The organism is Psychrobacter sp. APC 3281, assembly GCF_030407815.1.
GTDB lineage: Bacteria > Pseudomonadota > Gammaproteobacteria > Pseudomonadales > Moraxellaceae > Psychrobacter.
Genome location: NZ_JASDCS010000008.1, coordinates 173,014 through 229,418 on the forward strand (window position 1 = coordinate 173,014; position 56,405 = coordinate 229,418).

Annotated in this window: 43 protein-coding genes and 2 tRNA genes (1 of these 45 running past the window's edge); 18 read left to right on the forward strand and 27 right to left on the reverse strand. The window is 43.9% G+C overall.

The window, feature by feature from the left end:
• A protein-coding gene (locus QL886_RS08850) for an alpha/beta fold hydrolase (protein ID WP_290178418.1) crosses the window boundary here: on the reverse strand, window positions 1-1,268 show its 5' end (the start). The gene continues 1,426 nt to the left of window position 1, outside the view; the window shows 1,268 of its 2,694 coding nt (coding positions 1-1,268); it begins with the start codon at window positions 1,266-1,268; its stop codon lies off the left edge, out of view.
• 265 nt (window positions 1,269-1,533) lie between these two features.
• Here QL886_RS08850 and QL886_RS08855 point away from each other — a divergent pair, with 265 nt between their 5' ends.
• Entirely contained in the window at window positions 1,534-2,445 is a 912-nt protein-coding gene (locus QL886_RS08855) for a lysine exporter LysO family protein (RefSeq protein WP_290178420.1), read from the forward strand.
• A gap of 4 nt (window positions 2,446-2,449) precedes the next feature.
• Here QL886_RS08855 and QL886_RS08860 read toward each other — a convergent pair whose 3' ends face one another.
• Window positions 2,450-3,733, reverse strand: a complete 1,284-nt coding sequence (locus QL886_RS08860; RefSeq protein WP_290178421.1) for an FAD-dependent monooxygenase — start codon at window positions 3,731-3,733, stop codon at window positions 2,450-2,452.
• 167 nt (window positions 3,734-3,900) lie between these two features.
• On the reverse strand, window positions 3,901-5,229 hold the full coding sequence (locus tag QL886_RS08865) for a UbiH/UbiF/VisC/COQ6 family ubiquinone biosynthesis hydroxylase (protein WP_290178422.1): 1,329 nt from the start codon (window positions 5,227-5,229) through the stop codon (window positions 3,901-3,903).
• A gap of 610 nt (window positions 5,230-5,839) precedes the next feature.
• On the opposite strand from QL886_RS08865, the gene QL886_RS08870 reads away from it, so the two are divergent.
• Entirely contained in the window at window positions 5,840-6,931 is a 1,092-nt protein-coding gene (locus QL886_RS08870) for a PhoH family protein (protein WP_290178457.1), read from the forward strand.
• A gap of 319 nt (window positions 6,932-7,250) precedes the next feature.
• Window positions 7,251-7,850 (forward strand): rRNA maturation RNase YbeY, encoded by a 600-nt coding sequence (gene ybeY, locus QL886_RS08875; RefSeq protein WP_290178423.1) that lies wholly within the window; start codon window positions 7,251-7,253, stop codon window positions 7,848-7,850.
• A gap of 49 nt (window positions 7,851-7,899) precedes the next feature.
• On the opposite strand, the gene QL886_RS08880 is transcribed toward ybeY, so the two are convergent.
• Both QL886_RS08880 and QL886_RS08885 read right to left on the reverse strand, forming a co-directional pair.
• A complete protein-coding gene (locus tag QL886_RS08880) occupies window positions 7,900-8,775 on the reverse strand; it encodes a mechanosensitive ion channel domain-containing protein (RefSeq protein WP_102092965.1) in 876 nt (291 codons plus the stop codon).
• A gap of 153 nt (window positions 8,776-8,928) precedes the next feature.
• Window positions 8,929-9,816, reverse strand: a complete 888-nt coding sequence (locus QL886_RS08885) for a TonB family protein (RefSeq protein ID WP_201567158.1) — start codon at window positions 9,814-9,816, stop codon at window positions 8,929-8,931.
• Window positions 9,817-10,397: 581 nt separating this feature from the next.
• On the opposite strand from QL886_RS08885, the gene QL886_RS08890 reads away from it, so the two are divergent.
• Window positions 10,398-11,177, forward strand: a complete 780-nt coding sequence (locus tag QL886_RS08890) for a hypothetical protein (protein WP_290178425.1) — start codon at window positions 10,398-10,400, stop codon at window positions 11,175-11,177.
• A gap of 86 nt (window positions 11,178-11,263) precedes the next feature.
• Here QL886_RS08890 and QL886_RS08895 read toward each other — a convergent pair whose 3' ends face one another.
• From QL886_RS08895 to ndhC, 14 genes are all read right to left on the reverse strand, one after another.
• On the reverse strand, window positions 11,264-12,091 hold the full coding sequence (locus QL886_RS08895; protein ID WP_290178426.1) for a ferredoxin--NADP reductase: 828 nt from the start codon (window positions 12,089-12,091) through the stop codon (window positions 11,264-11,266).
• A 194-nt stretch (window positions 12,092-12,285) separates the two neighbouring features.
• Window positions 12,286-13,764: an NADH-quinone oxidoreductase subunit N gene (locus QL886_RS08900; protein WP_160021573.1), complete on the reverse strand. Its 1,479-nt coding sequence runs from the start codon at window positions 13,762-13,764 to the stop codon at window positions 12,286-12,288.
• A 3-nt stretch (window positions 13,765-13,767) separates the two neighbouring features.
• Window positions 13,768-15,393 (reverse strand): NADH-quinone oxidoreductase subunit M, encoded by a 1,626-nt coding sequence (gene nuoM / locus QL886_RS08905; RefSeq protein ID WP_290178427.1) that lies wholly within the window; start codon window positions 15,391-15,393, stop codon window positions 13,768-13,770.
• Window positions 15,394-15,396: 3 nt separating this feature from the next.
• Window positions 15,397-17,271, reverse strand: a complete 1,875-nt coding sequence (gene nuoL / locus QL886_RS08910) for an NADH-quinone oxidoreductase subunit L (protein WP_290178428.1) — start codon at window positions 17,269-17,271, stop codon at window positions 15,397-15,399.
• 4 nt (window positions 17,272-17,275) lie between these two features.
• Window positions 17,276-17,584: an NADH-quinone oxidoreductase subunit NuoK gene (nuoK, locus tag QL886_RS08915; RefSeq protein WP_025653102.1), complete on the reverse strand. Its 309-nt coding sequence runs from the start codon at window positions 17,582-17,584 to the stop codon at window positions 17,276-17,278.
• A gap of 98 nt (window positions 17,585-17,682) precedes the next feature.
• Complete coding sequence (gene nuoJ, locus QL886_RS08920) at window positions 17,683-18,426, reverse strand: NADH-quinone oxidoreductase subunit J (RefSeq protein WP_290178429.1); 744 nt, start codon at window positions 18,424-18,426, stop codon at window positions 17,683-17,685.
• Window positions 18,423-18,971: an NADH-quinone oxidoreductase subunit NuoI gene (gene nuoI / locus QL886_RS08925; RefSeq protein ID WP_010198902.1), complete on the reverse strand. Its 549-nt coding sequence runs from the start codon at window positions 18,969-18,971 to the stop codon at window positions 18,423-18,425. Before nuoI ends, nuoJ begins: the two co-directional genes overlap by 4 nt.
• Before the next feature lie 55 nt (window positions 18,972-19,026).
• Entirely contained in the window at window positions 19,027-20,019 is a 993-nt protein-coding gene (gene nuoH, locus QL886_RS08930; RefSeq protein ID WP_179798733.1) for an NADH-quinone oxidoreductase subunit NuoH, read from the reverse strand.
• Window positions 20,020-20,071: 52 nt separating this feature from the next.
• Window positions 20,072-23,140, reverse strand: a complete 3,069-nt coding sequence (gene nuoG / locus QL886_RS08935) for an NADH-quinone oxidoreductase subunit NuoG (protein WP_290178430.1) — start codon at window positions 23,138-23,140, stop codon at window positions 20,072-20,074.
• Between the two features lie 10 nt (window positions 23,141-23,150).
• The gene (gene nuoF / locus QL886_RS08940) at window positions 23,151-24,575 is read right to left on the reverse strand and encodes an NADH-quinone oxidoreductase subunit NuoF (protein WP_238053285.1); all 1,425 of its coding nucleotides are present in this window, start codon (window positions 24,573-24,575) and stop codon (window positions 23,151-23,153) included.
• Entirely contained in the window at window positions 24,572-25,081 is a 510-nt protein-coding gene (gene nuoE / locus QL886_RS08945; protein ID WP_057758927.1) for an NADH-quinone oxidoreductase subunit NuoE, read from the reverse strand. The genes nuoF and nuoE overlap by 4 nt, the downstream gene beginning before the upstream one ends.
• A gap of 168 nt (window positions 25,082-25,249) precedes the next feature.
• Complete coding sequence (nuoC, locus tag QL886_RS08950; RefSeq protein WP_194196868.1) at window positions 25,250-27,025, reverse strand: NADH-quinone oxidoreductase subunit C/D; 1,776 nt, start codon at window positions 27,023-27,025, stop codon at window positions 25,250-25,252.
• A 92-nt stretch (window positions 27,026-27,117) separates the two neighbouring features.
• Window positions 27,118-27,786 carry an NADH-quinone oxidoreductase subunit B gene (locus QL886_RS08955; protein ID WP_101206265.1) on the reverse strand — a complete coding sequence of 223 codons (669 nt, stop codon included), beginning with the start codon at window positions 27,784-27,786 and terminating at the stop codon, window positions 27,118-27,120.
• 174 nt (window positions 27,787-27,960) lie between these two features.
• Entirely contained in the window at window positions 27,961-28,584 is a 624-nt protein-coding gene (gene ndhC / locus QL886_RS08960) for an NADH-quinone oxidoreductase subunit A (RefSeq protein WP_102091044.1), read from the reverse strand.
• An 845-nt stretch (window positions 28,585-29,429) separates the two neighbouring features.
• On the opposite strand from ndhC, the gene QL886_RS08965 reads away from it, so the two are divergent.
• The 5 genes from QL886_RS08965 (at window position 29,430) to argB (ending at window position 36,583) form a co-directional block, all read left to right on the forward strand.
• Window positions 29,430-31,463 (forward strand): UvrD-helicase domain-containing protein, encoded by a 2,034-nt coding sequence (locus tag QL886_RS08965; RefSeq protein ID WP_290178436.1) that lies wholly within the window; start codon window positions 29,430-29,432, stop codon window positions 31,461-31,463.
• 156 nt (window positions 31,464-31,619) lie between these two features.
• Entirely contained in the window at window positions 31,620-33,023 is a 1,404-nt protein-coding gene (gene mgtE, locus QL886_RS08970) for a magnesium transporter (protein ID WP_290178437.1), read from the forward strand.
• 166 nt (window positions 33,024-33,189) lie between these two features.
• Window positions 33,190-33,654, forward strand: coding sequence for a dUTP diphosphatase (gene dut, locus QL886_RS08975; RefSeq protein WP_290178438.1), 465 nt, complete (start codon window positions 33,190-33,192; stop codon window positions 33,652-33,654).
• A 137-nt stretch (window positions 33,655-33,791) separates the two neighbouring features.
• A complete protein-coding gene (locus tag QL886_RS08980; protein ID WP_290178439.1) occupies window positions 33,792-35,594 on the forward strand; it encodes a phosphomannomutase in 1,803 nt (600 codons plus the stop codon).
• A gap of 77 nt (window positions 35,595-35,671) precedes the next feature.
• Window positions 35,672-36,583: an acetylglutamate kinase gene (argB, locus tag QL886_RS08985; protein ID WP_057758912.1), complete on the forward strand. Its 912-nt coding sequence runs from the start codon at window positions 35,672-35,674 to the stop codon at window positions 36,581-36,583.
• Window positions 36,584-36,696: 113 nt separating this feature from the next.
• On the opposite strand, the gene QL886_RS08990 is transcribed toward argB, so the two are convergent.
• Window positions 36,697-37,068 carry an arsenate reductase gene (locus QL886_RS08990; protein ID WP_290178440.1) on the reverse strand — a complete coding sequence of 124 codons (372 nt, stop codon included), beginning with the start codon at window positions 37,066-37,068 and terminating at the stop codon, window positions 36,697-36,699.
• A gap of 226 nt (window positions 37,069-37,294) precedes the next feature.
• Here QL886_RS08990 and leuS point away from each other — a divergent pair, with 226 nt between their 5' ends.
• The 7 genes from leuS to QL886_RS09025 all read left to right on the forward strand — a co-directional run bounded on the left by leuS (window position 37,295) and on the right by QL886_RS09025 (window position 46,441).
• Complete coding sequence (gene leuS, locus QL886_RS08995) at window positions 37,295-39,982, forward strand: leucine--tRNA ligase (RefSeq protein ID WP_290178441.1); 2,688 nt, start codon at window positions 37,295-37,297, stop codon at window positions 39,980-39,982.
• Window positions 39,983-40,048: 66 nt separating this feature from the next.
• Window positions 40,049-40,765 carry a hypothetical protein gene (locus tag QL886_RS09000; protein WP_290178442.1) on the forward strand — a complete coding sequence of 239 codons (717 nt, stop codon included), beginning with the start codon at window positions 40,049-40,051 and terminating at the stop codon, window positions 40,763-40,765.
• A gap of 159 nt (window positions 40,766-40,924) precedes the next feature.
• Complete coding sequence (locus tag QL886_RS09005) at window positions 40,925-42,043, forward strand: DNA polymerase III subunit delta (RefSeq protein WP_290178443.1); 1,119 nt, start codon at window positions 40,925-40,927, stop codon at window positions 42,041-42,043.
• Window positions 42,044-42,345: 302 nt separating this feature from the next.
• Window positions 42,346-43,671, forward strand: a complete 1,326-nt coding sequence (locus QL886_RS09010) for an efflux RND transporter periplasmic adaptor subunit (protein WP_057758904.1) — start codon at window positions 42,346-42,348, stop codon at window positions 43,669-43,671.
• 314 nt (window positions 43,672-43,985) lie between these two features.
• The gene (locus QL886_RS09015; RefSeq protein WP_290178458.1) at window positions 43,986-45,935 is read left to right on the forward strand and encodes a MacB family efflux pump subunit; all 1,950 of its coding nucleotides are present in this window, start codon (window positions 43,986-43,988) and stop codon (window positions 45,933-45,935) included.
• A gap of 194 nt (window positions 45,936-46,129) precedes the next feature.
• A tRNA-Lys gene (locus tag QL886_RS09020) sits at window positions 46,130-46,205 on the forward strand.
• 160 nt (window positions 46,206-46,365) lie between these two features.
• Window positions 46,366-46,441, forward strand: a tRNA-Lys gene (locus tag QL886_RS09025).
• Window positions 46,442-46,543: 102 nt separating this feature from the next.
• Here the strand turns inward: QL886_RS09025 and QL886_RS09030 are convergent.
• Window positions 46,544-47,332 carry an MBL fold metallo-hydrolase gene (locus QL886_RS09030; RefSeq protein WP_290178444.1) on the reverse strand — a complete coding sequence of 263 codons (789 nt, stop codon included), beginning with the start codon at window positions 47,330-47,332 and terminating at the stop codon, window positions 46,544-46,546.
• Window positions 47,333-47,656: 324 nt separating this feature from the next.
• Window positions 47,657-49,744 carry a catalase gene (locus QL886_RS09035; RefSeq protein WP_290178446.1) on the reverse strand — a complete coding sequence of 696 codons (2,088 nt, stop codon included), beginning with the start codon at window positions 49,742-49,744 and terminating at the stop codon, window positions 47,657-47,659.
• A 560-nt stretch (window positions 49,745-50,304) separates the two neighbouring features.
• On the opposite strand from QL886_RS09035, the gene QL886_RS09040 reads away from it, so the two are divergent.
• Entirely contained in the window at window positions 50,305-51,096 is a 792-nt protein-coding gene (locus QL886_RS09040) for a dienelactone hydrolase family protein (protein WP_290178447.1), read from the forward strand.
• Between the two features lie 117 nt (window positions 51,097-51,213).
• On the opposite strand, the gene QL886_RS09045 is transcribed toward QL886_RS09040, so the two are convergent.
• The 5 genes from QL886_RS09045 to QL886_RS09065 form a co-directional block, all read right to left on the reverse strand.
• Entirely contained in the window at window positions 51,214-51,903 is a 690-nt protein-coding gene (locus QL886_RS09045) for a DUF938 domain-containing protein (RefSeq protein WP_290178449.1), read from the reverse strand.
• Between the two features lie 98 nt (window positions 51,904-52,001).
• Window positions 52,002-52,466 carry a flavodoxin family protein gene (locus tag QL886_RS09050; RefSeq protein WP_290178450.1) on the reverse strand — a complete coding sequence of 155 codons (465 nt, stop codon included), beginning with the start codon at window positions 52,464-52,466 and terminating at the stop codon, window positions 52,002-52,004.
• A 1-nt stretch (window position 52,467) separates the two neighbouring features.
• Complete coding sequence (locus tag QL886_RS09055) at window positions 52,468-52,881, reverse strand: OsmC family protein (RefSeq protein ID WP_057758892.1); 414 nt, start codon at window positions 52,879-52,881, stop codon at window positions 52,468-52,470.
• Between the two features lie 112 nt (window positions 52,882-52,993).
• The gene (locus QL886_RS09060; protein ID WP_290178451.1) at window positions 52,994-53,686 is read right to left on the reverse strand and encodes a transglycosylase domain-containing protein; all 693 of its coding nucleotides are present in this window, start codon (window positions 53,684-53,686) and stop codon (window positions 52,994-52,996) included.
• On the reverse strand, window positions 53,665-54,159 hold the full coding sequence (locus tag QL886_RS09065) for a hypothetical protein (RefSeq protein WP_290178452.1): 495 nt from the start codon (window positions 54,157-54,159) through the stop codon (window positions 53,665-53,667). The genes QL886_RS09060 and QL886_RS09065 overlap by 22 nt, the downstream gene beginning before the upstream one ends.
• Window positions 54,160-54,694: 535 nt before the next feature.
• Here QL886_RS09065 and QL886_RS09070 point away from each other — a divergent pair.
• Entirely contained in the window at window positions 54,695-55,669 is a 975-nt protein-coding gene (locus QL886_RS09070) for a purine nucleoside permease (protein WP_290178453.1), read from the forward strand.
• Window positions 55,670-56,405 lie beyond the last annotated feature (736 nt).

The window sequence follows — 56,405 nt, forward strand, 5'->3', positions numbered from 1 at the left end:
GCTGCCAATACCGCGCCGATACTACTAGCGACAATCAATGTATCCTCGATAGCAATGCCTGTTTGCCCAATCACCAGTTGTACAAAACCTTCTAAATCTCGCTCAAGCTCGGTAACGCTCTCAGCATGATCTTTGATACCCCCTGAGCGACCATTGCCGCGCGCATCCCAAGCAAACACTTGATAGCCAGCTGTTGCAAACTGCTCTCCTAACTCTGCCAATCGTCCCGAATGCTCATGCCCTCGGTGCAATAAGATAACTTGGCGCAACGGTTGGTTGGCTTGCTTAATATCTTCTAAAGGCGTCGTTAGCCAATAGCGATAATAAATAGCCGTGCCATCATCAGCGTTATAACAGCTTTCACCATTGATGATTTTAGATGCAGGCAAGTCAAAACCAACACTGGCCTGTTCTTCGAATTTTTGACTATCAACGGTTGTGGTTGGCATTTCTTTGAACTCCAATGGGCGAGCGTTATCAGTAGAAGTATTTGGCAAAACAACAGTAAGAGATAGTGAGTTGTTTGTTGACTCACCCAGTACGGATCGCAGCTCAGGTGGGTTACGCATTAAGTATAACTCTGTCATATAACGTAGTCGATTGAGACAGGTCTTTAGTAGCATTATCTCTGTTAGTATAAATAATTGACCCATTCTGATAGCAGGTAAAGCCACCTGCCCTTTAATACTTACTGGCGCTTTGGCTCTAATGCCTATAAACGCACCAAGCATACCTAATAAGAAGGCGCGATCGCTTTTGCCCAAAGGCCCTTGGTTAGCACGAACACCTAACATGGTATTACTAGTAACGCCCAACAGCTCGGTGCCAATACTAAGGGCAATCAGAGCAGTGATATGATGCTGAGAAGTTGATAGATTCGTTGGCAAATTAGCTATTAACGTTTGCTGTTCTTTATCATTGATATGATGGGTCAGAATATGAGGGGCTAGGCTCGCTAATAGCGCCGTATCGGCAACCATATCACCTACCTCGTTTAATACGGCTCCTAGCCTTGAGGCCTGTCCATGCTCACGCGCCATCATGCCATCGATGGCATTGAGTGCCATACGTACAAACAATGATGAAGGCAGTAAAAGCCACAGCCGCTGCTGTTCAGCCGCTGGTTTGGCAATGATATAGGCAGTACCGATACTTAATAAAACAGCGGATACTGTCACTTGATTAGCGGTAACATTTTGCTCAACCAGCGCATTACTCATCGGGCGTAGTTGATTTTGAAACTGAGTTTTGAGCTGATATAGCGACATGAGTCTAGCCAAATATTTTCAGTACTTTAATGTAGCAACAAAAGTTTGTAAGGTAAAGAATTACAAAGCGCTCAAAAACGTTCAAACATTTTGAAAAAGATATTTATTATCATCATTATAAGCGTCCAGTTTTTTCTATTTTAATTAACAACGATCAATGATTTGCAATGAATCTCAATGGCTCATATCAGTATTGCTAACCTTATATGGTACAATCTTCAGCTTCTTAAAAACGCCTTATTAAAAATGCTGCGAGCCCGTCATCATGGAAAGCCTAGTCACCCTTGTTCTGGTATTAATGCCAATGTTTATTGGCTTTGCCATTCCTTCTAACCCTACTATGACAAAAGTGGCCGACAAAGGTCTATCATACTTGGTATTTATCATCCTAGCGTTGATTGGTATTGAGCTGTCGCAGGTAGAAGGTCTAGGCAATCAGCTGGGTGAAATTGCGCTGTATGTCACTGTATTATCAATACTGACAATTGGCACGGGATTGTTTGCGCTTATGGTGTTTGACCATCTGCGTCCGTGGCATGCCAAGAAACCAAGTGCAAAATCTAAAGAGCATCGGGTGAGCATTCGAGGTAGCTTGGCGCAAGTGGTTTGTGTGGTGATTGGAATGGTGATTGGCTATTTCTTGCCTGCTGATTATATGCCGCCTGAAAACTCTATGACCGTCATGCTGATGATTTTGATATTACTGGTCGGTATAGGTTTGAAAGGCTCGGGCATCACCTTAAAAGAAGTATTACTGAATAAACGCGGCGTAGAAATGAGTATCATCTTTACGCTAGCGGTATTGGCGGGTGGCCTTATTTTCGCGCTACTATTTACTGATGTGTCGTGGACGAAAGGCTTAGCACTATCGTCAGGGTTTGGTTGGTACTCGCTGTCAGCAATTGTAATGACCGATGCTTATGGCGCGGTTTGGGGCAGTGTCGCGTTGTTTAATGACTTGGTACGTGAGTTCTTTGCATTAATCTTTATTCCGGTATTTATGCGCAAATACCCTTCTGCTGCGGTTGGGCTTGGCGGCGCGACCAGCTTAGACTTTACCTTGCCTATCATTCAGCATTCAGGTGGTCTAAAAGTCGTGCCACTAGCGATTAGTTTTGGCTTCCTAATTAACATTGTCTCGCCAGTGCTGATGGTGTTCTTTTCGGCGCTTGGGTAGTCGTCTAAACCCCACTCGCCTGCTTAGCAAATAAGCGCATCAATGGCTTGATTTTGCTGACTCGGTACATACCCTCATTGCGTATCTGCTGCACGGGACGTACTTGGGCAAGCGACCCTGCAAATAGCCAATTAAGGGCAGAAAAGCTGTGCATCATCAGGCTATTATGCGGACGGCGCGAACGCTCATAATGACGTAGCGTTTGATTGCTGCCCCAAAGCGTACCGCCACTACGGGTAAAGTCATGCGTTAACTGCTCACATAATACTTGCACATCCAGCATACCGAGGTTCAATCCTTGACCCGCCAGTGGATGTACACCATGAGCTGCATCACCAATGAGTACCAAGTTATCAGCCACGTAGCTTTTCGCTTGCTGTGCCGCTAATGGAAAACTAGCGATAGACTCAATTTGATTAATCGCTCCCAGCTCGTAATTGCTGGCAGCTGCTAACTTATCAGCGACAAATCGATCTTCTTCCTCTATCAATGCCAATGCTTGATTGCGCGGCAATGTCCATACTATCGACTGCCAATGCTGCGGGCTTGCCTTATCAACATCGGTTATATCTGCTAATGGCAATAGTGCCAATGTGCCCGTCGGTAGCATAGTTTGGCGTGCAGTTGCCTGATGCGGTTTCTCAGTCTGAATCGCACAGCAGATGGCGGTTTGATTATAATCTAACGTATCTACGCCGATACCTGCTTGCTGACGTACAAATGAACCGCGACCATCAGCACCAACTAATAGACACGCATCAATCGCTTCGCCATTGTCTAGAGTTACACGGTAGCCTTGCTGCGCCCCTAGCCAATCCATATTGACAACTTTATGACCAGCGATAAGGGTCAGATAGTCACTGACATCATCTTCATTCAAGCGTTGCCATAGTGCGTGCTCGATAACAGCAGGCTCGACCATACTACCTAATAATGTAGGCTCATGATTTTTATTACTATTATCCTCGGCGCTGCTATCTTCACTTTCGCCAAATAACAACTCACCCATACCATTTAGCTGCCATACCTGCATTTGCGAGTAGTCTGCTTTGCGTTTAGAGGCGGCAATATGTTGCCAAGCGCCAATGTCTTCAAGTAAATTAATACTAGCCATACTGAGTGCATAGACACGTGCATCACGTTTGCTAAGTACATGTTGCCAAGCTGATTCATCACGCTCAGGACGGGCATCAATCAACGTCACTGGCATTTTGTCTTGTGCCAACTTTAGAGCAAGCGTTGCCCCAACGATACCGCTACCGATAATCAGCGTATGGTTGTTTTTCATAAGGTGTCTCTCAATATTGCTCAATATTAGAATGCTTATTATCAATCTTAATTACAGTTAGTTGATTCAGTTTAAAAGAGAGATAAGGCAACCGAGTGCAGATGTATAGGCAATACTTCAAGCAAGGTTAACGCTGTCACTCTTTTAAAGAGGATTTAACTATAGCGCTATGATTTTAGACCCATCGCATAAGTGGCGACTAATGGCTTGATATTTGGCAATTTATCAAAGGCCAACAACGCCATATTTCTTGCCAGTTTAATCGCTGGGTTAGGATGCGTGAAGCCATGTACTACCGCATCACAAAAACGAATCACTCGCTTCTGGTCGGTTTGACGTGCTTTTTCATAACGCTTTAATAACTGTGCATCACCGATATCTGCGCCTTTGAGTATTTGTGCACTTAGCATTTGCGCCAATACATGCGCATCTCGCATACAGAGATTAAAGCCTTGACCAGCGACAGGATGTAAAGTGTGAGCTGCATTGCCCATAATGACGCAGCGCCCTTCTACCTGCTTATCTGCCAATACACGTGACAACGGATAAGCGCCGCGGCGACCAGCAGCGGTGAACTTGCCAGCGCGTTGACCGAAGGCTTGCTGTAACGTCTGCAAGAAATGGGCGTCGTCTTCTAAGTATCTGGTTTCTTCACCTATTGGGCATACCCACACCACAGAGCGTCTGTAGCCTTGTTGATACTCATCATTACCATCGCCCTCTGGATCAGTCAGTGGGAGCACGGCAAGCGGGCCAGCTGGACTAAAACGCTCAATCGCTGCATGCTCGTGTGGCGTATCTGTCTCTACTACGCCGACGATGGCCGTTTGCTGATAGTCATACGTAGTTGTACCGATATCTAGCAGTTGGCGTACTGTAGAGTCGCGTCCATCGCAAGCGACTAATACGCTAGCTTGCAGCTGCTGCTCGTTTTCGGCTTCATCGTTGTAATTAAAGCTAAGCGTCACACTATCGGCCTGCTGTTGGACAGTCGTCACATTGGCATTATCTATCAAGGTAATCAATGGCTCTTGCTGTGCGGCTAATAAAAGCTTACGACCCAGCCAAGCGTTTTCGATGACTTGTCCAAATGACTCGACCTTTTCCTCTGCTTTATTCAGCTGCGCACGCCCAAAGCTGCCTTGCTCACTAATCTGTACGGTATCGATACGGCAGGCATGGCTTTGCAATTCATCCCACAGGCCAATCTCTTGATATATCTGTACCGTGCGCCGTGATAATGCTGTATTGCGACTGTCTAAATAATGGCTGCGAGTTCTATCATCCGTTGGACTGATGGTTGGATAGCTGTTTTTTTCTAATAAGGTGCTCGCAATACCGTGATGGGCCAATAGCAATGCAAAGGACAAACCGACATGACCACCACCTGCGATAAGCACTTGCTGGTCAGTTATCGCTTCTTTGTTTTTAGAGATGCTGTCGAAACTTTTAGGTATGCTGTCAGTATTGGATAAATGTGAATCAGTATCTTGCATCGTTATTTTCCTATTATAATTTTTGGACAAGCAATTTATTAATGATAGATAGCCGCTCGTCACTGATTTTATTTTATAATTTTTATCATGTCGCTGCTGTTATTAGATGGGTTGCAGTAACCTATGGTATCGCCCATAGATTACCACAAATTGTCCATTATGCCGTGGTCTTAACCGTAGACAAATCGTTTCTTTACTCTCATCATAAACGAGGTTTATATTTATAAAACTCAAAAACCTTAATCTAATTAAAGCGCTATCATACGATGGGTAGCGACGAATTATATAGAACTGATAGCAAAATCGAATCAATCTATAGAAAATCGCTGTAGAGTTGCAATCCGCATACAAAAACAGCGTTATCTATCTGATGTATGGCTTGAAATTTAAAAATTCTCTACCATAATGAAGGCAAGACTTTTCATTATTTTCATTTATTACCTTCCACAAAAAAAACAATAATATCGCCGTCATTTTTATCATCTACAATCTTTGTATCACTTAAACACTGTAACGCCACTAACTATTTTATCTCTGCAACCCGCCACGCAATTAAAACCAAATCATAGCGTCGGGTACACAATAAAAGGATAATCGCTTGACTGATTCCATGAGCCGCCGTATAAAGTTTGAATCATTGACCCCAGCACAGCTAAAAACCGTGCTTGGTGAATACAACAATCACATGAAATATATCCAAGAACGCCTCGATATTAAAATCATGCAACGCCAAGGCGATTTTTGCCTGAGTGGCGATGTGACCAATGTCGAACGCGGTGAACGTATTATCTACAAAATGGTAGATGAAGCACAGAACACCAAAGACATCAGTGCTGAAGAGCTGCATCTCATCATCCAATCTAGCCTCTCTCGTGATGAAGACATCGAAGAATACGAGCAAGACCACGATGACATGGAATATGATGAAGATTTGGATGAGGCTAGCGAGTTTACGCCCATCAGTTTACGTACACGTAAAGGCCGCATCGTTCCGCGTGGCGGCAACCAACAACGCTATGTAAAAAACGTCCTGAGCTCTGATGTGTCATTTGGTATTGGGCCAGCTGGTACGGGTAAAACGTATCTAGCAGTGGCTTGTGCCGTCGATATGCTTGAGCGTAATGAGATTGAGCGTATTTTGCTAGTGCGTCCAGCGGTAGAAGCTGGCGAAAAGTTGGGCTTCTTGCCAGGTGATTTGACCCAAAAAATCGACCCATACTTACGCCCATTATATGATGCGCTCTATGAGATGATAGGCTTTGAGAAAGTCGGTAAAATGATTGAGCGTCAGATTATCGAAGTGGCTCCGCTTGCCTATATGCGTGGTCGTACTCTGAATAACTCGTTTGTCATTCTGGATGAAGCGCAGAACACCACGCCTGAACAGATGAAAATGTTTTTGACCCGCTTGGGCTTTGGCTCACGTGCTGTCATCACTGGGGATATTACTCAGGTCGATTTGCCACGGGGTCACAAATCAGGCTTGGCACAAGCGATGGATATTCTAAAGGATATCGAAGAAATTCATATTACAAAGTTTGATTCAAAAGACGTGGTACGCCATCAATTGGTACAGCAAATTGTTGAAGCCTATGACGTATTTGATGAAGAGCAAATGGCTTTAGAAGAAAAACGTAAGTTTGAACGTATTAAAGAACAAGAGCGTAGACAAGCCGTCGCTAATGCAGCAGCCAATCTGTAATAATCAAGCTAATCACTGAACTGCAATCATTTGCTATAAGCATTTATCTTGTATAAGAAAACCGGATTACTCAAAGTAGTCCGGTTTTTTCTTACCGACAGTTTATTGAATTTAGCATATTCACTACTAGTCGCCTACCAGCAACTTAGCTATAGTAGCCTCTATACATTTTATATATAGGCCTCTATTTATTAGCCAAAAATTTAGCGATAAGATAAACAGTGATTGAACTACTTTTATGGTAAAAAAACTGGCAAATAAACAACGTAGACGATGCAGCATTAGAAACATATTTATTTATAATAAAAGGGACAGCAACATGAGCCAACCTGACAATACTAATTTCGATGACAAGATTGCTAGCAACCATGCCAGCTTAGCAGCACTTGATATCAGTGCGACCGACAGTATTGATGATGAAGTATTAGATACTTTTTATAATCGCGAGCATTTACTATCAGTCATGATGGCGACTTTGGATTATATAGACGGTCGTATTAACAATAGTCTGACCCTACCCTATTTCGCAGATATCAATCCTGAGCTGTGGCAAGAAAAATCTAAAACACTAGATATATATATCACTGATGACGTCGAAGGCCGTGCTCTAAATCTAGAAGCACGCGGCAAGGACTATGCGACCAATATTTTGTCTTATCCAAGCGAATTACCTGCAGCCGTCATTGAGCTGATGCCAACATTGCCTCTTGGAGAGCTAATTATCTGTCATGAAGTGATGGTACGCGAAGCGGCTGAACAGGACAAAACCGTGGCGCAGCACATCAGCCATTTGTTAGTGCATGGCGTGCTACACCTACTAGGTTTTGATCATGAGCTCGGACAAGCTGAACAAGATGAGATGGAGTACTTTGAAATTGAGATTTTGGCAGGCCTAAACCTACCAAATCCTTATATCTAAACTAGCACTGCTTTAATAAACAGTCTTCTAACTATTAAGCAGCTATCAATCAATCTTTAGATAGTGGCAACTTTTGCGCTTGACCCATTTGGTTGATCATATGATCCAAGCCTTTAACATGGACACTGCGCTGCGGGAATGGAATCTCGATTTTCTCATCATCTAAAGCTTGCTTGAACTGCTCTAGTAGCTCGCATTGCATCGACCACCAGTCGGCATTGGTTGTCCAAACGTTTAGGGTAAGATCTACTGAGTTGTCGCCTAGATTGGTCACTCGTACGATAGGCTCAGGATCAGTAAAAGCCAATGGGTTGTTTCTTGCCAGACTTAACATCACGTCTTTAGCCGTTTTGATATCAGCATCATAGCCAATACCGACGGTGATATCGACGCGGCGATTGGGTAGCGCTGTATAATTAACCACAGGTGAAGTCGTGATATCGCTATTAGGAATGATGATATCGTGATTGTTAATAGTCGTCAGATGCGTATTAACCAAGGTAATCTCAGTCACCGTACCTGTGTAACTACTAATCTGTACATAATCACCGCGCACAAACGGGCGAAATGTCACAATCATAATACCAGCGGCAAAATTCGATAGCTGGTCTTTTAGCGATAAACCAACGGCAACAGCGGCACCACCTAAGATTGCGACGACCGACGTAGTCTGTACACCGACTTTGCTAAGTGCAGCTAAAATCACTACGACCAGTAGCACGCCATACAATAGACGACTTAGAAAGCTAGCAACTGTCTCGTCCAGATGGCTACGCGTCATCAGGCGATCGGAAAAAGCGACTGCCTTTTTGGCAAGCCAACGTCCAACGATAAATATAAGTATTGCTAAAGCGACTTTAATGACCAGCTCTAGGGCATTGCTCGTTAAGGTAGCAACATCGACGGTAAAACCTAAAAATTCCATACTGACTCTTTATTTTATAGCTGTGTGTTATGAACTTGGGTATCTATAATGATAAAAAATGGTGCGTTGAGCGTTATTCTTAGCAGTCGTGTTTTCAGTGATATTTTTTCCAGCAACTTTAATTTCAGTAGCTTTCTTCTTAGTGCACTAACCTTAGTACGTTACTTCGACGGTATCACTATAGCGGTAAGTACGTATCAAGCGCAGCTCGACGATATCGCTCATGTCTTCGGTGAATTTACCAAAGGGTGCTGCTTGTCGTACCGACTGCTTGGCCGCTTCATCCAATATCGTAGAGTTCGAGCTTTCAAGCAAACGAATGGCTTTGATATTGCCGTCGTTACTGATAATAACCATTAGCCGTACCTCGCCTGTAATGCCTTGGGCACGCGCTTGCACGGGATAATGCAGGTTGCCCACTCGCTCGACATGCTCGCGGAATGTATTGATATAATCTGCTGCCGCACCCCGTGTGGTCGAATTACTATCCATCGTCACGACTTTGGATTTAGTCGCGTAGACCTGCTGACGCTGAGATAGCTGAGCTTCTAAGGTTGCAATCTGCTTACGTAGCCGCTCTTCTTGTGCCATCGCATCATCTTGTGCTTGCTCGCTGTCATTATCCGACTCTACAGTGGCCTGACGCCAACTTAACGTCGTGCGTAGGTAGCTTTCTTGATAGCGCTGCTGACGCACTTTACGTTGTAAGTTAACGATGTCTTGAGTCTCACTCATTTGCTCAGCAGACATTGCACTTAACTGATTGTTCTCTTGTCTTAGCTGCTCTTCTATTGTACCGCCGCCCTCTTGTGAGGCGTTGGCAATAAAGTGTGCATCTTCATTGGGTTGCATATTGTCGGTCAGCGCCTTTGCCACATCTTGCATCATAGCAGCTGGGTCTTTTCCCATAGAGAAGCTAATCCCGAAAATAATCAGCACATGAACAGCCACCGCAATAACAATAGCGACAGGCAAACTTATATCGCGCTTAGGCGCTTGCGCGGAAAAATGATAGCTCTGTGAGTCTTTTATATAGGCCACAATGAATCTCAGCTTGTGAGCACATCAGTACAAAGCACTATTTAATAAGTGTTGTAACGATAGGCATGATTTATACTGGCGCTATCATAACATGACATAGAATTATGTCGCCAGTATAAGCACTGAGACGGCATTTTGACATCTGCCATGCAGTATTGGTAACCTTATCCGCTAATTGAAAAACGTGCATTTGATAATTTATAAGACAGACAAAACACTGTCTATACCAAATGAATTGCTATAAAACGCATGTGTTCATTTTGAAGCCACTGTATTTGTTATATACTGCTTTAGCACAATAGAGTTAGTAGCATGATACTTTGCAACAATCAGAACTGTGCATCGTCTTGATTAGGCACAGTAGATGATCAAGCAGCACAATAAGTGCAGATTTACTATGCACTAGTATCAAAGGTCAGTTTTTCGCTTTTGCTACCTATCAGTATAAAAATTACTAATGGTCGTAGATATTCAGAAATTATAGATGATTAGCTTTCGTTTAAATTAATGATAGCCTGCAAAGTTTGTTTAGCCATTTTTACGTCACCGATTGAATGACGCGCCCTATAAGGATAATAAGTTTGAGTGACTTTGATAACGTGAATAATTCAGACAATTTTGATGAGTTCTTCGAGAGTATTGGCTATCGTTTTGACGAGTCATTCGGCAGTGGTTGGGAGCGTATCGCCCAATCGGTTAAAGATATCTATAATAAGACGACGGACAAGTTCGAAGATGAGTTGTCATTGCCCGTGGCACAGACTTACGTTAATGATGCACTACAAAAATTCGTCACCGACAATGTAAAAGCCATTTTAGAGCTACGCGTCGAGATGCATGATGATTGGTTTCGTTTGTACTGCACTGTCAATGCAGGCGGCATCTATGCTGAGGTGGCAAGTAACTTTAGCTTAGTTCACGTTCAGCTCGATCGCAATGTGCAGCGCTTTGTATTTGGTCAGCAAACTTATACCGATATCTTAAATCTGCGCTGCGAATCTTTCGTGAAACGCCAAGGCGTCAAACTTGCGATTTGGTTTTATCATAGCGTCCTCAAAAAAGACCCTTTAGGCTTTATTCTGTCGTACGTCAATATTGCTCGCGCAAAAGACGAAGTGATTTATCTCGATATCCATCGTTGGTTAAAAAACAACAAAAAAATCATGAGTACCTTGCATAAGGTACAGATAAATTATGGCGAGCTAGAAGAAGAGCAAATGATTTTGAAGGCTCAAATCAACTATCGTGATTTACTGGCAGCCAGCAGTAACGAAGATATCATCGGTGATGATGATGATCCTGAATTAATGCAAGGCCCTATTAACCCCGTAGACGATGCGACTGAACCAAGCCAAGAATAGCTCTCTAATGCTTTATCTTATAAAAAACGCTGCATCTTACAGGTTATTGCCTTATAAATGCAGCGTTTTTTTATGAAAGTCGATAACTACCAGTAGTTCTCTACGGCAATATTGCCCTCACCGCGGCGATTCATCACCAGTCCCAATGTCTTTAACGCCTCTTTAGTATCTTCTACCATATCTGGGTTGCCACATAGCATGACATGGGTAGTATCGATATCCAACGCAATACCCGCCTGCTTCTCTAATGTGCCTTCTAGTAATAGCTTCGGCAGACGCTCTGACAACGCGCCTTCGACAGGCTCACGAGTGACGATTGGGATAAAGATAAGTTTAGCGGGATTATCAACCAGCGCGCCAAAATCTTCTTGTAAACTCTCTATTTTCTCGACGTAAGCAAGTTCATCGAGCGAGCGTGCGCTATAAGCCAATACAATGTGCTCGTAATCTTCCCATGTTTTTAAATCTTGTAGCATCGATAAGAACGGTGCTAAACCAGTCCCTGTTGCTAGCAGCCATAAGTCTTTTGGCAATGGTTTTTGGTAACGTGCTAACGTCAAAAACCCAAATGGCATGGTATTAAGCAGTAGCTCATCGCCCACTTGTAGGTGCTGCAATTGCGAGGTAAATGCACCGTCAGGAATTACGATAGAAAAGAATTCTATCACCTCATCAAAGGGCGAAGAGACAATCGAATACGCGCGAAAGACATCTTCATTCAATGCACTATCAGCAGTTTCATCACCTGCCTCAATCTGTTGATAATATTTTAATTGACTAGGATTGACGCCCAAGCGTACAAACTGCCCCGCTGTAAACTTAAAACTATCGGGACGGCTGACGGTAAAGCTAAATAAGTTCGGCGTCCATGTAGTTTTACTGAGCACCGTTACTGTTTGAATATTATCACTCATAATTATTCGTCACTTATACTTTATTAAACTGTATTTTTATAAGATACCTTTGATAGGCAAAAGAAAATAAATACCAAAAAGGTAAGCATAAAAAAAGATGCGCCAAGCTTATCATAAAGCTGGCGCATCTTGGTTTTTTAACCGTAACAACAGATAGATCGCAGCGACTTATCTGCCGTATTAACTCAGCGACATTACCAAATGCGAGCCAAACTTGCCCACTCAATCATACTATTTGGCAAGATACCAAAGAATAGAATAATCGCCGTCACAGCAATGACCATGATACCACCGGTACGAATACCCCATTGCCCAGACACGTCAAACTCGATGAACTGCTTAGGACGTTTGAACAGCGTGAGTAAAACGCGTAAGTAGTAGAATAGACCAATCGCACTGCCCAAGATAATCATCGCAGCCAAGAACCAGTTGGTGCCTTGTACCGCAGCTAAGATAGCAAATAGCTTAGTGATAAAGCCTGCCGTCAACGGAATACCAGCCAATGACAACATCATGATAGTCATGACAGCGGTCAATAATGGACGACGCCAGAATAGCCCTTGATAATGCGTCAACTCATCAGCTTCACCAGATAAGCGATACGGACTCGACATCAACGTCACTACACCAAAGGCACCGATAGAGGTAAAGGCATAAACCGCCATATACATACTAGAGATACTATCAGCGGCCGAGCCAATGCTGACAATCACGATCATCACATAACCCATATGGGCAATAGATGAGTAACCGAGTAGACGCTTAAGGCTAGTTTGACGTACTGCCAACAAGTTACCTACCAAGATAGATAAAGTGGCCATGACCATCAATAGCATTTGCACTGATGGCAATGCTAGCAAAGCAGTATCGATTAAGAAACGCACGGCTAGTGCCATCATCGCCACTTTTGATACGGATGCTAAAAAGGTAGCGATAGGCGCTGGTGCACCTTCATAAACATCTGGCGTCCACATATGGAAAGGAGCAGCCGAGAGTTTAAAGGCGATACCAAACATCATCATTGCCGCGCCTAATATCAGTAGTGGCGACTCAAAGATATTGCCTAGCACCATGCTGATTGGCTTAAATGCTAGTGAGCCTACTTCTGCATAGATAAAGGCCATACCCATTAGCAATGTCGCTGATGCAGTCGCCGACAATACCAAATACTTCAATCCCGACTCAAGCGACTGGTTGCGCATGTAAGTATAAGCAAGCAAACCATATAATGGTACTGACAGCATCTCTAGGCTCATAAAGAATGACGCCATATGCTGCGCGCTTACCATTAGCAACGCACCAATAGTCGATAGCAGCATGAGCAAGTACAGCTCTTCTTTATTGTCTTTTAGGTTGGCCAGATACGCATAAGACAGCGTACAACAAGCCAAGGCACAGATAAAAATCACCACCATATTAAACTGAGCAAAGTTATCAATAACAAATAACTGCTCAGCGTTTGGTGCGATAGATCCGCTGTCAATCACACCGATCATCTGCCCGATAAGGGTAAATAAACCAATGTTTAAGCCTGCCACTGTAATCGTACCAGTGACCATGTGCGAGCGTTTAAAGGTAATCGCGATCATAACCGTCAGTACCGTAATCACTACGGCGATAATCGGCGCGTAAGGCAACAATCCTATCAAATCATTCATCGTAATATCATTCATGACTTAACGTGCCTCCATTACATCAAGCAGCTGCGACGCATCTACCTGTGTCACTTGACTATATATATATGCGTTATTGATCCACTGCATAGCGTGACTTGAGGTATCAAGGAACGGCTGTGGGTACAGTCCGAGCCATACCAAACCAGCAGCTAACATCAGTAGTAATGACAGCTCGCGCTTGCCCAAGTCTTTTAATTTACGTGCAGGCAAGCCATGTGATTTAGTCTCTCGCTCTGCCAATGCGGCGATGTTGTTTTCACCAAATAGTGCGCGATGAATCAAAATAAGCGAATAAAGGCCTGCTAGTACCAAACTGAATGTCGCAAAAACCACAAACACTGGGTACTGAGCAAATGAGCCAAATAAAATCATGAACTCGCCAATGAAGTTACCCGTACCTGGAATACCTAGTAAAGCAGCACAGAAGAACATCAGTATCGGTGCGTAGTAACGGAACTGTCCCCACATACCACCCATCAAGGTTAAATCGCGTGTATGCAGACGCTCATATAGCTGTCCTGCCATGATGAATAGTGCGGCTGAACTCAAACCATGAGCAAGCATCTGAATCATCAGACCTTGTAAGCTGAGCAATGTTCCAGCATAAATTGCTAGTACCACAAAACCCATGTGCGAGATACTGGTGTACGCCAGCAGACGCTTCATGTCAGTCTGCATAAATGCAAGCCATGCACCGTAGAAGATACCAATTGTACCTAGGGTAATCGCTATCGGCGCAAACTCTTGTGACGCTGCTGGAAATAGCGGCAACACAAAACGAATCAAGCCATATGCAGCAGTTTTAATGAGCACCCCTGCCAAATCCACCGAACCTGCCGTTGGTGCCTGCGCATGCGCATCTGGCAACCAGCCGTGGAAAGGAATGATTGGCAACTTCACCGCAAAGCCAATGAAGAAGCACAGCATGATGGGATATTCCCAGCCGCCAAGTGACGTACCGAGCAAGTCATTATAGTTAAAGCTCACCACCCCTTTTTGGGCGTAGCTGATAATGACCAATACCAAAATACCGATGAGCATGATAAGCCCAGACGCTTGGGTATAGATAAAGAACTTGGTGGCCGCGTATTCTTTGGTTTTGCCAACCACATCATGACCCCAAATCGCGATCAAGAAGTAGATAGGAACCAGCATCATCTCCCAAAAGAAGAAGAATAAGAACAGATCAATGGCTAAGAAAACACCAATAACGCCGCCCAAACTCCATAGCAAGTTTAGGTGGAAGAAACCAACGCGGCGCTGAATCTCATTCCACGAACAAGCAACGGCTGCCACACCAAGCAACCCTGTTAAGGCCACCATCATCAATGATAAACCATCTAGCGCTAAGTGAAAGCTAATACCAAAACTTGGTATCCATGGCACACTAAATTCTGCTACCCAAGGCACTGCAGCATCTGGTGCAATGACTTGCTCACTCATACCGCTAAAATCACCTTGCTGCCAAAGCACCAATGACAAAGCAAAGGTCAACATCATACCGATCAAGGCAATCCAGCGCGGCAGACGTTTATTAAATCGCTCTACCACCCAGCATAGCAATCCTGCAATAAAAGGAATTGCGATTAATGCTGGTAGCATCCACGTTTGTTGTAACTCAATCATCTTTTACACCACCGTCATCATTACCAGCACCAGCAATACAGCCATACCCAAGCCAAAGCTTGTGGCATAACCTCGAAGAGACCCTGTTTGTGTCGCAGACAATACTTTATTACCAGCTGAAGCTAGCTTAGGTAACAGCAACCACGTTTTATCGATAGGGTCGGCTTTAAGTAAGCGGCCGATGAATAAAAAGGGTTTTACAAAAATTACATCATATAGCGCGTCGAAACCTAGGCCATGATAGCACCAATGATATAGTGCCCCACCAATACGTGAGCGCTTAAAGCTAGTGAGCAAGCGACCTTTGTTGACGACATATAATAATGCAGCCAATATCAAACCTGCTGCCATGGCACCCATCGCGATATACTCTGCGGTGTGCTTAGCATGTGCTTGACCGGCAACTTCTAATAGATGACCCATGCTCTCTGGCAATACCCCATCTAATGGTGGCGTAATCCAAGCACCAACGGCTGTAGATAACACTAGCAACACGGTCAAAGGTAACCAGTACGACACGCCTGATAGCTTATGCGCATGGGTTTTTTCTTCGCCAAAGAAGATGATCCAAATCATACGGAATGTATAAATCGCGGTTAAGAAAGCACCGAATACACCCATATAGAATAGTACTAAGTGACCTGTGGCATACGTCTCCCAAAGAATTGCTTCTTTAGAATAAAAACCAACGGTAACCCAAGGTATGGCAGCAAGTGCACCGCCGCCGACGATATAACACCAAAATACCAATGGTATCTTTTTGCGCAGACCGCCCATCTTAAAGATATCTTGCTCGTGATGTACCGCAAGGATGACCGCACCTGATGATAAGAACAGCAATGCTTTAAAGAAAGCATGGGTCATCAAATGGAAGATTGCCCCTTGCCATGCGCCTACGCCAAGTGCGAGGAACATATAGCCAATTTGACTCATGGTCGAATAAGCAAGGATACGTTTGATGTCTGTTTGCGCGAGCGCACAGAATCCAGCAACGACCAGCGTCAATGCCCCTACGCCGCCAACCCAATACAACAAGATACCTGGGGTCAGCTCAAACAATGGATGTAGACGGGCGATTAAATAAACCCCTGCCGTGACCATCGTTGCGGCGTGAATCAATGCCGATACTGGTGTTGGACCTGCCATCGCATCAGCAAGCCATGTGTGTAGTGGCAACTGCGCTGATTTACCCATCGCGCCGCCGACCAACATCATCGTGGTAAGCATCATCGTTGGGTTATTAACATCGAACACTTCTGGTGCGCGCGTAATAATTTCTTGAATATTAAGCGTACCGAATTCGCGAAATAATAAAAACAAACCAAAGGCTAAGAACACATCACCGACACGCGTGACGGTAAAGGCTTTCATCGCGGCACGGCCGTTGGCTCTATCATGGTAATAATAACCAATCAATAGGTACGAGCAGATACCCACGCCTTCCCAACCGAGATATAGCAAGAACAAATCATCTGCGAGTACCAGTAATAACATACTGGCCACAAACAAATTCATATAGCTAAAGAAACGAGCAAAGCCAGTGTCGCCTTTCATATACCAAGAGGCAAACAGATGAATCAAAAAGCCAATCCCAGTAATGACCCCTGTCATGGTCAATGCAAGACCATCAAAGCTCAAACCGAAATGTGGGGCAAAATCGCCAACTTGGAACCATGTCCATAGCGGAACTTCAACTACCGTTCCAGCTGGATTGGTGGTCAAAAAGGTATAGCTAACCACTAGCGTGCATAGTGCTGATAACAGCATGCTACCTACGCCAACAATCGCTGCGACCGTCTCTGATAACTTGTCGCGCATAAAGGCTAAAATCAAAAAGCCAATGAGCGGGAATATAAAGGTTAATGGTAATAAACTCATGACATCATCCTTTCATCTCATTGGCGCTATCGACATCGAGATGCCCACGCTGATGATAAAAACGCAATAATATTGCCAGACCAATTGACGCTTCAGCCGCGGCCAAGGTCAAAATAAAGATAAACATAATCTGTCCGTCTGGATCGACCCAGCGACTACCTGCTACCACAAATGCCAATGCTGCCGCATTCATCATGATCTCAAGACTCATTAGCATAAATAAGAAGTTACGTCGTACCATGACGCCGCACAGACCGATAGCAAATAAAATACCTGCCAAAATCAGTCCATGGCTCATGGGTATCATACCCAGTACATTTTGCACCTCAGCAACTGGCTGTACTAAGCCTGCCACCTCGTGGGCAAACGGCACGTTTGACACATCTTGTGCCACGCTTGCTGCTAGTACCATTAGTCTGACTCCTTGCGCGTAACTTTGTTCGCACCTACTTGACTACCTGCTTTCATGCCTACCTTCATACCTACATAGTCATGCGGGTCAACATCTTTATATTCGTAAGGCTTAGCCATTTCTACGCCGTCATGCTGTGTAAGCGTACTATCATTGTCGTATTGTTTGATACTGCCTACGCTTGGCTTGAAACTTTGGCTATCGTTACCGATGACCTCATCGTCGACTGTCTCTTTACCTAAATGATAAGCGGCGACCAAGGCTGCCAATAATAGCAATGCGGCTACTTCAACCAGCATAATGTATTTGGTAAATAACACCGTACCGACTGCTTTGGCAGAGATAGTCGTGCCACCCATCATGACAGCTTCATCATGATTGAGACCAATCATCGCATAGAGCACAACGGCAATAATTATCGTCAACCCTGTTGGAATCGCCCAAGTGCCTGCATCGAGCCAACGTTCTTCTCGCTCGTCATTACTCATGCCCAAGTTAAGCATCATAATGACAAAGACGAATAGCACCATAATGGCACCAGCATAAACAACAATCTCTAATGCTCCTGCAAACGGCGCACCTAATACAAAAAATATCCCAGCAATTGCTAACAACGACACAATCATCGATAAGATAGCGTGCACTGGATTGGCCTGAGTCACTACGCGCAGACTGGCAAATATCGCCACTGCTGCAAGTGAATAAAACCCAGCCAATTCAGGATGGTTCAAAATACTTATCATGGTAGCAAGCTCCTTAGATCAATCGGTGCAGACTCATTTTGTGCTGCGCCTTTTGGTTTATCTGCTACCGCCATACCTGTCACACGATAATAGTTATAATCAGGGTATTTACCTGGTCCTGAAATGAGCAAATGCTCTTTTTCGTAGACCAAGTCTTGGCGCTTATATTCACCCAGCTCAAAATCTGGGGTCATTTGAATCGCTGTCGTTGGACAGGCTTCTTCACACAATCCACAAAAGATACAGCGTGAAAAATTGATACGGAAAAACTCTGGATACCAGCGTCCATCTTCACGCTCGGCTTTTTGTAATGAGATACACCCTACCGGACATGCCACCGCACACAAGTTACAAGCGACACAGCGCTCGTCTCCATCAGGATCACGCGTTAGGACAATACGTCCACGAAAACGCGGCGGTACAGGTACCGGCTCTTCAGGATAAAGGATGGTGTCACGCGGTCTGAGCGCATGACTATTGACCATCCACATGCTGCGGACAATGGTAAATATACCAATGACGGTCTTTTTTATGGTAGTAAACATGGGATTATTATCCTTATCAGCTTTACCCTAGTTCATCAGTGATGGCTAGTAATGACTATAACGTTGGGGAAAAGATCAAAATGACCGCAGCCGTAATCAACAGATTGATCAAGGTTACGGGCAGACATACTTTCCAGCCAAAGTTCATCACCTGATCATAACGCGGACGCATGAGTGAGCCTCGAGCCAAAACAAACATGGTCATAAAGAACAGCGTTTTAATCATGAACCAAAAAGCTGGTGGAATAAATGGAATATCTAAATTGAACGGCGCAAGCCAACCGCCAAAGAACAAGCAAGTCATCAAGGCAGAAATCAAGACAACGTTGACATACTCACCAATGAAGAACATACCAAACTTCATGCCAGAATATTCGACATGATAACCTTCAGCCAGCTCTTGCTCTGCTTCTGGTTGGTCAAATGGATGTCTATGCGTAACGGCCACACCAGCCACTACAAAGGTTAGAAAGCCAAAGAACTGCGGAATGATATACCAGCCGTCTGCTTGCGCTTCAACAATGGCACGTAGGTTAAATGAACCTGTTAGCGCAACAACGCCCATCAAAGATAAGCCTAAAAAGACTTCATAACTGATGGTTTGTGCCGCTGAACGTAGGCCGCCCAATAACGAGAACTTGTTGGCAGAAGCCCAACCACCGAACATCACCGCATAGACAGCAATACCTGCCATAGCAAAGAAAAACAGAATACCAATATCCCAATCAACCACGCCAAGCGTTGGCGAGATAGGAATAATGGCAAATGAAGCCAAGGCAGTAAACATTGCGACCGCAGGTGCCAACGTGAACATAAACTTGTCGGTAAAGTTTGGTGTCCAATCTTCTTTAAAGAAGATTTTGAGCATATCGGCGACTAACTGCAACGAACCAAAAGGCCCAACACGGTTTGGACCATAACGATCTTGCCACAAGGCCAGCATGCGGCGCTCATAAATAATCATCATCGCGGCAACCAATACTACGACTAAAAAGATGACTAGCGATTGACCCACCAAAAACAGAATAGACCAAGTATCAAAACTCATGCTATTGGCCAAAAAGCTTGGCACATCAGGGATAATACGGGTAACTTGCATATTACACCTCCTGTGTGGTGGTCGGCGCTGCGTTTATTTGCGCAGTATCGTTATTATTCATCATATCGTTAGCCATGCTACCCATCATCGTCACTGGTGCATCCACTTTACGTACCGACGCTGGCATTGATGGGTGAATGATGCTCACCTGCCCAACTGGGTAACCGATACAGCCTTCTGCTAAATAACCGACCAGCTGTACTGGTAAGGTGATTTGTTGCTTATCAATCTCAATCGCCAAGTAATCACCAGCAGCAATATTCCAGTCCTTAGCATCATCCATACCGATACGCCATGCAGCAACAGGCAGTTGCTCAGCGACGATTGGGCTACGTGATGCCATCATTGAGCTGGCATAGATATTATGAATCGGTACCAGTTTGGCTTGGCCTTGCTGCAAATCAGTTGTATTCGAAGACATCGCTTCTGGCGCCACATATTGACGAGTGGCTAGGCGCTCTAGCTGATCGAACAAACGCACACCTGGATCACCATTTTTCAGATGACCGCCGACTTTGTCTTGATATTTGTTCCATGCTTGCGGTGAATTCCAACCTGCCGCATTGGCAAAAGGAATCATCGAGCTTGGCGTTTCTTTGCCGCTATAACCTTCCATTGAGAAAGTCAGACCAGTGTCCAAATCTTTTGGCTGCATTGGCTCGTGCACTGAGATTGGCGCGCGCATAGCAGTACGACCTGAATAACGACGCGGTTGACGCGCGATTTTCAGACCTGTTATACGGTAATCAGCATCAGGCGCAGCGCCTTTAATACCCGCAAGTTTAGGATGGGTGGCAATCAATGCATTGATGACATCATCCAACTGCGTCCAGTCGACATCACGACCTTCAATACTGCTATGCACAGCATGTATCCAGCGCCAGCCTTCTTTAATGCTGCTCATTGGATGGTAGTATTCGTTATCGTAAACTTGGAAGAAGCGCTGCGCACGGCCTTCAGCTGATATCAATGTACCATCTGCTTCTGCAAAGCTAGCCGCTGGCAATACAATATCGACGTCTTTATGCCAATCAAGGAGCTGATGATCTAACGCGATGACCGTTTTATCAGTCAGTAGCTGCGTCAATTTATTGGCGTCAATCGCATCTGTTAGCTGGTTTTCTGCAACCACAACCACATCGTAATCAGTGGCTAGCAGCTCTTCAACTGACTGACCGCCAAGCATACAAACGCCCATGCTATTGGCATCAGGAACCGTTAGATAGATACCTGCTTGCGCCTGATACTTGTTATTTACTTCTTTTAACTCAAGTTTTTCAGCAGGCTCACGTTCGACATCATCTTGAGCTTCTGTATTTACGCCTGTTTCAGGTTTGTTTGGCTTAGCAGATAAATCTTGGTCTTCTTCAGGTTGGTCATTAGCCGCTTTCGCTTGCGCTGCCTGTACTTTGGCATTATGTGCCTCAACCTGCTGCTGCTCAGTCGCTTTAATTGCCGCACGTTTTTGAGTCAATGCTTGGGTAATCTGTGCTGCTGCTTCTATCAATGCGGTAGAAGACAAGCTGCTACCCGAAACAACTAACGGCTTATCAGCCTGAATCAAGTCATAAGCTATTTGCTGCGCCAATGCTTGCATACCGTCAGTTTCAGCACTTGCATCAGCTGCTTGTGGATCTGCTATGTCTGCTAAATCATCAGCGAAATTAGCAATCTCATCAGCAACTTTAAAACCAAGTTTAGTGATGTCTTCAGGGGTCGCCACTACGCTCACTTTACTGATATCTTCTAGCTTAGTTTGCGTTACATCGATGACATAGACTGGACTTAGCGCATCTTGAGCGATACGCTTAACTGGTTCAGCAAGCCAAGGTTGCGTTTGCAGCGCCGCCGCCATTTTCAAGCCTTCATTTTTTGCCGCTTGACGTACTGACAGCGCAACACGTGATGAAGTTTGCGTGATGTCTTCACCTAATACGAGCACCGCATCATGCGTTTCGATATCGGTCATGCTAGGGTTATAAATGCCTTCCGTGCTAAGCACTTCGATGCATTTATTGACCAGTGCTTGCTGCTGGTGATTCAAACCTGTTGAAAAGTTATCAAACCCAACCAGATTTTTTAGCGCAAAGTTAGTCTCTAAACTGGCACGTGGTGAGCCAATCCCGATAACTTTTTTATCTTTGATACGTTTGATGGTTTCATCAAGTGCGTAGTCAATATTGATTTTGACATGCTTATCATTGATACGTTCAAGCGCTTGCGTTGGACGATCATCACGATTGACATAGCCATAACCAAAGCGGCCACGGTCACATAAGAAATAGCGGTTTACTTCGCCGTTATAGCGGTTTTCGATACGGCGCAATTCACCATAACGTTCACCCGGTGAGATATTACAACCAGCTGAGCAACCATGACAGATGCTTGGCGCATACTGCATGTCCCATTTACGGTTGTAGCGCTCAGAGTGGGTTTTATCAGTAAACACACCGGTTGGGCAGACTTCAGTCAAGTTGCCTGAAAATTCGCTTTCAAACTGACCATCTTTATCACGGCCAAAGTAGACACGATTGTTTGAGCCATAAACGCCCAAATCTTCGCCGCCCGCATAGTCTTTATAAAAACGTACACAGCGATAGCAAGCGATACAACGGTTCATCTCATGCGCGATGAATGGGCCAAGCTCTTGGTTATGATGCGTGCGTTTAGTAAAGCGATAGCGACGACGGCTATGACCTGACATATAGGTCATGTCCTGCAAATGACAATGTCCGCCCTCTTCACAGGTTGGACAGTCATGTGGATGGTTGGTCATGAGTAGCTCAACCATCGACTTGCGGAATGCTTTGGCTTCATCGTCAGTCACAGAGATGTACATATCATCGCCAGGAGCGACCATACAAGACATCACGAGACGACCGCGACCTGCTTCCATATCTTCTTTATTTTGGAATTGCTTGACCGCGCACTGACGGCACGAGCCTACTGAGCCAAGGGCTGGATGATAACAAAAATACGGCACATCAATGCCGAGTGATAAGCAGGCTTGTAGCAAGTTGTCTGCGCTATCTACTTCGACAGTGGTTCCATCAATATGTATGACTGCCATGCCGCTCTCCTTATTTCACTACTGGCTGTTGGTTGGCTGCAGCATCAATAACATCGACACCAACCGCCTGCGCGATTTTTTGATCAAACTCTGGACGGAAATATTTAATCGCACTCATTAGTGGTTCCATCGCACCTGGGGCATGCGCACAGAATGTTTTACCAATCCATAAATCACGCGTCAGGCCTTCTAGTTTTTCTACATCGCCCACTTGCCCTTCACCATCATTGATGGCGGTAAGCAGTTTAACGCCCCATGGTAGACCATCACGGCATGGTGTACACCAACCGCATGACTCGCGCTGAAAGAAAATCTCAAGGTTGCGCAGTAATGGCACCATGTCTTGTGATTCATCGACGACCATAATCAGACCAGTACCCATACGGCTACCAGCGTTTTGAATGGTGTCAAAATCTACTACCACATCCAAATGTTCTGCGGTCAAAAAGTCAGTCGAGGCGCCGCCCGGTAGCCAAGCTTTGAGTGTTTTACCATCTTTCATACCACCCGCTAAATCTTCAATGATTTCGCGAGCTGTATAACCAAACGGTAATTCCCAAAGGCCTGGATCATTGACCAATCCTGAGCAGCCGAATAGTTTGGTACCTGGCGTTTTACTTTTGCCTTTGATTTCAGATAACGACTGATACCATTCAACGCCATGATTCAAAATCGCTGGCATATTACACAGAGTTTCAACGTTATTAACAACCGTTGGACGACCCCATGCACCAGAGATTTGCGGAAACGGCGGCTTAGTACGTGGGTTAGCACGGCGTCCTTCTAGACAATTAATTAGCGCTGTTTCTTCACCGCAGATATAACGTCCAGCACCCGTATGCACGTGCAAATTAAAGCTAAAATCTGAGCCCAGAATGTTGTTACCCATGAGATTGTTGGCCAAGCACTCTTCGATAGCAGCGACCAAACGTTCAGCGGCCAAGATATACTCACCGCGGATAAAGATATAACCGTCGGTGGCGCCAATCGCATGAGCGGTAATGAGCATACCTTCGATAAGCTGAAACGGTAGACGCTCCATGAGCAAACGGTCTTTGAATGTGCCCGGCTCCATTTCATCAGCATTACAGATGAGATAACGCGGCAAACCATCCGGTGGTGACATAAACGACCATTTAAGGCCAGCGTTAAAACCTGCACCACCGCGACCTCGAACATTGGCCGCTTTAATCATATTACCAACGTCTTTAGGCGACTTAGATAGTGCTTCTTTTAGACCCGTAAAGCCTTTTAGAGATTCATAGGTGGCTAAATCAAGCACCGCATCATGATGCGCCAAACGCCACGTCAATGGCTTGGTTTCGCTAGTGGCTGTCGCTTTATCACCATAGATTGGAACACGCTGTGCATTTAGCTGGCTTGGCGCTTGGCCCTGACCGCGACGAGCAATTTGCTCTGAAATCGTTAAACTCATGCGTATAGCTCCAATAATTGCGCGACCTCAGATGGCTGGACAGGGCCGTAAGTGTCTTCATCAATCAGTACCGCTGGTCCCTTATCACAGTTGCCCAAGCAGCAAATTGGCAATAGGGTAAAACGACCATCAGCAGTGGTTTGACCATACTCAATACCCAGCTGTGATCTAATCTCAGCTGACAGCGCCTCATAACCTGTCAAATAACAAGCCACGGAGTCACATATGAGAATCACATGGCGACCGACAGGTTGGCGATAAATACGGTTAAAGAAAGTCGCAACCCCATCCATGTCTGACATCGGGATGTCTAGGATATTAGCAATGGCATTTGCTTGCGCATCATCGACCCAGCCGTTGCGCTTTTGCACGATTTTTAGTGCATCTAGCGAGGCAGCACGCGCCTGTGGGTAATGATGCATAAACTCATGAATGGCAGCGATTTCATCACTAGTGAGAATGCTTTCCACATCTACTTTTGGCATTTTGTCGGAAACAATTTTCATAATCTTCTGTCTTTCCTCACTCATCCTGCTCTATCACAAGCCAATATCAGTCTGATTAAAACTGTGGTTATATTGGCGAATGACAGCATTTTGGTGTGCCATCAGGCAATAATATATTGATGAACAAATACTTTTGAAGCAGCGGTTTTGACCTTAAAGATCAAGATCTTAACGATCACAATCCGCCATCACAATATCGATCGATGCCAAATACATAATGGCATCAGAAACCAGCGAGCCATTGATGACCGATGGCATCTGCTGCAAATGCGCAAATGTCGGTGTGCGGATACGGGTACGATAGCTCATCGTGGCCTTGTCTGAGGTGATGTAATAACTGTTCAGACCTTTAGTCGCCTCGACGATCGTTGTACATTCGCCCGCTGGCATCACAGGACCCCAAGATACTGAGATAAAGTGATTAATAAGCGTTTCGATATCATTCAATGTACGGTCTTTTGGCGGAGGTACGGCCAGCGGATGATCCGCTTTGTAAGGACCTTGTGGCATATTGTCCATACATTGACGGATGATACGTAACGACTGACGCATCTCTTCGACTTTGACCATACAGCGATCATAAGCATCACCGTTGTAGCCAACTGGCACTTCAAAGTCGTAATTCTCATAGCCCATGTATGGACGCGCTTTACGCAGGTCAAAATCAACGCCTGTCGCACGCAGACCTGCGCCCGTCACGCCCCAAGCAAGTGCTTGCTTAGCATTATACTGAGCAACCCCTTGGGTACGGCCTTTGAGCACGCTGTTTTGTAATGCCGCTTTGACATATTCGTCCAGACGTTTTGGCATCCAATCTAAGAACTCACGAACCAAACGCTGCCAGCCACGTGGCAGATCAGCAGCCGTACCACCGATACGGAACCAAGCTGGATGCATACGATAGCCAGTCACGGCTTCGATAACGTCATAGGCTTTTTGGCGATCGGTAAACATATAGAATACAGGGGTCATACCGCCCGCATCCTGAATGAACGTACCGACGAATAGTAAGTTATTGGTAATACGGAAAAACTCGCTCATCATCACGCGGATAGTTTCAGCGCGCGGTGGAATGGTAATTCCAGCCAACTTTTCGACCGACATGATGTACGGTAGTTCATTCATTACACCGCCGAGATAATCAATACGGTCGGTATAAGGAATAAATGAATGCCAAGTTTGACGCTCAGCCATTTTTTCTGCACCGCGATGGTGATAGCCGATATCAGGGATACAATCGACGACTTCTTCACCGTCAAGCTGTAGCACCAAACGGAAGGCACCGTGAGCAGAGGGATGGTTAGGACCGATGTTCAAGAACATAAAGTCTTCATCACGTCCCGAACGCTTCATGCCCCACTCTTCTGGGACAAAACGCAAGTTTTCTTGCTCGTATTGCTGTTTAGCGGTGTTCAAGAAATATGGGGTAAATTCCGTCGCGCGCGCATGGTACTCTTTACGCAGTGGATGACCTTCCCAGTATTTCGGTAATAAAATACGGGTCAAATGCGGATGACCTGTAAAGACAATACCAAACATGTCCCACACTTCACGCTCATACCAGTTGGCGTTTGGCCAAATATTGGTGGCGCTCGGTACATTGACATCGTCTTCGCTTAACGCGACCTTGATACGTACATCACTATTACGCTCAAGCGACATCAAGTGATAAAACACCGTAAAGTCACTGTCAGGCAACCCTGCGCGATGCTGGCGTAAACGCTCATCTATCGCTGACAAGTCAAATAGCATGACATACGGCTGGGGCAATTTACGCAGAAATAAGAGGACATCGAGCAAATCCGCACGCGCAACCCACACTGTTGGAATCTCATCAACAGTGTGCTGCACGACAAACTTACCGGCATATTTCTGCTCCAGCTCTTTGATAACCGCTGGGACAGGCTTAATCTTAGGATCTATGTTTTCGACTACCGTGACCATGAATGATGTATTCCTTCATTAATCATAACTGAACTATGATAAGCGCATAAAATATTGAAACGAATGCTACAAGTCTAGATGCTGTCTAGAACTTAAATACTGTCTGGACTGCGCAAGTTTTTGACAGCGATACGATCTGCCTGCTTGCGGTCACGCTCAGGCGTCATTTGCGGCTGATAGATACCCTGCTCATTGACATGGATACCCAGCGGACGACGCTCTTTAGTAATAGATTCTTGTAACAACATCAAACCCTGAATAAGCGCTTCTGGACGCGGCGGACAACCTGGTACATAGACATCAACAGGGATAATCTTATCGACGCCTTGTACGACAGAATAAATATCGTACATGCCGCCCGAGTTGGCACAGGCACCCATAGAGATAACCCATTTTGGCTCAAGCATCTGCTCATATAGGCGCTGGATGACAGGGGCCATCTTGACGAAGCAAGTACCAGCGACGATCATGACATCCGCCTGACGAGGCGAGGCACGAATAACCTCTGCCCCAAAACGTGACAAATCATGGACGGCGGTTAAGGTAGTAGCGTATTCAACATAACAGCAAGAGGTACCAAAGTTAAATGGCCAAAGTGAGTTCTTACGCCCCCAGTTTGCTGTTGAATGAACGAGGTCTTCGAGACGACCCATAAAGACGTTTTTATTTACTTCATCTTCGATAGGATCATTGACCGTTTGACTGGTCTGTGCAGGATAGGTATCTGCATCGGGGTTGGCTTTTGTTAATGTGTATTTCATAACATACAACCTTCATATTAGGCTTTGCGTGGCAATCATCTTGCTCGCGCTGTCGCCATAATTTTATTATTAATAAGTGGCTAATCATCAGCGATCATTAATACAAACAAAACTGACGCTTTCATGCTTTGCTGCTCGTTTTTGCAAACGCCCTAAGCTGAGCATCAACTGCTATTAACGTTCAGTTTTGTCCTGCTGAGCAGACGTCGCAAAATCCACAGAAGTAACGTTACCCGTGGTATTAATATGATCGATGTTTTGTAGATGACGACGATTGGTCTCAATGTTGTTTGAGACATTGATTTGACCGGATGACTGCGCGGGTACTTTACCTGTCGGATCGACCATTAGCTCATGAGCACCATCAAACTTGGTGATGTCTGCTAAGTTAAAGCCTGCAGGCGCCGCATATAAGCGTGCTTTTTTGCGTAGCTTGTCAGCAGGTGCCCAGTTCATCGCACCCAAGCTCAGCTCATAAATCAAACCGATAATTAGAATAGTGATAAACGTACCAGCGGCGGCAAAGCCAAGCCAGCCAGCCTCTCGTACTGACACAGCATAAGCGTAGAGATATAGCGCCTCTAAATCAAAAATCACAAAGAAGATTGCGACCAAATAAAATTTGGCAGACAAACGAATACGGGCGTTGCCAGATCCGACAACACCCGCTTCAAACACTTCTTCCTTTTGTGAGCCTTGAGAGCGACCGCCAAGTAAGCGCGGTACGACCAGCATAAAGACAACTAGCCCAATGGCGGCTAAGATAAAAGCAATGGCTGACCAATTAAAAGCAGACATGATAATACGTGCTCCTCACCCAATCGAGTGTTAGACACAGCGCAAGCACTGACCCACTCAGGCCATGTTGCGACAGGTATAACGCAGACGAAAACACAAAGTGACTTTATTTAAAAAGTGACTTTATTTAAGTAATTGTCACTGCACTTCAGCAACTGTCACTGTGTTTAAGTAACTGTCATTGAGTCACATGTTAGGTATTTTGCTGGTAACAACCAATTATCAAGCTTATTGACGACGATGTCAGACGTGACCAACTGTAGAGATTCCGGTATGCGCGCGGATAAAGGCTGGTCGCCCAACGCATCTTCTAACAACGTAAGATCAACGTATTAAATCAATATCATATCTGACTGCTTACTTAATTGATTTAATAGCTCATTACACGTGGTCAACAATGACGTGACAACTGGCATAAATTATTTATGTACTATACGCATATCAGTGCCTAAAAGCTAGTTTTTAACTGTATTGAACGGTCACTTTCTGTGTAAAAAAAATGTGTTTTTTTTACTATGAATTATGATATAGACCTTACCTTATATTAACCCCAAATCCGTACTTTTGGCTACGAGCAAACACTGCCACGCTATTTGTCAAAAATCAAGTGTCCGAATACCCCACTTTCATCATCCAAGTCCTCCCCCAAAGTGAGCATTTTTGCTTTATAATGACTCACCAGATTTTTATGATATGCCATCATCAAACCTTAAATTCTATTATTCTTATAATAAAGATTATTAAAATATCGCAACGATACGAGTTTTGATGATGCGCGCTGCGTTTAACTATCTTTGTCATATCAGCGCTACCCTCTTTTTTGCTTTTGTCTTACAGGTCACGTTATGAGTCAACTCAATCCCAAACAACAAGAAGCCATGCTCTACGTATCTGGTCCATTACTTGTACTTGCAGGTGCGGGCTCCGGCAAAACCTCTGTGATTACGCGTAAGATTGCTTACCTAATCCAAGAATGTGACATGCCAGCTGAGCGCATCACCGCCGTAACCTTCACCAATAAAGCCGCACGCGAGATGAAAGCCCGTGTCAGCAAACTGCTGCCCAGTGAAAAGATGCGCGGTCTGACCGTATCGACCTTTCACCAGTTCGGCCTACAGTTTTTGCGCTATGAGCTGATTCATACCCCGCTAAAGGGTAACTTCTCTATCATGGACAGCGACGACAGCAAGCGACTGCTGATGGAGCTGATGATGCGTGACAACCTAAGTGGCGCTGAAAGTCGTGAGTTGGTCGGCAAAGCGATAAAAATGATTTCGGATTGGAAAAACGATCTGATTGAGCCTGACAAGGCAATGGAAACGTTAGACGATCCCGAAGATATGATTTTTGCCACGTTATATGCATTATACGAGCGTAATCTGCGTGCTTATAACGCTGTCGATTTTGATGACTTGATTGTACTACCAACCAAGATATTGCGTGAAAATAGAGAGCTGCGTGATAAATGGCAAAACCGCATTCGTTACCTCTTAGTCGATGAGTATCAAGATACCAATACGGCCCAGTACGAAATGATTAAATATTTGGTTGGCCCGCAAGGTCGCTTTACGGTGGTTGGCGATGATGACCAATCCATCTATGCATGGCGCGGGGCAAAACCTGAAAACATGGCACTGCTAAAGGAAGATTTTCCTAAGCTCAAAATTGTCATGCTAGAGCAAAATTACCGCTCAACCACACGTATCTTGACCTCTGCCAACGCCGTCATTCTAAATAACGAGCATTTATTCGAGAAAAAACTGTGGTCAGATAAAGGTCAAGGCGAAAAAATCCGCATTATTAACTGCCGTAATGACGATGATGAATCGGAGCGCGTGGCCAAAGAAATCGTCACACACAAGCTACGTTTTGGCAACGAGTGGGAACAGTATGCGGTTCTGTACCGTAGTAACTTTCAAGCACGTATGCTAGAGGCACAATTACGCCAGCTGCAAGTGCCTTATAAATTATCGGGTGGTCAATCATTCTTTGCGCGTAGTGAAATCAAAGACATCATGGGCTATCTACGCCTGATTTTGAACCCCGAAGATGACAGCGCGTTTTTACGTATTATCAATACACCTAAGCGAGGTATGGGACCAGCCACGCTAGAAAAACTCGGTTTGTTTGCGCAAGAGCACAGCATATCGCTACTGGCCTCTTGTACCCACGCTGGTCTGACTCATGTATTGCCATCAAAGGCTTATGGTACGATAAAAGAGTTTGGTGAATTCATTGAGCACTATACGCGTGAGCTGGATCAACACCCAGACCCTGTACCTATCGTACGCCAGATGATTGATGAGACAGGTTATATTGACTTTGTCCGTAGCGATGCCAAAACGCCGCAACAAGAAAAAAACCGTATTGATAATATCGATATGCTGTACACCAGTATTCAGTCCTTGATTAATCGCGCTGAAGAAGATGAAGACCGAACGATTGATACCATCATTCGTAAGCTGGTTCTGCTTGATATGCTTGAGCAACAGCAAGAAGAAGAGAACACTAACAAAGTCAACTTGATGACCTTGCATGCGGCAAAGGGCTTGGAGTTTGATTTTGTTTATATTATGGGTCTTGAGGAAGAGATGTTACCGCATCGCAACTCTATCATGAGTGAGACAGTCGAAGAAGAGCGCCGTCTGATGTACGTGGGCATTACCCGTGCGCGCCGTGAGCTGACATTGACGCTCGCGACCCAGCGCCGTGCCGGTGGTCAGATGCGCGTTACCTCAGAATCAAGATTTTTGGATGAGCTGCCTGAAGATCATATTGACTGGCCTGCCAAAGCGAAAAAGAAAAAAGCGACCAAAGATCCAGAAGCTGTTGCTGACGAATATCTGGCCAATATTCGAGCGTTACTGGGTAAGCGTTAATCTTAACCAAAATATTTAAGCACCTGAGTAATAAACACCTAAGTAAAATGCTTGCGAGAACACGCTTTAGACTGTGCAAAAAACGATTGTTATAATCATCATTGTTATTGTTCTTTATATACTATAAAAAATTGACTGTAAAAACTTGGAACACTTATGCCTACCCCGACGCCCAATCAGGAACGAACTGCCATGCTGTCAGGAGATTATAATTCGGCTGAATATAGTGCCGAATATAAGCTTCTGTATCTGCAGGGTTTGGTTGCTGATAAAGCGTACGAGGCCATTACAGAGTTTTTAGAAAAGCAGTCCGAATACGAGATTGCCAACCTACTAGAGTCCTTCCCAACTCAAAACCGTCTGTTGATTTGGGCGCAGGTGCCAGAACATATCAAAGGTGAAGTGCTTGCCGAGCTAGATGTCGATACGCGCCAGCCATTGATGGAGAATATTTCTTCTCAAGAAATATCGTTGTTTACCCAAGATCTTGATGCGCAAGATATCTCTGAGATTTTGGACACTGTCACTGAGAGCGTACGTACCTCAGTCATGGCAACGCTCGACGAAGAGACGCGGGTTCAAGTCAACAAACTTGATACCTATGCCGACTGGGAAGTGGGTAGCTATATGGATCCCGATATTATCCAGATAAGAGATAATATCTATTTGGCGGATGTGCAAGAATGGCTGCGTGAAAACGACGACCTGCTCGATGACGAGAGCCAAGAGCTGCTCGTTGTCGATCAAAGCCAGCAATTACTAGGGCTACTGAGTCTAGTAGATTTAATTAAGCATAGACAAGATACCTTGGTCTCGGAGCTGATTGATACTGCCATTACAATTAATGATCGCTTAGACATCCAAGATGCCGCCGCGATTTTTCGTTCAGAAGACATCCGTTTTGCGCCCGTCATCAATAGCCATGGCGAGCTGGTTGGTCAACTAAACGGTGAAGACATCATGGAGATTATCCAAGATGATGTCGACAGCACCATGAAAAACCTTGCTGGTGTTAGCCAAGATGAAGAGTTGTTTGCCCCCATCCTAACCAGCGCCAAAAGCCGTAGCGTCTGGCTAGGTATCAATTTATGTACCGCCCTTTTGGCCGCAGCAGTGATTGGACAGTTTGAAGAAGTACTAGCACAAGTCGTGGCGCTAGCGATATTGATGCCAGTAGTCGCCAGTATGGGCGGTATTGCTGGCTCGCAAACGCTGACGGTCGTTATCCGCGGGATGGCGATGGGTCAAATCGGTGGTTCCAACCGTGTCTGGCTGTTGAATAAAGAGCTGTGGGTGGGTGCGATAAACGGTATCATCTGGGCGATAATTATGGCGTTTATTGCTCAGTTATGGTTTCATGATATTAAGATCAGTGCCGTCATCGGTTTTGCCATTGCAATCAACATGACTGCAGCTAATGTCTCGGGTATCAGCATACCGCTGATGCTAAAACGGATGAATATCGATCCTGCTCTATCTGCTTCGGTTATCTTAACGACTGTCACGGATATCGTCGGCTTTATGTCCTTTTTAGGATTGGCCAGCGTGTTGATACTTTAATTTTTTGCTGAATTGCTGAATTGCTGAATTGCTGAATTGCTGAATAATTAAAATATAGAATTGCTATTTATATAAAAATGTCAAATAAGATTTATTTAGTCCTTAGTTCAAGGCCTTAGTTTTAAATCACAATTTAAAAACCATCAAATCGTTAAGTGAGTGTGTTATGCAAGCTGTACAAGTTAAAGTGGTAAACCCTAAAATTACTGAAGACGAAGCGTTTTCTCTACCAACTCGCGCCACCGATGGCAGTGCAGGTATTGATTTGCGCGCTTGTATTGACGAGCCGTTAACGATTAAAGCAGGTGAAACCCATTTAATTGGCACAGGCCTTGCCGTTTATATTCAAGACCCTAATTATGCAGGTATGATTTTACCGCGTTCAGGTCTTGGTCATAAGCACGGTATCGTCTTGGGTAATTTAGTTGGGCTAATCGATGCCGACTATCAAGGCGAGCTGATGGTTAGTATTTGGAACCGCAGTAGCGAAGACTTTGTTCTTAATCCAGCTGAGCGTATGGCACAGTACATCGTTGTACCTGTTGCCCGTCCTGAGTTTGAAGTGGTTGCAGAATTTAGTGATGAAAGCGTACGCGGTGCGGGCGGGTTTGGACACTCAGGTCGCCAATAGTAGCTATTTTGTTGGTCAATTTTTCTGACAACTTTTTAGATAGCGTTTAAGGTTTTGCTTAAGCTATATCTAAAACCTTGCGCTATTCATTTTTATTTATCATTGAACATCTATCACGGTTATAAGGAGAGTAAGCAATGCCACCTTTTGCGGCGCAGCAACCCTTATTCCGTGCTTATGATATCCGTGGTGCTAGCCAGTATTTCACTAGCAGTTTTATACAAGCATTAGGCCGTGCTTTTGCCACTCTCTACAATGCCCAAGATAGCCAACCGACTAAAAACATCAGTACTAATGCCTCTGTTGAGACTAAGCAGAATGCCATCGTTGTTGGTTATGATATGCGCATTGGTAGTGAAGCCATTGCACATACACTCTCTACTGTATTAGCTCAGCAGGGTTTACGTATCATCCAGTTAGGCCTAATTACCACGCCGATGATGGCATTTTGGGCAATGCAATATCAAGGTCATGGCATTGTCGTAACTGCTAGCCATTCTGCCAAAGACATACTAGGCATCAAGTGGTTAGTAAATAATAAGTCCCCTAGCAGCTCAGAGATACAGACGCTCTATCATCAGCTAAGCGCCCATCATGGTCATCATGCCTATCCCGATAATCAAGCTAACAATTCTGCCTTGCATTCAGAAAACATTGAAAGCATTGATAATAACTACGACTCAAAATTGCCAATAGATTTGCTTGAGCAATCACCTACTAATCAAGTAGGTAATGTATATATCGATGCTATTGCGCAGGTATTTGAAAAATTATTTCAGCACCATTACTCGGCAACTGCAGCCAATCAAAAAAACGCTTGTAAACTTGATTTGGTCATAGTTATTGACTGTATGCACGGTGCAACTGGTAGCATTGCTCAACGCTTGTTCGAACGTTTTTGCCAGCATGTCATTGTGCTCAATGACATACCCGATGGTAATTTCCCCCTTGGTAATCCAGACCCCACCGAACCAACTCGCCTAAACGAATTGCAACGAGCCGTTGTTTCGAATGCAGCAGATATAGGCTTGGCGTTTGATGGCGATGGCGATCGTTTGATGATCGTTGATAACAACGGCAAAATAGTTACGCCCGATCATTTGCTTTATCTATTGGCACGTATTGCTATTACTGAGCACCCTAACTCTCTTAGCGACTCTTTATTAGCATCTGAAGTTCTTTTCGATATTAAGTGCGCCCATCATTTACCAAGACTGTTATCTGAGCTTGGTACTACACCTGTGATTAGCAAAACTGGCAGCAGCTTTATGCGCCAGCAGGTACAGCATCCTGACAATCAGATTGTCTTCGCTGGTGAATTATCAGGGCATTTCATCTTTAATGACAGCCGCTTTATCCCTTATGATGATGCGATGTATGCCGCATTACGGTTGCTGCATTGGCTTGACCAAACTCATAATGATATTAATGATAAAAAACCACTAGCAGATATTATCCAAAGCTTGCCCACTATAGTCAGTACTGCTGACCATTATTTGCCAATGCCGCAGACGACTACTACCGACTGCTCTCTCGTAGAGCAATTAACGAGATTTTGTCATTACTTGCAGCATCTAGTAGATATGTCTACTCATAATATTTCTTCATCTAATCAGCAATTAAAAAATACTTGCCTGCCCGCCACAACATGCAAGTCATCAGTATGTACTTGCGCTACTGCGAAGGCGCAAATAGCATTAAAACAGACGCATGAATTATTACCTGTAGGAACCAAGCTGAGCTGTATCGATGGTGTGCGCTTGGATTTTGCGCATGGTTTTGGGGTACTGCGCCAGTCAAATACCAGCAATAGCCTGACCGCACGCTTTGCGGGTGACAGTATAGATGACCTAAAAAATATTCAGACAACATTTGCCGCTTTATGCCGACCATTTAACGCAGATCTAGCAGAACAGATTGTTGCTATTCCTGCGGAGTAGCCTCATAAAACACATAACTGTCTCATTAGACATAATAGAAAAACAACCAATTTAAACCCGGCCCTTAGGAGTTTGTAATGACGCTTAATTTAGATGATGCCAAAAACACCGCTGAAGTATTGACCACTGCTCTGCCTTATATCCAGCGTTTTGTTGATAAACTCATCGTCGTAAAGTACGGCGGCAACGCCATGACCGACCCTGAGCTTGAGAGCTCGTTTGCTCGCGATATCGTTTTGCTAAAGACAGTCGGTATGCATCCAGTAGTCGTACATGGTGGTGGCCCGCAAGTTGACAACCTCCTAAAAGAGCTCGGTCGTCAATCAGACCGTATCGATGGCATGCGCGTCACTGACAAAAGCACCATGGATATCGTAGAGATGGTCTTGGGCGGTAGCGTCAACAAATCGATTGTTAGCCTGATTAATAAACATGGCGGTCGCGCGATTGGTCTTACAGGTAAAGATGCCAACTTGATTCAAGCGAAAAAACTGATGATGGAAAAAATTGGTGCAGACGGTATCGCTGTACCAGTTGATTTAGGATTCGTCGGTGATGTGGTAAGCGTCAATAAAGACGTGATTAACATGTTGATTGCCTCTGATTTTATCCCTGTAATCGCGCCACTTGGCGTTGACGCTGAAGGTAACACCTATAATATCAATGCGGATTTGGTCGCAGGTAAAGTGGCAGAGTTTTTACAAGCAGAAAAGCTGATGCTATTGACCAATATCAAAGGCGTATTGGGCCGTGATGGCGAGGTGGTAACTGGACTCACGCCAAAGAAAGTCGATAGCTTAATCGAAGATGGCACTATCTCAGGCGGCATGATTCCTAAGATTCAATGTGCGCTTGATGCGGTACGTAGCGGCGTCAAAAGTGCGGTAATCGTTGATGGCCGTGTCCCTCATGCGACCTTACTTGAGATTTTCACCAACGAAGGGGTTGGTACGCTCATAAGTCGTGAGATAGACTCATCGTTGAGCTAGCAACATCTAGCAATGTTAAATGTAAAAAAGCTAAATGTAGAAAAGCCCGAGTTGATATAAACGCTCGGGCTTTTTTGTGCATTTTTACCTGTAATAACAAGCCTAGCTTAATTTTACGAAAAAACTTTATCAAACTCAGATTCATCGAAGCCACATAGTATTACTGCCTGATCTTTATCTGCCGACTGACCTTCTACAATCGGACGTTTAATCATACTGGTATTTTCCACGAGTAAATCTATCGCGCTGTCTACACTAGCATCAGCTGCTTGCTTTTGACTGTCGTCTAGCTTGCGCCATGTCGTACCACGCTTATTAAGCACTTTTTCGATACCTAGCTCATTTACCCAGCGCTGTACTGTTTCTTTATCAATACCTTGTTTTTTATAATCGTGAAAATCATAGCTGACATCTAAATCGTCTAGCTTAGTAAACGCTTTTTTCATCGTGCTACAAGATTTGATACCGTAAATGGTGATGGTCATGATAAATCCTCATAAATATTCATTAACTTGTCTATTATACCTAAGGCTGACGGGATATAGAGAACGTATTACTTTTAATCGTCAAACCTAGTAAGCAACTGCATCATATCGTCGCAATTTTCGCCAAATTACGCTATGCTATGGCATTGTTAAATTCCACCTATTTTGATCAGTATTAAACAAATCCGTATTAAATAAATCAGTATCAACCAATTTCGAGCCGACTATGAGCAACGCCGTGACAGCAGACCAAACAGAAAACAACTATTATAACCCACAAGCGATAGAAGCCGCGCAGCAGACCAAATGGGCAACTGACAAGCGCTTTGAAGTAAGCAATGAGCCAAGCGACAAGCCAAGTCGTTACATGCTGTCGATGTTCCCTTATCCAAGTGGTAAGCTGCATATGGGCCACGTCCGTAACTATACGATTTCTGACGTATTGAGCCGTTATTATCGCCTAAAAGGCTATGAAGTCATGCAGCCAATGGGTTGGGATGGTTTTGGCTTGCCAGCAGAAAACGCAGCAATTGCTAACCAGACGCCACCCGCTGCATGGACATTTGCCAATATTGACAGCATGCGTGCGCAGCTTAAATTGCTAGGCCTGTCTATTGACTGGTCACGTGAATTCGCCACTTGTAGCCCTGAGTATTATCAGTGGGAGCAGTGGTTATTTTTGCAATTGTACAAAAAAGGCCTAGTCTACAAAAAGCTGTCGACAGTCAACTGGGATCCTGTTGATAACACCGTCTTAGCAAACGAGCAAGTCATCGATGGCAAAGGTTGGCGTAGTGGTGCTGCAGTTGAAAAACGTGACATCCCTATGTACTACTTCAACATCACTGACTATGCCGATGAGCTATTGGATGATTTGGATCAACTAGAAGGCCACTGGCCATCTGAAGTATTGACTATGCAGCGCAACTGGATTGGTCGTAGTGCTGGTATGGAAGTGCACTTCCCTTATGAGCTTGCTGGTGAAGAAAACACCTTAGATGTGTTCACCACTCGTCCTGACACCTTGATGGGTGTGACTTATGTCGCGGTGGCTGCAGAGCATCCACTTGCACAGTATGCCTCTGAGCAAGATGACGCAATCGCTCAATTCTGTGCCCTTTGCAAAAAAGGCTCAGTAGCTGAAGCAGATCTGGCCAAAGCTGAAAAAATCGGTATGGATACAGGTCTCACTGTGACGCATCCTTTGACTGGTGAAGAAGTGCCAGTGTGGGTTGCCAACTATGTGCTAATGAGCTACGGCTCAGGCGCAGTCATGGCAGTACCTGCTCACGATGAGCGTGATTATGAATTTGCGGTGAAGTACGACCTACCAATCAAGCAAGTCATCAATGTACCTGACGGTTATTTTGATGAGCTAAAAGCAGATGCCAAAGCGAACGATAGTGAAGTGAATCTTGCTTATACCGAGCGCAACACTTTGGTTAATTCAGGTGAGTTTGACGGTCTAGATTTTGAGCAAGCATTTGAAGCAATGCTAGCCAAGCTTGAGCCAAAAGAGCTGGCTAAGAAAAAGATCCAGTATCGCCTACGTGATTGGGGTGTATCTCGCCAGCGTTATTGGGGCTGCCCTATCCCAATGATCAACTGTGAGCATTGTGGTACGGTACCTGTTGAAGAGCAAGATCTACCAGTTGTGTTGCCAACCGACGTCGTACCTGATGGTCGCGGTAACCCACTTAAAAATATACCAGAGTTTGTCAATACCACTTGTCCTAAATGTGGCAACCCTGCTGAGCGTGAGACCGATACCTTTGATACCTTTGTAGAATCTAGCTGGTACTATGCACGCTTTGCTAGCCCAAATGATGCGCAAAACATGGTCAATAAATCCGCTGCCAATAAATGGTTGCCTGTTGATCAATATGTTGGCGGTGTCGAGCATGCGGTAATGCATCTGTTGTATGCGCGTTTCTTCCATAAGCTGATGCGTGACGAAAACTTAGTCACAGGTGATGAGCCCTTTGCCAATCTAATGACCCAAGGCATGGTGCTTGCTGGTACGTTCTACCGCGTCAATGCAGATGGCAGTACGACTTACTATTTTGCAGAAGATATCGATATTGACTTTAACGAACGTGGTCAACCAATCAAAGCTATCTTAAAATCTGACGGCCAGCCAGTGACGATTGGCAAAATCGAAAAAATGTCTAAATCAAAAAACAATGGTGTAGATCCACAGCTAACCATTGATAAATATGGTGCTGATACGGTTCGTCTATATACGCTATTTACTGCGCCTGCGGATCAAACACTTGAATGGTCAGATGACGCGCTAAAAGGCCCTTATAACTTTGTGAAAAAAGTATGGCGTATTGCAACCGACCATATGCAAGCGCTAACAGCCGCCAATATCAGCATTGATACGCTGAACAGTGCTACCTTGAACACAGACGGGTTGAGCAAAGAAGCCAAAAACTTACGCCGTAAAACGCACGAAACGATTGCTAAGATTGATAGTGATTTGGGTGATCGTCTGGCATTGAACACGCCAGTATCAAGCCTGATGGAACTTGCTAATGAGTTGACTGCCTTTAATGCCAGTAGCGAGCAAGAGCTACACGTTAAACACGAAGCGTTGACCAATCTACTGATTATGCTGTCTGTCTATGCGCCGCACGTTGGCGAGCATCTGCTTGAGCAGTTGGGTCTTGACACCTTGACCTTAGACTACCCAACTGTGGATGAAAGTGCGCTGGTACAGGACATGATCACGATGGTGGTACAGGTCAATGGTAAGATGCGTGGTAAGATGGATGTGGCACCAAACAGCGATCCTGAGCAGCTAAAAGAGCAGGCTCGTACTATGGAAAGCGTGGCAAAATTCATCACGGGCGAGATCAAAAAAGAAATCGTCGTTCCTAACAAACTGGTTAACATCGTGGTTGTAGGCTGAGGTATCTTGAGCTAAGTATTTTAGGCTTAGTGCTCTGAGCCTTCTTATCATATGAGGATAGCGTTTATGTCATACAAGCATCGAGCTGAGCAGGCGCAACCAGAATCAAGCGCATACAGCCTAGCTAATAAAAAGTCCCATGGCCAAAAGTTCGGAGCAGTCTTACTTGCTACGCTGCCAATGTTCGCCGTGGTAGGTGCAGCCGCTGCTCTTAGCGGCTGTGGCTTCCAGCTACGTGGCTACGACTCAGCGATGCTGCTTGACGTCGAAAAAACAGCGGTCATTATCGAAGACAATCGTACCTCATTCCCGCTGAAACTACCATTGACGCGTCGCCTAAAGACGTTAGGTGTCGACGTTATTGATAATATTAGCTCAGAAGAAGTTGCTCGTAATAATCAACAAGCAGGGGCTGAGTCTATTGCCGCTATCGATATCCGTAATGTACGTTTTAAACGTTACGAATTGGTTGGGGTATTAACAGAGATTCGCTTGGTACTATCAGCAGATGTCAGCTATCAAACGATGGAAAATGGTAAGCCTGTAACACTAAGCAACCCCATTCAAGTCGAGCGAAGCTATCAGTACAACGAAGCCTCTGTCAGTACTGACGATCAGCAAGGCGATCAGACTCGCGATTGGCTCTATGATACTTTAGCTCGCCGTATCACTGACCAGTACGTTGCTATCTCGCTTCCAAAAGTCGCACCTGCTGCCAAACAATCTATACAGATGAATAAAGGTGTGACACCAACCGTTGTCGTCGTACCACAACCGGAATAGTTAGTCGTTCTGATTATCAAACGATACCATTTTTAGAAATATGAGTAGCAAACTAAGCAAGGGCATGTACTACTTTAAGTAGACTAAGCTAGATTGACACTGCTGATCATATTTTTGGAATTGGTATTACCTGCTCATCAACCTGTGTAACACCACGCTATGCAAGATACTTTCATAAAAGCCTATCCAAAACTACTTCAGCCTTCTGTTGCGGTAGCGGGCTTGTGGCTGGCGCACGGTGACGAGCCTCTGCTGAGTCAATGGTTGATAGATGCGCTGCGCCCACACTGGCGCGCACAGAATTACGCAATCAAACGTATAGAGCTGATTTCTGTCAAAAGCTGGCAGGAAGTATTGTCCGAGCTTGGTAGTCAGTCATTATTTGATGATGCCAGTGCCTTAATCGTGACGGGAAATCATAAACCTGACAAAGCAGTTATCGCTGAGTTAGAACGTTTTGCAGTCGAGGCACAAGCTGGCACACACGGTCATAGTGTGTTGTGGCTCACACCTAAGCAAGACAAACGCAGCCAGAGCAGTAAATGGTTTGCTCCTTTTGCACAATATGGCAATGTCATTGATTGCAATTTATACAATGAGCAGCAGCGCCAACAGCTACTACAAATACAAGCTCAGAAGTTTGGTTTAAGACTGTCTCAAGAGGCATGGCAGCTACTCATGTCACACACTGAGCATCATTTGCTAAGTGCTTATCAAACCCTATGGCGATTGTCTTATCTGTTTGCACCGCAGCTAGTTGCTAATAGCCGTACTAGTGAAAATAACAGTACTAGTGAAGATAGTGCTACTGACAACAGTACCGAACAATCTAATAGCTTTTCACAACCTGTGAATAATGTGGCATTGGATATTGCAGACCTACAAGCAGCGTTGGTCAGCGACGCACAGTTTAGTGTGTTTGATTTGTCTGATGCGATGCTTGCGGGCAATAGTACGCAGGTTGCCAAAATCATGTTTCAGCTAAAGTCGACCGATGAGCCCACTACTTTAGTACTCTGGGCTATTAGCAAAGACATGCGTCAAATCATTCAACTTATGGACGGTCAAGACCCTCAAGCATTAGGCATTTGGCGTAGTAAACAAGGTTTATACCAACAAGCCTGCCGTCGTCAGTCAAAACAACAAACGAGCGAATGGCCTGCCCTGCTTTACCGCTGTGACCAAGCTATCAAAGGTCTTATTCGTCAGCCAGCATGGGAATTATTATTGCAAGCGGCACTAGAGCTCGCAGGTAAGCGTTTATTTGCTATGCGCTAAGACTGAGCCACTTGTCACCACCTTTTATTGTTGCGCTTAGCCACGAGTTATCCATCTCTTCTCTTACTGATCTATACGTTTTTCTTATTGGTTTATACATTTAAACGCTATAAATCCAGATTCTACTACCCTATCTTATTCTCCTATAATCTCCGTTTTATTGATTTTTAGTAAGCATTTCTTTTCTGTACCTGTCTCTATTCTTGGCTACCTTAACCTTTCGTAAACTAATTTCCATTCCCTTTTATAGATGAAGTCTCTACTATATCTACACTTGATTTAATTGTGATTGGATTGTTGTCATGCGCAAAATAAGCAAAAAGTCTGCTATCAAATGGGGTGTCATCACCTTAATTATCGTAGCATTAGGGGCTTTGGCCTATACTTTTTTAAAACCAGAAGAAACCACACCTAACTATTTAACCGCAACCGTTGAAGTCGGTGATATTGAAAACAATGTCATGGCATCTGGTAAAGTAAAAGCGTTAAATACCGTCGATGTAGGGGCACAGGTATCTGGTGAAGTAAAACGCCTATACGTTGAAGTCGGTGATGAGGTGAAACAAGGCGATTTGATTGCGCAGATTGATCAAGTGACTCAGAAGAACAGCCTGAGCAATGAACAAGCCAGTCTTGAACAAAGCGAAGCCGCACTACAAAGTGCACAAGCAGAATCGTTAAGCAAACAAGCCAGTCTAAAAAGTGCCTATGCCGATCTTGCCAGCCGTCAGTCTGAGCTCAAACAAGCACAGTCTGATTTTGCGCGTTTGCAAGACTTAGTCGCTATCGACGCTATCTCGCAGCAAGAATATGACACGCAAGCGACCAGTGTCGAGACCGCAAAAGCAGCGGTTGCCAATGCACGTGCAGCTATTGATACAGCAAAAGCGGCGATTGCGACCACTGAAGCCAATATCAACAGTCAGCAAGCGGCGTTACGCAAATCACGAACCAACGTCAGTACTGCTGAAGAAGATCTAAGCTATACCACAATTCGCGCCCCGATATCAGGTACCGTCGTTTCTATTACCACTGAGCAAGGCACTACGGTTAACGCTAATCAAACAGCGCCTACATTAGTAACGCTAGCGGATTTATCGACCGTACGTATTAATGCGCAAATCTCGGAAGCTGACGTTATCAATGTCAGTGCTGGTATGCCTGCTTATTTCAATATTATCGGTAATCCAGATCAGCAATATGATGCGACGTTGACTGCTATCGAGCCTGCTCCAGAGCAAATCAGTAGTACCAGCTCAACGGACGCTGCTATCTATTATGTTGGCTACGTAGAAGTACCAAACCCTGACCGCTTGTTCCGTATTGATATGACCGCGCAGATTTATATCATCGTCAATGAAGCCAAAAACGCTCTATTAGTACCGTCAACAGTGATACAAGAAAAACGCTCTAAAGGTAAAGAAAAAGGCAAAGCGGCCACTGGTAAGTTTGTACGTGTATTAAAAGAGGACGGAACCGTAGAGGAGCGTACTGTAGAAGTCGGTATCGACAACCGAGTAAACGCGCAAATCTTAAGCGGTCTGAAAGAAGGGGAAGAAGTAATCATCAGTGAAGAAAGCGGTAAGAAATCAGGTAGCGGCCGTATCCCTGGTGGACCTCGAATGTAACTTGTTCTTTGACTATGTTGAATAAAAAAGGGCTCGTTAAACATAGCGGCCCTTTCATAACAACACTATAACGCTTATTAGCCTTTATTAAAGACACTGCTATGACTATATCTCAATCTCCTAAACCGTCGACTGAAGATAGCTCTGAAAGTAGCACGGCTCAAAACTTAGGGTCACACAATTCTGCTAACCCTTCAAACAACTCAGATAATTTAGACAATTTGAATAACTTAAATAACTTAGACAGCTCAGATAACTTAAATAACTCGGCAAAAACCAATACCGTTAATCACCCTGCACCAGGCAAGCCTATTATGGAGTTGTCTGGCATTATCAGAGAGTTCCCTGCTGGTGAGCAAACCATTCGCGTCTTGCATGATATCAATCTAACTATCAATCAAGGTGAGATGGTTGCTATCATTGGACAGTCAGGCTCTGGTAAGTCTACCTTGATGAATATCTTAGGTTGTTTAGATCAAGCCACGGCTGGCGATTATAAGATTTATGGTCAATCCGCTCGTAAGCTTGATGCCGATCAATTGGCCGAACTTCGCCGTGAGCACTTTGGTTTTATTTTTCAGCGCTATCATTTGCTTGGTGATATTAGTGCCAAAGACAACGTCGCCGTCCCTGCTGTGTATGCTGGCATGGATACCGAGGCACGCACCAATCGTGCTGAGAAGCTATTAACGGATTTGGGCCTTGGCAATAAGGTCAATAACCGTCCCAATCAGCTCTCAGGTGGACAGCAGCAGCGTGTTTCTGTTGCTCGTGCACTGATGAATGGTGGCGATGTTATCTTGGCCGATGAGCCAACTGGTGCTCTAGACAGCAAGTCTGGCGAAGACGTCATGGCAATTTTGCATGACCTCAGTGCACAAGGCCATACCATTATTATGGTCACTCATGATCCAAAGCTAGCGGCACAAGCAGAGCGTGTGATTGAGCTAAAAGATGGCTATGTCATCGCTGATTATCAAACTGAGCATTACAAGCACACCGACAAAAAACCAGAGTCTATCCTGGGTGAACATCGTAAAAGTGCCTTTGGTAGCTTTATCGATCGACTGCTTGAAGCGTTTAAAATGTCTTTGCTTGCCATGCGTGCGCATAAGATGCGTACTCTACTGACTATGCTAGGCATTATCATCGGTATCGCTGCGGTTGTATCTATCGTAGGTCTTGGACAAGGCTCTCAGCAGCAAATCCTTGCCAATATTAGCTCGCTAGGTACTAATACCATCACCGTCAATGATGGCTACCCTAGAGGCGACCCTAGACGCCGCTATAACGATGACAACTTGACACCAGAAGACGCAGAGGCGGTCGGCAATCAGCCCTATATTATCAGCGTCAGCCCTCAAGTAAATGCTAACTCTAGCGTGCGCTATCGTAGTATACAAGAGGATACTACCGTCAACGGCGTTGGCGAAGACTATCTAACCGTCACTGGTGAGACGTTGGCATTGGGTCAAGGGTTTGATGCAAAAAGCGTCACATTACGTAGTCAAGATATCATCATTGATGACAATGCCAAGCAGACCTTTTTCTCAGATATTGATAATCCTGTTGGCGAGGTGATATTGGTTGGTAGTGTGCCTGGACGCGTGATTGGCGTACTCGAAGAGAGTGATGGTGGCTTTGGTCCCAGTGTGACGACGCCTACCATCTATATGCCTTATACAACGGTGATGTCGCGCGTCACTGGTAGTACCAATATCGACCGCTTTGTGGCGTTGTTAGATGACAGTATCTCTTCTAGTGCCGCAGAGACGGCCATCTCTGATTTAATAGAGAGTCGCCATGGCAAAGATGACTTTGAGCTGCGCAATTCAGACTCTATTCGTCAAACGATCGAATCGACGACAGGTACGATGACCCTGCTTATTTCATCAGTCGCGGTCATTTCATTGATCGTCGGCGGTATTGGGGTGATGAACATCATGCTAGTCTCTGTCACCGAGCGTACCAATGAGATTGGTGTACGTATGGCAGTAGGTGCACGTCAGAGCGATATCATGCAGCAGTTCCTTATTGAGGCCGTTCTGGTCTGTATCTTAGGGGGGCTGATCGGTATTGGACTGGCATTTGCCATTGGTGAGTTAATTAATAGTGTGGGCGGTGATAATTTCAAAGTTATCTATTCATCAACCTCTATTATTGCCGCTTTTGTTTGTTCGACGTTAATTGGCGTAGTATTTGGTTTCTTGCCAGCACGTAATGCCGCCAAATTAGATCCTGTTGAAGCACTTTCTCGAGACTAATAATCGATTATTGACTCGCTTTAGCCAAAAATAGAGCAGTCAATATCGATATAATGACGAAAATTTAAATAAACTGGAGTAAATTGGCAATTTTATAAGAGAATTACACTTTTTTTATCATGTGGGGTTGTAATTGTCATAATAATATATATAATGTGCTCTCACGTTTAGGGATACAAACACTTTAAACGTTAGGGCTGTTAGCTCAGTTGGTAGAGCAGTTGACTTTTAATCAATTGGTCCCGCGTTCGAGTCGCGGACAGCCCACCATATTTAGTTTAATCTTTATTAATCGTTCTACCCTATCCGGTAGTAGACTAATAAAGGTAAGTTTAAAAGACATCGTCAAGATGTTTAGTTTTAGAAAGTTCTTTAGTTAGAATTTTCTCTTGCAGAGTTAAATAAGCATCGCTTTTTTATATACTCTTCAGGGCTGTTAGCTCAGTTGGTAGAGCAGTTGACTTTTAATCAATTGGTCCCGCGTTCGAGTCGCGGACAGCCCACCATATTTAGAAAGCCCAGTTACTATCTTAGTAACTGGGCTTTTTTTCGTCTGGGCTTTTTAAACGTTGTTTTTTAGCTATTAGTTTCTTAGCTTTTATATACCTCTATTTATTATGCTTGCGTTTAAACAGTCTAAAGTTATCTCTCTTGCGCCATAGTAGTTTATGTCTAATCGTATCTTTGATGGTACGTGGGTGCTTAGGAGCATGATCAATAAACTCATCAAACTCTGCTTCACTCATTGCAAGCTCTCGACCATGTGCCATCATCACCATTGACGGTTGCAATGCCCTGATTTTTTTTAACGATTGAACATAGTCTTTAGGATAATAGACAGGAAATGGTGCTACGAACTTGTGTCGCAACTTAATGATTAAATCAGCAGTGTACACTTCACGACTGGGCAGATGAAATAAAGACAAGTCACGATCCGTATGACCTGGCGTCTCTAGTACTTGCCACTCATCAAAGTGTGGCACAAGCTCACCATCTGTGACGGTGATATCTGGTTTTAGACTTGCCGAGTAATATAGGTTTTTAAATGGGCGTCCTTGACGTCTGGCCACATAATATCCTAGATGTATATCTACGAAGTGCATCGTGCGCCCGCCAATACCGCTATACCACTGCTTTTTTTTATCAGCTGAGACAATTAGACAGCCCGTCTTTTCTCGAAACTTATGCGCACCGCCTGCATGATCCGGATGCATATGCGTGACCACCACTACTTTTAGGTCGGTGACGGGTCGTTTTAACGTCGACTTGATATAGTCGAGCACCATCGGCACATCAGCACGGCAACAGCCATCTAACAGCATTATTTTCTCTGGATATACTGCCAGATAGCTACTCTGGATATATCCTTCTAAACGTACAATTTCACATAGACTCATTGGTGTTCCCTACCTCATTCGTCGTTATTATTGTGAGGCTTTTGTTCAGTTTTATAGCCAATCTTTAGTATAGCGCCCGTCACCACAAATAAAACGACTTTGAGTGAACGCCTGTGACTATATATAAAAGCGATGCAACACACAAAGACGGTGCAACTAATAATTATTAATAAAGAATGATTAGAACCTGTATACATAGTTTTATACGTGGCAATTCTCACCTTATTAATAAAAAGCAAAAACCCAGCACTTAGGCTGGGTTTAAGGAAATATTTAGTATCTTATTTATCATTTTAGATAATTCGTAAATTACCTATTTATCGACTATGCAAGATCACGAACCTTTGGCTCACGTTCCCATAGACGAGACTTAGCATTGCTAATAAAGGCATCTAGCTCGGCCAATGGCGTCACGAATTCATCTTTTTCAACTGGTAGTTTACTTAGGATAAATTCATCAGTCGCACCGCAATAGGCGATGGCTTTGCAATGGTTGTACGCATCGTTGAACCAATCTAACGCTGAGCTGTCTTTTGCGAGCTTTTTAGCTTGGTCAGGCATGATGATACTAACGACGGCATCAAACATCACTGACGGACCACCAGCAAGGCGCTCATCAGCTTGTATGCGTGTACCATCATCCAATACGACTTCTTTGTTAGGCGCTACAATCTTAACGCTAGCACCTTGCGCCTTAGCAGCATCTTCGAATTTTTGGACTTCACTACTATTAGAACCTTCTGCAACTAAGATACCGATCATACGACCTTTTAGGCTATCAGGCGTTAGGCCAATAGTTTGTACCGCTTTAGAGGTTCCCAAGTCTTGGACAGGTGCAGCCGCGTCAGCTGGCTTTGGTAGCTCCATACCCAATGCCGTTGCTACGCGATTGGCCAAGTCTTCATCGATATGAATCAAATGGCTAAGCATACGTGTACGTACATGGGCTGTGTCTACTTTACCTAGCTCAAACGCATAAGCGGTTGCGATATGTGCTTGCTCAGTTGCTGTCTGACTACGATAGAACATACGTGGCTGGCTATAATGATCGGCAAAGCTCTCGTCACGTACGCGACCTTTTACGCCATCATCTAGTTGCTCATGGAATGAGTTAAAACCACGTTTAGCGCTTTCACGAGGACGAGTTGGATCTAGGCTTTGTGGCTCATAGAGTACACGCGTCTTAGGCACCTGCATTTGCATATGACCATCTTGCTGATTATTAGCAAACGGACATTTTGGTGCATTAATAGGAATCTGAGCAAAGTTTGGCGAGCCTAGACGTGATAGTTGGGTGTCTAGATAGCTGAACAAACGACCTTGTAATAACGGATCATTACTAAAGTCAACACCCGGTGGCAAATGCGATGGGCAGAATGCTACCTGCTCAGTCTCTGCAAAGAAATTATCTGGATAACGGTTCAATACCATCTTACCCACGACTTTCACTGGTACCAATTCTTCTGGAATCAGCTTGGTCGCATCAAGATGGTCAAATGGGAATTCGTTTGCTTCTTCTTCGGTAAATAACTGTACGCCAAACTCCCACTCAGGATAGTCACCATTGTTGATTGACTCAAACAAGTCGCGGCGATGATAGTCAGGATCAGCACCTGAGATTTTCACTGCCTCATCCCATGTAGTTGACTGTACGCCCAATACTGGCTTCCAATGGAAACGTACAAAGGTGCTCTTACCGTCTTTATTGATTAAGCGATAGCTATGAATACCAAAACCTTCCATCATACGTAGGCTACGTGGTAGACCGCGATCACTCATCAGCCAAATTAAGTTGTGCATGGTTTCAGGACTTAACGAGACAAAATCCCAAAACGTATCATGAGCAGATGCCGCTTGCGGGAAACCGCGATCTGGTTCTGGTTTTACCGCATGAATCAAATCTGGAAACTTCATCGCGTCTTGGATAAAGAAGATTGGCATGTTGTTACCAACAATGTCCCAGTTACCTTCTTCTGTATACATTTTTACAGCAAAACCGCGCACGTCACGTGGCGTATCTTTTGAGCCTTTGTTACCTGCTACCGTTGAAAAACGCGTGAACAATGGCGTTTGCTTACCCGTTTCGGTCAATACTTTGGCAGTTGTATATTCTTCTAGAGACTCTGTCAGCTCAAAATAACCGTGTGCTGCACTACCACGAGCATGGACGATACGCTCAGGAATACGCTCATGGTCAAAATGATTGATTTTTTCACGTAATACAAAATCCTCTAATAGCGTTGGCCCACGTGAGCCTGCTTTTAGAGAGTTTTGATTATCAGCGATGGCCACACCTTGCTGCGTGGTTAATACTTTAGTGTCGTCACCTGCGCGCTGATGGGTTTCACCACCATTGCCACGTTCCGTATTCATGTCTTTGGCGGGGTCCGTATGATCGATATTATTATTCATAAAAAATCCTAGCTAATAGATTGAGAGTGCTCTTTTAAATCACTAAAAGAGTGCCTACACAGGTTTGATATCCTTTGAGATAGTGGTGACTTCATCTGTCATTTATTTATCTATGTTTTCAGCATTGTCGAGCATTAGATTGATACCGCACTAAAATTCGTAAAGGAATAATAGGCTTAGGAGTTATACTACCCAAAAAATAAGTCAAATATAGTTGCGTATATAGTAAACCTTGTTGATATTTAGTTAACGTTTATAGACGCTATAAAGCGACTACTTTAGATAGCCTTAAAGGCGCATAAACGTTAACAATAGAATCTTGTAATGTAGTTATTCTTTAAGGTATGCTTTTTATGAAGTACCAAAGACTATTGATAAATAAATTGGCAGGGTTTTAGCCTTATATTTATCTTCTTTATATCGTTGAATTCAAATGATTTCGTTACAAGAGAACCGAGCGCAAACTATACATTAGTATGGTTAGCGAAAATGACGATATAGCGGGTTTATAGGAATTTGACGATGCGACTATTTTTTATATAACTATAAGGCTACCTACCATGTTACCAACTCTAAGCTCCCCGACTAAAAAACCTTATCACTCATTGCTAGTAGGCGCATCAATGGGTCTAATGGCATTAACGTTTAGTCAAACGGCTGCTGCTATCACAACCAAAAACGTGACCTATACGGTCGATGATAAAGCATACGAAGGCTATTACGCCAAGGCAGATAAGCCAAATGCACCTTTTATCTTATTGATTCATGATTGGGATGGTCTAACTGACTATGAGCGCAAACGTGCTGACATGTTAGCGGCTGAAGGCTACAACGTATTGGCAGCCGATATGTTTGGACAAGGCATTCGCCCTACTTCTATCGAAGAAAACAAACGCCTAACTGGGGAGCTATATGATGACCGTAATAAAATGCGCCGCATATTGGCAGGGGCATTAACGGCTGGACAACTACAAGGCAATGATGTGCGTAAAGGCACGACTATGGGCTATTGTTTTGGCGGTACGGTAGCATTAGAGCTAGCACGCTCAGGCTTTGAGCAAAAAGCCTTTGTACCCTTCCACGGTGCCTTCGATATTCCAACCGGTCAAAGCTATGACAAAACTACGGGAGAAATCCTAGTATTCCACGGCTCTGCTGACCAATCTGTCTCGCTAGAGAGCTTTGCGACTTTGGGCAAGACCTTAGAAGCAGCCAAGATACCTCACGAGATGGTTACCTATAGCGGCGCGCCACATGCCTTTAGCGTATTTGGCAGCGATAGATATGATGCTCGCGCCGATGAGCGCTCTTGGAAACGCTACTTGGATTTTTTATCAGAAGAATATAAATAGTCTAACAGCATGAAAAATAAGAAAGCCTAAATAAGTAAGCCCAAATAAAAAGCCACTTCAATCGATCATCTTCTGATCTTAGTTGAGGTGGCTTTTCTGTTCTAAGCATTTGATGCTTTATATTTTTTGAAATACCAATAGCTGATTATTGGCAGGCATCGCATAAGTTTGAGAAAGTTGTAGATGATGAGCATTTGCTAGACTGATAATATCTTCTTTATCGCGAATGCCGCTGTTAGGATTACCTGCTCTCAACATCGCATCAAATCGCTGATTACCCTCACTGGTATATTTGCCATCTTCGTTAAATGGTCCATAGATAATCAGCTTACCGTCAACAGGTAGTGCCTCACCAGCCAATGCAAATAACCGCTCGACCAAAGCCCAGCTAATAATATGCAAGGTATTGGCGGTAAATATCACATCATAAGGTTTGGCTATATCACTGCTATTTAAATGACCACTATCTAAATGACTACTAACAGGTACTGAATCTTGAGCTAAATCAAACGCTAATGGTGAATATAGATTGGGTGCAGAATACGCATTGTGCCAAGCAATGATATGACGATGATTACCAGTGACATCGCTAGTTTGCCACTGTATCTCAGGCAGATTAGGCGCAAAGTAAACACTATGCTGACCTGTTCCAGAGCCAATCTCTAATACATGATTACAGCCTTGTAGCTCCGTTTGAAGTACTTCTAGAATAGGCTGCTTATTATTTTCACACGCTTGAGAAAACGGCAATGCAGAAATATCTACTTTATTATTTGGATTATCACTATCCAGATTATCGTCATGCATCACCATCCTCCCAGACCGTTTGTTATGCTAAGCGCTGGTAGCAGTAGATTAACAAGCACTGTCTAAGACTAACCTAGTAGCCACCAACCAACTCACAACTAGTAAATACCTGCCTCTACCCCAGCGGCAAGCGTCATAGCAAGCTCTTCTACTTGCTCAGCAAAGCTATCTTGCCAGTCGCCTTGTAGTATCAACGCCTCTTGAATCCACGACCAACGTAGCCCTGTCGTAATCGTTTTGAGCGCAAGCTTGGTACCTGTACCATCATGCCCTGCGCGTATATATACCGCAAATGACATGCCCTGCTTCTCTTCTAGCACGGGATAATAGCAACGATCAAAAAAGTCCTTGGTCAGCCCTGCCATATACGCTAGATTTTCAGTCGTACCTAGCAGTAACGCATCAGCAGCCAATACATCCTCAGGCCGCGTATCCTGCGGTGATTTCAAAATGACGTTGATATCTATATCAGGATGATTAGCACCGTCATAAGCTGCCTGCGCCAATTTCTGAGTATTGGGCGATGGCGCATGAGCGACGATGAGTAACGTCTTAGTAGACATATTAGGCTTCTGTGCCATTGTTAAATACTAGATTTTGAGTAATGGCAGGATCCAAGCTATTGCCTACTGGGCAGGTCAATGCGGTTTTATAAAATCGTTTTAAGGTGCTCTCATCTAATGCCTTAGAGAAATTGACCACAACATGTATTTCACTCACACGTCTTGGTTTGGCAGCCATAACTTTGGTAACCTCTGCGGTCGTACCTGAGATATCGATATCCATCGCTTCGGCTTTGATACCGATAATTGTTAAGATACAACTACCCAAACTGGTCGCTAGTAAATCAGTCGGTGAAAACGCTTCGCCCTTACCATGATTGTCTGTCGGCGCATCGGTAATGATTTGATTATTAGACTGTAGATGAATAGCTTGGGTGCGTAAATTGCCTTGGTAGGTTACTTTTGAGGTGGTCATGGGGTTCTCTTTTAAAATTGTTTTTTCTACAATATTCCGAATAGCTGCTAAATAGCAAATAAGTACTTTGGACTGCTTAATAAAGACTTCAGATTTCGGTCTCAAATACTTTTTAGATTAAAGGCTTGTATTTAACTTCCTGAGCTATAACATTTGTCATTTGATGCTTTGATTTTTTAATCAATCGTTGATGTCTTCTTTTAATATAGGAAACTCGATAATCTAACTTTGTTTCCCATTTATCAGTATTAATTGAAGGTTCTGGGTACTTTAGTCTAGCCACAATCGAAATAATCTGTATTTCAGATACCAGCCGTAGGTTACTGTCTGCCAAACTAAGTATCCCTTCTGTTCCTTCACAGTCATGACCATAATAAGCAATAGCTAAATATGCTCTTGCAATATCAATTTTTTTCCTTTTTCTCACAAGCATTACTGCCAAAATTTGCTCTTTTAACTTCCTTGAAAGAGAGTAAGAGTAGTCTTCTGTTACAACACGAGCGAACTGCTGCTCGATGGTGCTAGCACCTTCTAACTGACGGCTAAAAAACCATTTGAAAATAGCTCGGATCATACCAACTTGATCAATCCCATAGTGAAAGTTTGACCTATGATCTTCTGCTGCTATAAGATAAGAAACGTAAAAATTAGGTATTTCGGAATACTTTTCATCAATTAGTTCAATGCATTCATTTAACTTATATTTCATTTGAAAAATATTAAATACTAAGCATATATAACCTAAGATAATTACTGGAATAGTTATAATAAAGTAGATATACCTCAAAACGGTTCCTTCTGACATCTTACTGTACCATCTTGATCTGCAACCATTGACTGAAATTTGCCTGTCATCTCTAATTTAGAGTTGACTATTAACTCATAAAAATTGGTAGATTCACGGCCATGTCCCTTTTCGACTGCATGTAAGCAAACTTTATCTCTACTAAGATAGTTTTTCTCGAAATACCCTTCAAGTAGTGCTCTAGTTCTATGTATCCCGACATACTCCTGTTCACCATTCAAAGAGTTCTCGTAAATTTTTTCAGCACTACCTTTCAATATATTACCTTCACGCCAGATCATTATTACATATCTTAAAACCATATTATCGTAAGGACGATATGCGCTATTAATCGTCGTCACTTCTATATACCAGCGACCTGTAATATCTGGTATTGGAAAAATTTTTTCTTTAGTCACGAAGAAAAGGCAGGTTAAGCTTATACCTCCGACTATTGTAGCGAGTATATCGGCCAAAAAGCTGCTGAATTCCATTTATGATCCTTTGTTACCTTATATTTATAGATATTATGGCACTGTTTTATACTCATAGGAAATATGGCATATAAAGAGCTTTAGATATTGCTATTTACCGCACACATAACGCCCTGACTCTATCAAATACAATAGTCAACTAATCTAAGAAAATTTTGTAGTGACATAAAGCTCAGAAAAAAATTGGTTACAAATATATAGATAAACCCCAAAAACCTATAACTGGCAATGTCTGAGATACTTTATCGAAAAATATAACTGCACAGCGTAAATAGTTAAATAAAATTAGTGAAAAAAAGGAAACTCTGTTCAGATCAGAAATTTTTGACCTACCCTCTACACTGGCTAAGCGCTCCAGCCTGTCTACAGATTATGCTATTCTATATCGGATATATATAAGCATTTATTTAGTTTTAACGAATTTTTTAGTTATTGCTAATTAAATTATAAATCCAGACTCAAATACTTTAAGTAGGCGTTCCATATGTTTATAAAAAAACATTTTTTTCATTTATCTATTTTTACCATGATATTCATGTTTTGCAGTAATGCACAAGCTGAAACTCATCAAGATAAAATCCAAGTAAAGGTATTTATCGCAGCGATGTTTGAAATTGGTGAAAATAGTGGAGATAAAGCAGGCGAATTTCAGCATTGGTATAATCAATATTTTACAGATAGTAAGCCTATAAAAGTAAAAGGTGCCCATAGCCCAGTTTATTGTAACTCAGAAGGTGTCTGTGGTTCGGTATTAGGGATGGGTAAAGTAGGGTCTTCAGCATCCATGCAAGCGATCACACTTTCTCCTAAATTTGACTTTAGCAAAAGCTACTTCGTTCTAAGCGGTGTCGCGGGAACCCCACCGAGTAAAGGCACAATAGGTGATGTGAGCTGGGCGTCTTGGCTCGTAGATTACGACTTAGGTCACCGCTGGAAAGCCGAAGAAGGTGAAAAAGGTGCACCTACGTTTACACCTCGCAAAGGCTATGAAGATATTCGCCGCTATCAACTTAACTCTGAACTACTAAAATGGAATCTACATTTAAGCCAGTCAGTTGCTTTAAAAGATTCAAAAGAAGCCAGCGCATATCGAATGAAATATCCTGATGCAGCAGCACGACGGAGCCCAGCTATCACCGTAGGTACTCATATGACAGGAGATACTTTTTTTCATGGACCAGGGTTGTCAAAACAAGCGCAATATATAGCTGAATTATATAATGCAGATGATTACATTATCACTGAAATGGAAGCCGCTGCAATAGCACAAGTACTTAACAGAACGGTAGGTATTGAACGCATCATGAGCTTACGTGGTGCAGTGAATTTTGATCAAGGTAATCCAAATGAGACTACGCTTCAACATCTAGATCCAGCGCCAGGAGAAACAGCTGGTGGCTTTGCGGAAACAGTAGAAAATATCGTGCTAGTAGGTTCAAAGACTGTCGATCACATCGTTGATAACTGGGATGTCTGGGAAAAAGGTGTGCCAAAATTCAAAGAAGAATAAAAACTCTAAGGTAAATTTTGAGTAGCACAACAGACAGTTAATAGTTAGTAATCAGTAAATAGTTTCTAGAATGGGTTTACGCTCATTCTAGAAACTGCTATGGCCTATAGATTTACTACCAATATAGCTCTTCCATTACAGCTACATTGGAAAATAATTAAGCCCTCGATCCGCTTACGCTCGTTAGATAGCATACGATTAAGTAAGCTACAAGATTCATCCTTGATATAGACCTCCATTCAATCTTTAGCGAGTTTCATTATTCTACTTAAGTTACTCAAAAGATGACAGTGCCACTCAGCTAAATAATAAAGATACCTTATTACTCGCAGTAAAAGGTGCTTCTTGTCCCAATATCAATGCCTAATACCTCACGACTCTCTCCTTTAGCATACTAAAAAAGTGGAAGCGGATATTGTGGTGTTGTTTATCGCTTATAAACTCTACTGGCTAGGTATAATCTAGTACATTTGGTTAGATTGAACGGCATAGTCTTGCCTAATAATAGATATTTCTTTCGTCTTAAGGCACGGGTTTAGCTTTAAAATAGTATATATGCAATGAAAGCATTTATGATTTTGTAAGTAATAGAGTTCAAATATATGTTGTAGCATTGGCAAAATAATTTTTAATGTTAGCCAAAGAAAAGCCCCCTCCGCGTTAGCGGAGGGGGCTTTATCTAGAATAGAGAGCTGACGATGACCTACTCTCACATGGGCGAACCACACTACCATTG

Excerpts from the sequence above, each read along its gene's own strand:
- leuS (WP_290178441.1), top strand. The coding sequence starts at position 37,295 with ATGAGCAACGCCGTGACAGCAGACCAAACAGAAAACAACTATTATAAC.
- nuoE (WP_057758927.1), bottom strand. The coding sequence starts at position 25,081 with ATGAAAATTGTTTCCGACAAAATGCCAAAAGTAGATGTGGAAAGCATT.
- QL886_RS08880 (WP_102092965.1), bottom strand. The coding sequence starts at position 8,775 with ATGGAATTTTTAGGTTTTACCGTCGATGTTGCTACCTTAACGAGCAAT.
- nuoJ (WP_290178429.1), bottom strand. The coding sequence starts at position 18,426 with ATGATAAGTATTTTGAACCATCCTGAATTGGCTGGGTTTTATTCACTT.
- nuoH (WP_179798733.1), bottom strand. The coding sequence starts at position 20,019 with ATGAGTTTTGATACTTGGTCTATTCTGTTTTTGGTGGGTCAATCGCTA.
- nuoC (WP_194196868.1), bottom strand. The coding sequence starts at position 27,025 with ATGGTCACGGTAGTCGAAAACATAGATCCTAAGATTAAGCCTGTCCCA.
- nuoM (WP_290178427.1), bottom strand. The coding sequence starts at position 15,393 with ATGATTGAGTTACAACAAACGTGGATGCTACCAGCATTAATCGCAATT.
- QL886_RS09065 (WP_290178452.1), bottom strand. The coding sequence starts at position 54,159 with ATGGAATTCAGCAGCTTTTTGGCCGATATACTCGCTACAATAGTCGGA.
- ndhC (WP_102091044.1), bottom strand. The coding sequence starts at position 28,584 with ATGTCTGCTTTTAATTGGTCAGCCATTGCTTTTATCTTAGCCGCCATT.
- nuoI (WP_010198902.1), bottom strand. The coding sequence starts at position 18,971 with ATGTTTACTACCATAAAAAAGACCGTCATTGGTATATTTACCATTGTC.
- QL886_RS08895 (WP_290178426.1), bottom strand. The coding sequence starts at position 12,091 with ATGAGTGATAATATTCAAACAGTAACGGTGCTCAGTAAAACTACATGG.
- dut (WP_290178438.1), top strand. The coding sequence starts at position 33,190 with ATGCAAGCTGTACAAGTTAAAGTGGTAAACCCTAAAATTACTGAAGAC.
- QL886_RS08855 (WP_290178420.1), top strand. The coding sequence starts at position 1,534 with ATGGAAAGCCTAGTCACCCTTGTTCTGGTATTAATGCCAATGTTTATT.
- QL886_RS09040 (WP_290178447.1), top strand. The coding sequence starts at position 50,305 with ATGTTACCAACTCTAAGCTCCCCGACTAAAAAACCTTATCACTCATTG.
- argB (WP_057758912.1), top strand. The coding sequence starts at position 35,672 with ATGACGCTTAATTTAGATGATGCCAAAAACACCGCTGAAGTATTGACC.
- nuoL (WP_290178428.1), bottom strand. The coding sequence starts at position 17,271 with ATGAGTTTATTACCATTAACCTTTATATTCCCGCTCATTGGCTTTTTG.
- QL886_RS09030 (WP_290178444.1), bottom strand. The coding sequence starts at position 47,332 with ATGAGTCTATGTGAAATTGTACGTTTAGAAGGATATATCCAGAGTAGC.
- QL886_RS08955 (WP_101206265.1), bottom strand. The coding sequence starts at position 27,786 with ATGAAATACACATTAACAAAAGCCAACCCCGATGCAGATACCTATCCT.
- QL886_RS09000 (WP_290178442.1), top strand. The coding sequence starts at position 40,049 with ATGTCATACAAGCATCGAGCTGAGCAGGCGCAACCAGAATCAAGCGCA.
- QL886_RS09060 (WP_290178451.1), bottom strand. The coding sequence starts at position 53,686 with ATGTCAGAAGGAACCGTTTTGAGGTATATCTACTTTATTATAACTATT.
- QL886_RS08860 (WP_290178421.1), bottom strand. The coding sequence starts at position 3,733 with ATGAAAAACAACCATACGCTGATTATCGGTAGCGGTATCGTTGGGGCA.
- QL886_RS08900 (WP_160021573.1), bottom strand. The coding sequence starts at position 13,764 with ATGAATGATATTACGATGAATGATTTGATAGGATTGTTGCCTTACGCG.
- nuoG (WP_290178430.1), bottom strand. The coding sequence starts at position 23,140 with ATGGCAGTCATACATATTGATGGAACCACTGTCGAAGTAGATAGCGCA.
- QL886_RS09005 (WP_290178443.1), top strand. The coding sequence starts at position 40,925 with ATGCAAGATACTTTCATAAAAGCCTATCCAAAACTACTTCAGCCTTCT.
- QL886_RS09050 (WP_290178450.1), bottom strand. The coding sequence starts at position 52,466 with ATGTCTACTAAGACGTTACTCATCGTCGCTCATGCGCCATCGCCCAAT.
- QL886_RS08980 (WP_290178439.1), top strand. The coding sequence starts at position 33,792 with ATGCCACCTTTTGCGGCGCAGCAACCCTTATTCCGTGCTTATGATATC.
- nuoF (WP_238053285.1), bottom strand. The coding sequence starts at position 24,575 with ATGAGTTTAACGATTTCAGAGCAAATTGCTCGTCGCGGTCAGGGCCAA.
- QL886_RS09055 (WP_057758892.1), bottom strand. The coding sequence starts at position 52,881 with ATGACCACCTCAAAAGTAACCTACCAAGGCAATTTACGCACCCAAGCT.
- QL886_RS09045 (WP_290178449.1), bottom strand. The coding sequence starts at position 51,903 with ATGCATGACGATAATCTGGATAGTGATAATCCAAATAATAAAGTAGAT.
- ybeY (WP_290178423.1), top strand. The coding sequence starts at position 7,251 with ATGAGCCAACCTGACAATACTAATTTCGATGACAAGATTGCTAGCAAC.
- QL886_RS09035 (WP_290178446.1), bottom strand. The coding sequence starts at position 49,744 with ATGAATAATAATATCGATCATACGGACCCCGCCAAAGACATGAATACG.
- mgtE (WP_290178437.1), top strand. The coding sequence starts at position 31,620 with ATGCCTACCCCGACGCCCAATCAGGAACGAACTGCCATGCTGTCAGGA.
- QL886_RS08965 (WP_290178436.1), top strand. The coding sequence starts at position 29,430 with ATGAGTCAACTCAATCCCAAACAACAAGAAGCCATGCTCTACGTATCT.
- QL886_RS09070 (WP_290178453.1), top strand. The coding sequence starts at position 54,695 with ATGTTTTGCAGTAATGCACAAGCTGAAACTCATCAAGATAAAATCCAA.
- QL886_RS08870 (WP_290178457.1), top strand. The coding sequence starts at position 5,840 with ATGAGCCGCCGTATAAAGTTTGAATCATTGACCCCAGCACAGCTAAAA.
- QL886_RS08990 (WP_290178440.1), bottom strand. The coding sequence starts at position 37,068 with ATGACCATCACCATTTACGGTATCAAATCTTGTAGCACGATGAAAAAA.
- QL886_RS09015 (WP_290178458.1), top strand. The coding sequence starts at position 43,986 with ATGGAGTTGTCTGGCATTATCAGAGAGTTCCCTGCTGGTGAGCAAACC.
- QL886_RS08865 (WP_290178422.1), bottom strand. The coding sequence starts at position 5,229 with ATGCAAGATACTGATTCACATTTATCCAATACTGACAGCATACCTAAA.
- QL886_RS09010 (WP_057758904.1), top strand. The coding sequence starts at position 42,346 with ATGCGCAAAATAAGCAAAAAGTCTGCTATCAAATGGGGTGTCATCACC.